This is a genomic window from Paenibacillus sp. FSL R7-0210 (assembly GCF_038009085.1).
Taxonomy (GTDB): Bacteria; Bacillota; Bacilli; order Paenibacillales; family Paenibacillaceae; genus Paenibacillus_AQ; species Paenibacillus_AQ silagei.
On sequence record NZ_JBBPAR010000001.1, the window covers coordinates 5,592,197 to 5,649,867 of the forward strand.

The following is a 57,671-nucleotide window of genomic DNA, read 5'->3' on the forward strand; positions in this document are numbered from 1 at the left end:
ATACAAAAAATAGTTATATCTATTTATTAAAAAAACCTACTACATAATTACAATAACAGTGACAATTTGGCAATTCGTTCATTTGATATAATCAAACTTTACCCACTTCAAAACTTCTTCTAAAACAACAGGTGTTATATTACTTAAATCTGAATTATACTCTGTATTTGAAACACCTTCTGGTTGAGGCTCAGAAAATCTCGGAACACTCTTCGCAGAATAGAATTTAATATTGCGTTTTAAATACTCTTCATCAAATTTAATATGCTTCAAGCTATCTACTTCAACATTTTTTATTACTTTTTCAATTGTCAGAAGTGACGTGTAATCCAATTCTAATTCATCTCTTGCAAATTTTATCAATTGATAAATAGACAAGCCCCTATCATCTCTTTTAAGTAAACATGACATAATAGTTATATCGTACAGCTCTGACAACAATTGTTCATGTTTAAATTGATGGACTCTATTCTCTTTTTGAGTAGATTTAACCTCCATTTTTTTTCTTTCGGAGAATGAAAAATCAAATCTCATTTTTTCTTTACTTTGCCATGCCATATTTATTTTTAATCCGGATTCAGCAAAAAATTTTATGGCATATAATTCACAAAATAAACCCTGTAACTCTAAAAAAGAAGCTTCCTTTTCTGAAGCAAATAAATTAGTGAGCGCTGCAAAAAGTTGATATATTTCTTTAGTATTACCCTTCAGAGATAAAAAAGGAATGAATGATTCTGTTAGTCTGATAAACGCTGCTCTTTCAACATCATCTTTACTTAAACATGTTAAAACATGTACCATCTTTTCACTTATTTTATCATCGACATTCATAATTGATCTAATATTATATCTAAACATTAATTTCTTTGTTTTCTGAAAGGTTGGAACAATCCCCCAATTGTCAGAACATACAACAAATACATAATTCCCCAAGTCATCTATACCATAATAAATTTCATTATAATAGATAAACAATTTATACTTTGTATCCACCTTCAAACTAGAAAGATCCTTCAATTTTTTCAGAACTGCCCCACTACTCATTACGCCCCCCCCCTTCTACAATAGGCTATGCCTTTATCACAAATTTAGTAAGAGCAGCAGAATATACATTTGGTATATACAAGGCAAGCATTGGACTAGTATATTTTAAATGATAATTCTTTGGTTGAACATAGTGTATCTGTAATTGCATTACATCCCTTCCGTTTGGCATTGCACTATCACCTGCATAGTACGTTGGGCTATTCTTATTTGGATTACGCCCCTGAAATAGCTGTGTAACTGTCTGATCGTCATTTATTGTACGTGTTTCACCAACACCGTCTCTAATCCACATAACATCAATTAAAGGAACAAAGTCACATTTATGGAATAACTCCTCAACAGTATTAAAAAACTTTCGATCAATTTTACTTTTATTTGGAAATACAAATCTATCTAATATATTTCGTTTTAAATCAAAAAAATTGATATTTCTAAGTACTTTGTGCTTATTAACTCCGCCCAGAATAATCAATTCTAAAGTATCCATGGAATGACTCTTTAATTCTTCTAAAAGGAGAAGATTAGAATTAGCTTGCATTTCATCAAATAAGAACTTTTCCTGTTTAGTCCATTCTGAAAACTGATAACCCTTAACTGTTTTTGCTACATTTACTCTTGTCATCCTTAACATTTCATTAGCAAGTTTGAAAATTCTAGGAATTTCTTTGAATGGGGTTCCTTTTTCTTGAGCTCTTTCAATTGTTGCCCATAGATCATCATCGTGCTCAAGAATAGAATCAAAGTCTTTTTTTATTCCCTTAGTTGTGTAGACTCTACATACGTCTAAGTAATCTTCCTTGTATCCAAACCATCTGGCTCTTTGTTCTGTATTATCTACATTACTTATACCTTTTGCTCTTCGTGTTATATAGGTAACAGCTAAACCCTTGATTGTTATACCTCTCTCAACCATGTTACCGCCTACATAAATATTAAATTTATAATATTTATCATTATCATTAGCTGGCTCATCGCTATTATATAAATGCACAGGTGAGCATTCTAATATATTCTTTATAATCAACATCTCAATATCAACGAACCTCGGGAGATTTACTCCTTCACTTTTCAACAAAGAATAAGCGTTGGTAAGATGCCTTTTCAAAACTTGATAATTAATGTCCTCAATTCCATCTGACTTTGTAGACGAAATAGTTCTCCAATCGTCCAAAACATTTGTAACCTTTTCAATTACAATTTTGTGATCATATTTTTTTTGACTTGGATGAATTAACATTGAATGAGCCGCCAAGTCCCCTCTAAATTGCCTTAAAGATCCGCCAATAAAGTACACTGCTAATGCTTCAAAAAAAGTACTCGGAAATCCTTCATCAAGCAAAGAAGGTTCTTCCTCTGGAATCACTTTTATATACTTATCTTGATCTTCACCATGAAAAGTTGATAACCCACAATACTTATCGCCTGGGTATACAAGAACACCAAAGCTTGGCGATAATAGGTCTGTGATATCAATTAATATATTCGCCTGAGGAGTCGCAGTTACCGAAATAAAACAATGTAGAGAGATCTTTTCTTTCAATTTTATTATTGATCCATAAACAGCACTAATTTTATTTTTTGAAACCTGTGTATTTAAAGAAGCTTGGTCTCCTTCATCATCAATAATTAAAGTAGGTACTTGCTTTAAAAATTCATCATTAAATAAATCAGCAATAAAATTAATATGTTTCTGATGCTTCAAACCCATGATAATTACTTTACTGCCACGATCAAGGAATCTTTTAATTGTCGATGGATTAAAAAGCGTTTTATTACGATTTGTATCCAAGACAACCAAGCGATCAGATTCCCCAAAACTTTGCTCTACTCTAGCTGTATTTTGTGCTAAAAGATTATTTTTATTTCCGCCAAGGACAATCATAATATCATAGTCATTATCAAGAGCTAATGCCATTAATGAGATAAAATTAGAGGTTTTCCCGCTTTGAACTTTACCAATTACAATACCTGAATCTCCTCGCGGCTTTCCCGCATTTGGATCAGGACACTGTGAAAGTATATCTACTGCATTTAAAAAAATTGAATCAACGGCTTCTTTAGGTATATCATTACTAATTAGAAGCGATGAAATTCTGTTCTTGAAATACCCATCACTTGTTATTGGCCACACTTCATTATCAGATGCTAAGTTCATTGAAATAAGGGGTTCCATAATTATTAAAATCCTCCGTTTTGGGCTACTAGCTCTAAAATTTTATTCATCTTTAACCTTATTGCGCTTGACTCTATTTTACCATCTACATTGACCAAGCTTGCTTCGATTTCAGCTAAAGCTAAAGCTACAACAAATTTCGTCATTAATATAACAAAATCACCTTTGTCAATATAAGGTTTAAAGAAAGCATGTTTCATATTTATTTTTATTCTAAACTGATTATTCTCTTCCAGAGAAAGTATAACCCATTGAGTTAAAGGATTCTGAGTTTCCAGTTCTATCAAAAAATCATACCTTCTAGCGTTATGTTGAAAACTTGCATTCCATACTGTAGGTCCTTTAACAATTAGACCTGTTTCAAGATTATTTTGCTGCCGAAATGTTTGATTATCTACTTCATCAATATTTTGTGAATGTTGCTGATCTGTATAATCTGTACTTTCACTATTAAATGTATCTTTTAATGAGGTATCTTTTTCTGTATGAACTAATGAAACACTAGCATCAACTTTAGGATTTTCAATTATACCTGTGCTTTGCAAACCATTTAGTGCTTGTGATATTAAGTTATTTGTATTGATAATAGGTCTAACTCGTATGAGTTCAGCCTTGTCTCTAAATGATTTAGTGAATTCCTTTAATTTTTCAATAAAAGCCTCTTCTAACCCGCTATTGTGCCAGTCAAAGTCATCCTTTGCCTGTGTGACAGGCCAATCATCCATATGCAATTCTCCAAACAATCTTTGATAGGAGTACGAATTTGATTCACCAAATAACTCAAAGGGACGATAATTTTTTTCAGGTCCTCCAATTATTACTCTTCCTCTTCTAATTAAAGTGAATCCCGCCTCTTTTACGCTTGCAGGGATTCGTATTGCAATAAAACCTTTTACACCTAGCAATAGCCCCTCATGTTCTAAATTAAATTCAATTTGTTTAATCCATCTTTCTTTAGTTCCGTCAGCATAAATATCTTCATATATTTCTGGATTATTAAACTTCAGAAGTTCCCCGTTGTAGATAATTTCTATTTGTCCATTTCTCAAATCTTCTCTATATATACTACCAAGTAATTCTTTAACTTTCACTTTAGTTCTAGAGCCTTTAATTTTCTGGTTAAGCCTCTCAATTTTAATTATTGTATAGTGTTGATTTTTTTCTGTTTCATAAAAATCAACATCAATTTCTTCATCTTTATCATTTTGAAGCTTATCCACATCAACAGACGCTTTGTAAAGATTCCCTGAGCCATATTGTGTTGATTCAACAGTCCAGTATGAACCAAACCAACATGCAGCAGTTTTCAAACCCATTCCAAATTCATTTCTTCCCTTTTTATTTGAGGGGGGATTATCTAATATTAATGCTCTTTCAAACTCTTCCATTTCCATTCCAAATGCATTATCTTTAATTGTGAGTATGTCTCGACCACCCGCATGTTCCTCATATTGAATTTCAATTCTCATCTTATTAAAATCTGGGATTCTTTTCAAAAGATCAATATGGTCAAAAAAACTCTGGGTCGAATTATCAACAAATTCTGCAATAGCTGACCATGGCTGATAACTTAACCTCTTATAAGTAGCATAAACTCCGCTTGTAGGACGTATATTTATTTTTTGTCGTTGTCTCACCATTGTAAGCCACCATTCCATTCGATCAAATAATACCTCATCAAATAGCAAATAACGTTGGTTGAATTTCAAACAGTCCCTTATCCTGCTCACATTCTAGAAGAGCCTTTGCAATTAAAGAAACTACTTCTACATTAACTGCATTACCTAAAGCTTTGTATGCTGCGGTGTGCGCTATTGGAAGATGTTTCAATTCATCCATGCTTTGAAGACGCGCACATTCTCGAGGCGTCATATATCTATTTTCCCAGGTAATTATAGGCACTTGAGATGATGTCATTGCTATTAATGAGGGGGCAGTTGTGGGTCTTTTAGCTCTTAGACCTGAGGCGCGACATTGTAATACTAATTTTGTTAGATTCCTCTCTGCACCTTTACAATTCCATTCAAATTTTTGAAAACTAGAAGGAAAAGGCAAAATTTTGGGCAACCAAGAATTTATCCAACCCAAGTTTTCATTATATAAAGTACGATTTTGTTTAATAAACCTAATTTTCCAATCCGGGAATTTATCTTGTTCCACCCGAGCATACGAAGGTAATGAGAGGAACACCTGCTCGTCTGTTAGTCCATCTAGTAATTTCCCATGTGAACCTAAAAATTTCCTTAGCTCGCTTGCTCCCATTTTCCATGGTGTTATTTCTTCATAAGGGTATGTAGCCCCAAACTCCATAGACCAAATTGGAAAGGATGGAAGTTTATCTCCCACTGGATAGCGATCAAGAAAATCTTGCCAAACTTCAATACATTTAGTTATTTGTTCTGGTATTTGTCTTGCATCAATTGGATTTAAATCTAACACTTTGTTGATATTAATCTCATTTTCATTAAATAGGAGTTCTGGCCACTTCTCATCTGGCCAAAGAAAACCATCAAGGCCAGCCTTCTTACCAACTATAAAAACTCGTTCTCGAATTTGGGGAACTCCGAATTTATGAGGCGAAAGTTTTTTTAATTGCACATCATAGTCCAGTTCTCTTAAGAGTTTTTCTGCTATCCTCCAAGTCCTTCCTTCGTCGTGTTTTGCAAAATTAGGTACATTCTCTAAAATTAAATACTTTGGGGCATGGAATCTCAAGACTTTAAGTATATGGTAGAATAAGTCTCCAGATTTTTCATCGTGGAATCCATTTTGTTCTCCTGCTTTAGAAAATGGTTGGCAAGGAAATCCTCCACAGAGAATATCATGTTCAGGAATGCTTTCAGCCTCAATATTCCTAATATCTCCATTTGGTATTATTCCAAAATTTTCAAAATAAAGTTCTTGAAGCTTTGAATCGAGTTCCGACGCGAATACACAAGTATGTCCAAGGTTTTTTAAAGCTAAATGGAATCCACCAAGCCCCGCAAATAAATCTATAAATCGCATTATATTTAATCCCCCACATTTTAGTAACTTAAATTTCTGTCTTTTAATTTTGGGATTAATGAAGACATACGTTCTCTAAATAACATTAGTTTACTACATTACACTCCTATTGTGGATAATAATTTAATCTATAAAGCTCATTAATGTGCTTCATTCGATCCTCAATCTCTCCAAATTTATGATGTAACTCTCTATCGACCTCAATTAGCCTTATCCCGAAATTACTACCGAACTTTGCAAAACCAAACGCCTCTGCAAGTAGGCCTTCAGATGAGGATCAACACAGTAGATATAACATCCCTTCGTTCCCCGGGTCATTAGGGTCCGGTAGGTGTTACGGATAATTTGATCGGCTATGCGGAGGGCTTCGTCCTTGTCTTTTTTGTACAAGGTCTTGAATCCTGACAGGGACTTGTCCGTCTTCGCACGCTTAAAGGGGTCGGTGATGATCCGGTTGTTCTCATAGCGCATGTCTTCGCCGATGATCACTCCGACATAGTCGAACTCCAGGCCCTGTGAGGTGTGGATGCAGCCTACTTGCTCGATGGATTCCGGGTCGATAGCCCAAGTAGTGGTATTGCTCAGGTTCCAGCTCATGAAGAATTGATACTGCTCTAAGTGAATATCATGTACGCCAGGATTGTTCTTGCCATCGCTCTTCCAGTCCCAGCAGTAGCCGGCAAGCATTCGGGCCTTATTATTGATCTGATTCTTGCTGAAGATCTCGTCCCGCAGCTTATTCGGGTCATCATAGAGCCGAATGTCATACTCGAACTCGAAGCCGTCTGCATTCGCCGTTTCACGAATTTCGAGCACATCATCCAGCCATGCCAAATATCCGTCCGAGCCATTACACCGGAATTGGGAGGCTAATGTCATCTCTGTAATTTCCGCATCCATCAGCTCCGCATAGTGTCTAATCTGCTCCTTGCTGCCTACATCGTGCATAGCAATCTTCTGATATTCATCGATGAAGAATACCGAGAACCGGGAAGCACGGATGATCTCCATCGTCTGATTGATCCCTTTATTTTTGAACAGGCCGGACTTCTCATTTAAGCGGTGAGCCTCGTCCACAATCAGGCAATCGAATTCATTGGGCAATGCCTCATAATACACGCCTGAGCCTTTGAACAGATTATCAATGACCGCTTTCTTCACGTTCTTCTGGAGCTTCTTCATATACACAGAACGCGGCGCGCTATTCTTGGTTACATATTGGCAGACGAGTTCCCGGGCGGTAAGCTCTACCAGCAGATTAATGCCAAGCACTGACTTCCCTGTCCCCGGGCCGCCTTCGACAATCAGGACTTGCTTTTTCCCCGACCGGGCTTGCTTCGCTAATCTCAAAGCTTCTTGATAAACAACATCCTGATCATCAATCATAATAAATTCCTGATTTCCCTGGAGCATACTGAGGAGTGCATCCTGCAGCGATTTGGAGGGTTTAATTTTGCCATGCTCTATAAGGTATAGTGATTTGCTTCTGTCGGTCTTTTTAATGTAGGTTGTGATAAACCCTCTTAGCTTCAGAGCATCTCCCTTGGAGAAGATCGGCGCTTCCTCAATGTATGGGTCGTAGACAGGGTGCAATAAGGGATCATTATCTTTCTGAATATAGTTATGTAGATACGCACAAGGATAGAGCTGGACCGCTTCGTTCTGCACGCTCTCATTGTAATCATGAATGAGTCTGGCATAGGACCATGCCTGCTTCGAAGGATGCTGTGTGCTTGTCTTGGTTCTATTAAAAAAGGTTCTGACCAGACCATCCGCATCCTCAACCGTCTCCACTTCTGTCCATTGCTTAAGCTCAATGATCACAACGGAGTATTGATCCTGTTCATTCAAGCCTGTAATCATGAAGTCGACTCTTCTTGGTTGCGCTGGAATCCTATATTCAATCGCGATTCCTGCGTCATCTGGAATGTCCGAGGTGTTCAGTACTTTATATAGATAGTTCATGGAATTGTTCCATGCGTTGATTTCGCCCATGGCAGCTCTGCCGATTTTTTGGACGTACTGGTTATGGATCTTTACCGCAATCGTATCCTCAGTGACATCATCCATAAATTGCTGCTTGGTCGATTCGTAGATAATCATAGAGCTCTCCCCTATTCATTCACTGCTGTGTGCTTTTATGTGCTCTTCCCTTGGAGCTGGATATGGGGTATTTCTTCGCGTTTTTGTCTATCTTCTGGAGGATAGCATCCTTAACATCGATCTGCAGATCATGGGCAAGCGTCAGCGTGTAGATGAGAATATCGGCGATTTCGTCCTGCATGTCGGAGTAATGTTGCTCTATGGCCTGCTGACTGTTCTTCCATTGAAAAAGCTCCAGCAGTTCGCTAGACTCCAGCGTGATCGAGAGCGCCAGATCCTTGGGATCATGGAATTGCTTCCAGTCTCTGTCGTCACGGAATTGAATAATTCTCTGCATTAATTCGTCCATGTGTACCTCCGCCCAGTGGGTCAAATTCAATTTTCCACAATTTCTCTGTATGTAATGATGATAGCCCAATCCCTAATGTAAATCTATGATATTCCTAAAATTACACAGAAAAGGACTCCTATTGGAGCCCGGGTTCGTGACAAGGTGTAGAACTATTTAGAGTTGAAATTCTGAATTGGAGCTGGTAACTGCCAATGGAATTATTGCCTTCACAAAGGTTTCTTTACTAGTTTGGATCGCTAATTCTTTTAATTTGTCTTTCCCTTTAATAATGAAAAATGGTGTGCCTGTAGCATAATAATTCGAAAAATTGTTCGGTGTTATTTTTTCGCCTGTGACAGAGTAACTGGTAACTTTTCCGATTTCCAACTCAACTTCACTGGCAGATACTTTTTTGTCAGTTACTAAATAAATCTGGTCATTCCATTTTAAAATAGGAGCTGCATTACTCTGAGAGGATTTAATTTCTGTAAAGGTAGTATCCTTCTTAGTCGTGTTAGATTCTTGAGGATTTGAGCAAGCGGTCAATAGTATCAATAGAGAAATCCCTATTAATTTTTTCATGATATTCCTCCATAGAATCTTTATTTTCTTCATCTTAAATCGTATATAACAGGAAGATATTTCAGACCTTCTTATCCATGTTTATTTAAAATAATTCTCCAGCATACTGATTATTTCAGCATTGTTGGTTAAATACTGATTTAGTCTATTCTTTGTAGCCTTACCGTCAAATAAGGAAATATTCATTTTGTTATATATATCAATACCGAATCTAGCCTCCTTATTTACATATATCTGAATGTTATACGTATAGGGATCGAACTTAATTTTTCCGTCATTCGCATTCTTCAAGTCTAACTTATCGAACTCAGCTATGATCTTATTTATTTCTTCCCGATCTTCAATTTTAATTTCATCTTGCGTAACTTCAACACCTGAAGATCTTTGGGTGATATAAATGGTGGATACTTCATTAACATTAATTTTATCAGTTATCACTTTCTTAAAAGAAGTTGTCTTCTGAGCATTATATACAAAGACAGCTGCAACCAAAATAATGATTAAAGCCCCGATTCCTATAAGGTACTTGGTTTGTTTTTTCATTATAAATTCTCCTTCTTTATCGCTTGATTACATTCATGTTTCCATCAGCCACCCTCTTCCCTCAAAACCCTCAGCACCCGCCCCCTAGCTCTGGAAATATACTGCCGAACATGCTGCGTGGGAATATTCAAAAGCTCCCCGATTTGTTGATCCCCCAGCTCCAGCTTGTATTTGAAGTAGAGCAGATTCCGGTCGCGTTCAGATAATTGCATCATTGCTTCCGTAAGCGCTCCTACTGCTTCAGCCTGGATGTAATTCTCTTCTGTCGCGGCAGTGAGATCAGGGATTTGCTCCGCTACATCGTTGTTCAAGCCGGTATAGACCTTCTTGGAACGGCGGATGCGCCTTCGGATATGGTCATAGCAATAATGCTTAATGGTATTGACGACATAAGTGGTAACTTTGCAGCCGCTTAAGGAGCGCAATAGAGATGTTTTGGGGATCAGCTTAATAAAAGCTTCCTGAATTAGATCATCAATGACTTCTTGATCCTTAATAATATTAAATGCTTTCTTTCTCATTAAAGGATAGTGGTTCTCATATAAATTCTTCATGAATGTTCTATCATCATCGGGTTCACAAGCCTTTAGAACGCGAAGTGAAATTTGTAACCCCTCCCCATATAATCCATATTAATTCCATTTTTAATTAATTATACCCTTTTTCCTGGTGATTCGGGCTCGTGAATAATAGGCTGGCGCAGAAAAAAAGAACGCCACGGCGTTCTCTTAATTATTCAGTATCACGTAGCTTCTAATGTCTCTCTATCTTCGTTTTCGGGCAAACCATGAACTTGGACTTAACAGGACAATGGTGATCACCACCACCGCCCCAAGCAGCATGATGTTCCAGCGGTCAAAGGTCCGGTAGAACAAATCCGGCGAAAGATACACTCCATTCTGATACAATACGTCATCAATATATCGTGCAAAGGTATGCGTTCCCCGATCCAGGGTCCAATGCTGCTGACGTACAGCCGCTCGAAAAGGCTTATTTGCTCTAATCGCTGAATCCAATACAGCCTCTAAGCTGTCCATTTGCACATAGTAATAGTTCTCGCTCAATGCAGGATTTGCATCCTCTGCCGTCTTGAATGGCCGAACATACCGCCACCGCTTCTCATAGGTAGGATAGCTGGTATACCCATACCCTAACTCATAGAATGAAGATTCCTGGGATTTTGGCGGAATGGCCTCAATGATTGTTCCCTTGGGAATTTCTAAGGCAACCGCCGTTGCCCCGCCTGGAATCTCAGTATAATACTGCAAGGTTACAGGCGCTTCTATACGATGAGTTAATGAATATTCAGGCTCGCCAGATATGCCGGGAAAATAGGAGCTATACGCACTCAGATCCATTTGCTCCAGCGGAATGCCTTGTACATAGGGGCTGGCCGTTGCTGCAGCTGAGAAGTCTTTGCGTAACTGGTGATTGTGAACCCACGCAGACCCTGTCCGGTAGACAACAATACACATGAGGATAATGACCGTCAACACGGCGCACCACCACAGGAATGGTCTAGAGACTGAGGGAACAGACATGTCATTATCCTCCTTATGGGTACAGTTTAACTAATTCACCTTGACGGTGAAGCCGGCATGCTCCGCATAATAAATCGGGGTGGAATACATAATCTTAGCAGGCCCGCTCGTCGGATTGCTTCTGGCCGTTACAATGCCATGCAGCTTGTTCGCACTTCCATCCTTCATATATACCGGTCCGCCGCTGTCTCCCCCGGCAACGGCATCGGTACCGGATGAGTTCTGCATCAGAGACTGATACAGGCCATTCACGTAATAGGTATTAAACAGGCCATCGGAGTAGATAACGTTTATACTCGCTTGTGTCACAGTCCCCCAAGAATATCCGGTCGTTGCTCCGTATTTATAGATCGTGGTTCCCACAGGGACCGACGAATAGGTGCCGGTAATGGATACACTTCCATACACTTTGTTCGTCGCCGTATCGCTTCCGGTTAACTTCACCATCGCAAAATCGCCCAGTGAATCTACGCCAGTCGCACCGTTTGTTCTATTCGCACGCTGATAACTCACCTGTCCTGTCCGTGTTCCCGAATACTGAATATAAGGATATCTTGTAGATAAAAAGCCTACCTTCTCATTGCTGTGTCCAGCCGTCAGAATGGCATTACTGCCGCCATAGGTACCGCCAATGCCGACACTTAACCCGGCACCGTTATCTTCATTGGTAATTCGATCCCCGCCCCATAATTGGGCTGTACTCGTATTAGGTGTTCCCGGCTCGATCCGGACAGGCAAGCTCTCCGTTGTCTTCTGGAGGGTCTGGGGCTGCTCGTTCATAAGCTTATTGTAATCCTCTTCGATCACTGAAACGTAGAACTGGTTAGCCTTTCGGTCCACACCGTAGCTACCGATGCTATAATTCTGCTCCTCCAGCTGTGTAACGACTTGATCTAGACTATTCAAATAATTCAGTGAATATGAAGCGCTTTCAAATATAACATGCTCACTATCTTGTGCACGTTTCATATAATCCTCTTTCAATTCTTCAGAAGGATCTACTAACATAATAACCAGTTTGTCGCCGCTGACATATTCTCCAGCATAATTATCAGGATAAATGGGGGTGCCTAGCTCATCTTTATTGAAACTGTTCCAGAGATTCTGATAGGCTTGAAGGGCCGGTTCTTGCAATTCCATCGCTTGTATAATGGCCTTCGGTACAGTATGTGTTAAATCTGCATTTCGGTCAGGATTAGAAGCAGCTACACTCAGCGGAATCATTAGAAATACGAGCATGAGGCATAAAAAATAACGAATGTTCTTTTTCAACAAACTCATCCTCTCTTAATAAGTATCCAGCAGGTCTCACCTAAAGCTCCTATACGTCATCTTTGTCTACAAGTAAAGTCCTATAATTCCTCCCTTCGATATAGAAATAGCGATAATAGTCGAAATGACTCATGCTGTCTATCAATAGAAGACGCATAACTCGACTAAATGTAACACTTTTTTTGAATAATTTAACTGTTTATAATTAACAATTCTCTAAAAAGCCCCATCTTATAAGATCGAGGCGGATTTACGTTTTCTAAAATCTAATATGGATATATTAATGTATAGTTGTATTGTATCCGTATAAACATGTTCTCTAATAAACTTCATGCTTTTATCGTATTCATCATCCGTGAAGCAAGCAATTAAGTAGAATGCATTTTTGTATTTGGTGGATAGCATATAATCCGTTAATTGCTTCTCATATCCTTTTTTCAAATATGAACTGCTCGCTCTCTTTATTTCTATTAGAACCTTTTCTTCTTCGTTACTATTTTTGTATAATTTGAAATCAACTTTCCCATTTCCAAGCATTGCTTCTCTAGTGATTTCTACTGCTTGATTATAAAAGTAAGCGTCCATTATGTTTTCAAGAATTAGTTGTATACGTTCTTCTTTTACTGGAACATCTTTCTCCCAAAATAATTTATATAAATTTCCGTGCTCTACTCTTTCAGTGAAATATTTTAGCATTGAAGAAACTTCACTTGTAAGTGTAATATGCTTCGTTTTGTATTGCTCTTGAATATCGATAGGGAGTAATTCAAAATAGTAGTCTATGTTAATTCTTAATCTATTCTCTATAATTAAATTTCCAAGCTTACGTTGATTATATAAAGTGTCAATCATTAAAAAGTCTGTATCTGTAAACAATACATCCGGATAATAAAAGACATCATAAAAGGATTCTTCATGTTCTTCTAGAGTAAAATCAGAATCTTCTTCAAAATCCTTCTGACTAGCTTCCTTAATCAAGATATGGCATCTTTCATTAAAATATAGTCCATTAAATTCAGATAACTCCGTTTGCAAATCCCCCATGTAATCAATAAATTTATACAGAATAAATTCATGAATAGCATTCATTTCATGATAAAATTTGTCTCCTGTCCAATTGTACAGTTCCTCAATTGTTTTCACACATTTTTGATATTGTTCTCTGTATAGATACTTAGGGAGAATTTCTTCAATGATATCTCCAATATCTGTTTTTCCATTAAATATTGCCGTTTTTAAAAAATTGTGAAGTATACAATTATATGCCTCTTGATGATGCGTTTCAAAAAGAATCACTAAAATACCTCCTCTTTACATTACCTATCTATTTCACTCAAACCCATCCTCAGGCTCCCACACCTCGAACCCCACTTCCTTTGTCGCTTCAAATTTAAACCTTGCTATCCAAGAATCCCAATCACTCTGATTCATTCGGGCAAAAAATGATAATCCGCTTGGCTCAACGGATGCCTGAATGTATACGTTATCCTCTTCCTGCCCATACCAGTGTGGAATCCCGTTAATGTACCCGATCCAACCAGGCATACGCTCATATAACTTAGCAACTCTATTCCATACTTCATCGGATAGATAATACCATATGTTCAGATTGCAATTATGAGAGTGTATTGCCTCCATTTGCCTTCCCCCTTAGCCTCTAACCTTCAATTAAGCTTCCCTCACATCGTACCATATGTTGGAATTCGTGTACTACCACGCCTAGCCATACCAACACAAATACCCTCTCCGTATAGAGAGGGCGGTCTTCCTTATTGCTCTTATCCCATCAACGCATGGTAATACTTCGCTTCCTGGGTCTTATACAGACCATACCAAGCCTCTAATTTTTGTGGAGCCATTACATCCAGGGCTTTCAATACATGCATGGTGAATTCCAGCGGGGCGATGCCGGTTGCTGTGATCAGCTTGCTGTCCGTTACAGCAGGCTGGTTCTGGTAGAACTCTTCGCCGGTGTACGTGGGACAGATCATTCGGAGGTACTCCAGGTCATTGCTTGTATGCGGGCGTGCATTCAGCAGTCCGGCCTGGGCCAGTCCTATGGTGGCTCCGCAAATGGCTGCCACTAATATATCCTCCTGTATACATCTCTCAGCGAGCCCAAGGATCGGCTTGTGGATGGCTTCGGTCCATGTCTCACCGCCGGGTAGGATCAAGGCATCTCCGCTTACCAAGCTGCACTCATCTACCGTGATGTCAGGCATGATTTTCAGTCCGCCCATGGTAGTAATCAGTGTCTTATCATTGGCTACAGTAACTATTGTAGATGGAGCTTGTCCCTCCTTGTAACACCTTCCCGAGTTCAGTTCAGCCGTTAGATACCCTATCTCCCAGTCTGCCATGGTGTCTAACACATATAGATATACTGTATGTTTCATGTGTAGCTCCTCTCTCTATGACTATCTCTATAATAAAACAACTTTACTGACAACCGCTGTCAGTGAAGCTATGTAAGCTGAACATATTTCCTTTCCCTCCTATCAATAAAAAACAGCTATAATCAACAGTTCCATTCCCGCCTATGAACAGCTATGCTATCTTACCTTTATGCATTTATATTGTATTGCCAAGGAGGAGCTAGCATTGACTGCGCATAACAATCTGGAAGAGTACCGTGATCCGATCAACTATGATCTGGAGTTCGGCGGGGAGACACGAAAATATCAGTTCTATTTGGAATGGGCTCAAGCGGCTGACGGCGAGGTCTTGGAGCTGGCTTGCGGAACCGGATTGACGACTCTGCCGCTGGTTCAGGCGGGAATCGCAATGACTGGGGTCGATATTGCTTCCTCTATGCTGGCTTATGCGCGGGTGAAGGCCGGGAACTTGCCTGTAGCGTTTATCGAAGCTGATGCGCGAACCTTCCGCTCTGATAAGAAGTTTGCCATGATCTATTTAACGGGGAATGCGTTTCAGGCTTTTTTGAGCGATGAGGATCAGGCCGCCTTACTCAGTACAGTCTACAATCATCTGGAGCCCGGAGGACGTCTGATCTTCGAGATGCGTAATCCAGCAGGAACTGACCTGTCCGATGAAGGGGAGACGGGTTGGGGCCAATTCACCGATTCAGATGGCAACGTAGTCAAGGTATCGGGCACACAGACCTACGATGCGGAACGTTCCATCATGCACTGGGTAACCTTTCGCGATTGGGGCGATAAGCGGACAGAGTCCCGGATCGACTGCCGGTTTACAGCATACGCTGCGCTGACGGAGTTATTGACCCGTTACGGATTTCGTATCGAGCATCAGTATGCAGACTGGGATCGCACACCGTTCACCCCCTCCTCCCCTCTCCTTATCAGCGTATGTAAGAAATCGTAAGCTTCAATCTGTTCTTTTTGCCATAATTAAGCTGACGATCTGCTTCATCTCCTCTTGGTTCAGGACGGAATACCAGCGGGTGGTTGTGTTATCCTTGCTAATCTTCGCCAGAAGCAGCTCAGTCCTATCTTCGGAGACATCCAGAATCACTCTTAGGCTGCCCTGGACGTCTAAAAATATAGAGTCGAAGGGGTCGGCTCCTTTCTGGTCACTTTTTGTCTTTTCCTTCACTTGCAGGTTGGAAAGCCGGGTTATGAGATCGCTAAGATGGTCTTCACCCTTAATCTTGAATTCGCTCTCTGCGTCATTTCCAGGAATGAAGGTCAATGTAGTGATCTTCTTATTAGGTAAGGCGGGTGCGACCTGCCCTATTGTTGTTGTTACAGGAATGAGCCAGATCCGAATGGTGGTACCATAATTTTGGATCAACAGGACTATAGGAAGAACGGCAACTAGAATTCTCAGTATTAAAAAACCCTTCCCTTTACGCATAAAAGGTTAACCCTCCTTGTTCCTCATTCCTCTTGATATCATCCTAACATTCATCCCCAAGTATATCATATGCTGGTTATCCCCTCCCCTTCGCGCACCAAAGACGCCGCAGGCGAATCTGGGCGTCTCGTGTTCCTTCTATTTAGTTCTGCCCTCTTTTCTAGGGAACTTCCATGTTCCTATAGCACCCGCATCATCCTATAGGACTTAAAAGTGCGTACTTCTACATTTCTTATTTACTGTTTACACTAACATCAGCCATTGATTAACGAGGGGGAATGATTAATTTGGGACAAAACTGGAAAATCTTCATACTTGCTGTGGTCTGCTTTATTGTCGGGACATCCGAATACATGATCACGGGCATTTTAGATAAAGTTGCCGCAGATACCGGAGTGACATTATCTCAGGCTGGACAGTTAATGACCGTCTACGCACTAGCCTACGCCATAGGTACCCCGGTCCTAATGGGGGTCACAGCCCGGTTTGACCGTCGAAGGTTGTTGTTGTACTCGCTTGGCTTAATCATCGTGAGTAATGCGCTTATCATGATTTTTCCGGGTTATGGATTTATGCTGCTTGCACGGATAATCATGGCACTCGGAACTGGCGTATTTGTCGTGACATCGCTTGCCTTAGCCGCTAAGTTAGCGCCTTCGTACAAGAAGGGGAGTGCGATTGCAACGGTGTTAATGGGTGTCACCGCTTCACTTATTTTGGGCGTGCCCATTGGCCGGGTGATTGCCGCCGCGTACGATTGGAGGCTGATTTTCGGCGGTATTAGCCTTCTTGCTATGGTCAGTCTACCCGTCCTGGCAAGCGCAATACCGCGGATGGAAGGTGATGAGCCGATCTCCTTTGCCAAACAACTGGCTATGGTGAAGAGACCGCGAATCGCACTCTCTCTCGCCATTAACTTTTTTATGACGATGGGTTATGGCATTGCCTTCACGTATTTGTCGCCTTATCTGCTGGAAGTTGCCGGAATGAGCGATCGATGGATGAGCGGAGCCCTGTTCGCATACGGCATCGCCAGTCTGATCGGGTCAAAGGCAGGGGGAAGCGGCACCGATCGATGGGGAGTAGCCAGAACTTTAACTGGAGCAACGTTGTTAAATATGGTGATGCTGATATTGTTATCGGTAGTCTCTGGCACTTCCATATTCCTTGTTTTCTCGGTGCTGGTGCTTTGGTCGCTCTTCTCCTGGGCAGCTTCTCCAAGCCAGCAATATGATCTTCTTACCTTGTCTCCCAAGACATCTGGTGTCATGCTTGCCCTCAACACATCTGTGCTGCAGTTGGCGATAGCGGCGGGGGCTGGACTTGGAGGCATTGTCATTAACTTTTTATCGCTGCAAGCCATTACGTGGGTCGCTGCTGCCTCCGTTGCTGTAGCGGCTATGATTTCTGCTGCGTTGTTCGGCAGGATAAGCTATCGGTCGCGCCAAGAGAGTCAAAGTGCAGAAATACTAACATCTACAGCTCCGGAATAAGCTCCGACTACCCTTATCAATAAAAAACAAATATAGTCAACGGTTCCATTCCCGTCTATGAACAGCTATGCTATCGTACCTATTATACTTTGATAAACGAGGGAGCGAGCTGCGATTGGATAGACACTTGAATACCGCGTTGGAAGCACTGGAGCACTACTCTATGAGCTGCAAATCGGTTGATTTCATTGCACAGAGCGGCAATACGATCTACAAAGTCACTGATCTGGACAACAATAGTTACAGCCTCCGGCTGCATATCTCCAAAGGTGATGCTCTTGAGCAAATCTGGAGTAAGCGGGAAGTCCTTCAATCCGAGATGGTCTGGCTGGAAGCCTTAACCTTGGATACCGATGTGACCCTGCCTTCACCTTGTAAGAATATTCGCGGAGAATACATTACGGACGTGAACCATACCCACTGCACTTTATTACGATGGGTGGAGGGTGAACAGAAGCCTTTCATTCCTTCTATAGATGATGCCAGGGCCATAGGTGAATTGATCGGCAAGTTACATAAGCAAGCCTCGAACTGGAGCATCCCCGCTGCCTTTGAACGCCCGGCCTTTGATGGCTCCCGGATCAAGCAGGCCCTTAATATGCTTAAGGAACGCGCTAATGCCGGACTGCTTGATGCAGGAGATACGGAGCTTCTGCTGCATGCAGGCGAGCGGGTCATTCACATGATGGACTCTATGGAGCGGACAGCCAGCAATTGGGGCATGATTCATGCCGATCTGATTCCAAGTAATTTGGTGTTTGATGGAGAAGAAGTACGGCCCATTGATTTTGGTGCTTGCGGGTTCGGTTATTACTTAGTGGATTTGGGCTGGACGTTCTCCTACATCCATCCTTCATTCAGAGAACAGCTGCTTCAGTCTTATTCCAAGCACCATCCGTTGCCGGATAACTATATTAAAAGGTTAGAGGGCTTCTTCATTGCAGCACAGCTGGAGACGATGAATTTCTGGCTGGGCCTGCCGGACTGGCAGGAATGGCTGCCCGGGCATATCGGTAAATTAGCCAGTAGAGAGATTACGGCCTACTTAAACAATGAATCGTTTCTCTTCAGCGGCGTGCCGTATTGGGAATGACCTTCACCTGGGCTTGGCACACGCGCAAAAACAAAGACGCTGCGGGGTAACTCCCCGAGCGTCTTTGTTCTTTTTTTATAGAAGGAAGGGACTCCCTTAATTCTGCCCCCCATACCCCTTATACGTACCATAGACGGCATTCGCATACTGATCCGCCAGGATCGGGCGGCCGTAGGAATCGGTGGCTCCTGGATACCAGTTGTCGCCCCCGTTGTAATGTAAGAGTCCGTTGTAGATGTTGCCGAATCTTGCGATCTTCTCATCAAGAATCAGTCCGCCTAAGGCTACCTGATCCTGTTCGCTGCTGTGATTATACGTACGGCCGAATTTGGCGCTGAATTGGGAGGCATACGCGGCGCGTGTATTCGGCTCGACCTGCATCAAGCCGTCACCGGCGGATGGACTGCCCGGCAGACCTGCTCCGAAGCTGCTCTCCTTCTTGATCACCGCGCTCAGCAGTAGTGCGAAATCTCCGCCTTTGCCGAATTTATTGTCCACATTCATGGCATAGGTCCAGATCTGGCTGGGCACCTCGGAGGGGCGGGTGACGCCGGACGCTGGCGGTGAACCGGTGTAGATTTTGACCGAAGACATCTTGTCATTCACACTCTCGCCGACCCAGGAGGAGCTTGATGTATAGGTCCACTTCGTGCCGCCGAAATTATCGTCCGCATACACTTCAACCGTCCAGCCATTCGGTACCTTAAGCGAGGACATCCAGTCATTCGGAATGCCCGCATTGTTCAACTGGGACAGCACATAATTGCCCGCTCCCAGGGTGACGGCCTTGCCGCCATAGTCCCTATCTGCATAGAAGATGGCTCCGTTCGTGGCCGGTGGCGTTGTGGGCGTTGGTGTGGGTGTTGTGGTGCTGCCGCTTTTCCATAATGCAGGAACATTCGGCGGCTCCCAGCCGGTCAGGGACGTATGCGCCTGCAGACAGGTATATGTACCTCCTCCATACGTTACGGTGTCATTCACCGCATAGGCCGTGTTCGGCGACCACGCTCCTCTCGCGGCTGCATCTGCATTCGGTAAGGCGGTGAAAAATACGGAGAGCAGTAATGCGAATGCGGCCAACAGGGATACAGCTCTAGCTGACACTTTGGTATACAATAGCCAAGCCTCCTTAGATCATTTCCCCTCATAAAATAACCCCACAAAGCCCCAAAACATAACACCAAGCGGAAACGGCATTGCCGTCCTTTTAAAGGACGGTACCGTTTCAGCGAGAAAGATAAGGATAATTATAGCGCGAAGCATATAAATTCTTATCTTTTAAAAAGAGCCCTCCAGGGGGCTATTCATCAGGGTAATATATTTTATTACCGATTTTCTAATTCATTCCAACATTGTTGTAGTTTTTGAATCACCTCGAGAAACTTACAATTTTCGACATTCCTATCTCCTTATCTAGCATTCTACACAGGAATTTAGCCTCTTAATGTAAGAAAAGAAAACTTTACATATTGCAATTTCACACAATTTTCGGCAATGATGCTATCATTAAGGCAATGAGCTTAAGAATGACGAATCTTGTAGATTGGGGTCGGCTTCATCATGAGGGGTATACTAAGGTCCGGTTCTCGTAATATCTGGTTACATATCGCTGTGGTCGTGGTTATCGGGCTGATCGCAAGCTATGCCATCCTGTCTGCAACGCCGGGTGCCCCCAAGCCTCGAAGCAAGGAAGGCCTTCTGGATCTAACGCATACCTCTATCCGTATGAATCCGCTGAAGTTACAGGGAGAATGGGCCTTCTATTGGCACGAGCTGCTCTCACCCGGAGACATACGAAGCCGGATGGCAGGCGGGGAACCGGATGGCCGGGAACGGTATATCAACATCCCCGGCTCCTGGCTCGGCTACCCGCTGGACGGTCAAGTGTTGAAGGGCGAAGGCTATGCCACCTTCCGGCTGGTGATCCGGCTTAGTGAGCAGGATAGTCAGGAGCGGCTGGCTCTGCGGCTGCCTACTATTTTTCATGCCTATAAATTGTGGGTGAATGGAGAACTGCTATCTGAGGTCGGTGTGGTGGATCAGGACAAGGAGGGCATGACGCCGAGCTTGGCTACGAGACTGGTGTTCTTCCAGCCTGAAGGCGACACGGTGGAGCTGGTGATGCAGGTCGCGAACTTCCATCATAAGCGGGGCGGCATCACCAAGGACATCGAGCTGGGCGGCAGTAATGCGTTAACGGTGCGGACCCATCTGAGGATTGCTGCGGATATGTTCATCACCGCCAGTCTGCTGGTGATCGGCGTGTATCATCTGCTGCTGTTCATGCTGCGGCGTAAAGACCGGGCACCGCTATACTTCGGTCTGTTCACTGTGATGTTCTCTATCCGCTCCCTGTTGAACGGCGAGCTTATGTTTACCCAGTGGCTGCCTCATTTTCCGTGGGAGTTGCAGTTCAAGCTGGAGTATCTGATCCTCTGCCTTGGCGGGTGGATGATCACGATGTATTTTGAGTGCATTTTCCCGGATTACGTGTCGCGTTGGTTCCGCTATGGCTCCCGGATCGTCACCGGCGCACTCTGTCTAGTGGTTGTGGTGACCCCTGCTCTCGTCTATTCCCGGATGCTGGTGCTGATCGGCGTGGTAGTGGTTATCCATATGGTGTATCTGATGGCGGGGCTGGCTCATGCGGCGGTGCGGCGGATGGAGGGAGCGCTGATCTTCCTGCTGGTGTCGGTGGTGGCTCTGGCTACGGTGATCAACGATTTCCTGTATTACAACGAATGGTCGCCCATCGAAAATACCTCGCCGTTCGGGCTGCTCATCTTCACGGTCGCCCAGATGCTGCTGCTCTCTTCAAGATTCACAAGGGCAGCAACGAATGAAGAACGGATTGCGCGGGAGCTGCAGGAAGCCAATCTCAAGCTCACCGGGATGAATGCCAATCTGGAGCAGATCGTACTGGAGCGCACCCATGCCTTATCCGCAGCCCACGAGGATCTCCGCCTATCGTATGAACGGTTGCTGCACTCCGAGGAAGGCAGGAAGAAGCTGCTGGCCTACATTACGCATGATCTGCGCATGCCGCTGTCCAGTATGCTGGGTTATGTCGAGGCAGTGATGGACATGGTCAAGCCGGAGAGCAATGAACAGTATCTGCAGTATATCCGCGATAACACGATAAGGATCAACCGTATGATCGGGGAGCTGAGCTTCTTGTCCCATCTGGAGACAGGGCAAGTGGAGTACCGGATGGCGCCTGTTCAGGTGACTCCGTTCCTGCGCGGCTTCTATGAACAATATGAGCTGGTGGTGCGGGATGCGGGACTGGATTTCGATCTGGACATCGGGGATACAGCAGACCTGGGCGCCGGCCTGCCTGTTGCCCGGATTGATTCGCAACGCTTAGAGCAAGCACTATTCAATCTGGTGTCAAATGCGATGAAGTTCACTCCTGGCGGCGGGTTGGTGCGTCTTGCCTTAGCTGTAGAGGAGGTGAATGCTACCCGCTGTGCGGTCATCAGCGTACAAGACTCCGGCATGGGTATTCCTCCAGAGCAGCTGGAGCAGATCTTCGACCGCAATTACCGGGTGGACCGGCCGGGGATGGACATGGGCGTAGAAGGTAGCGGGCTGGGGCTGGCGATATGCAGGGAAATTATACAAGCGCATGGCGGGAGTGTCCGGGCGGAGAGCGACGGGAAGACGGGGTCGATTTTCCAGGTCATATTGCCGTTGATTCAGGAAGCAGGAGAGTGACAATAGAATGGACACATACCGAATTATGATCGTCGACGACGATCCCCATATCTGTGAGATTGTTCAGCTATACTGCCAGCGGGAAGGCTTCGAGTCCTCGTATTGCCACAGCGGGGCCGATGCTATGATGCAGCTTGGGTCATTTAACCCGGACCTGATTGTGCTGGATGTGCTGCTGGCGAATGAGAACGGCATTGACTGGTGCAAGAACGCACGCAATTACACGAATGCCCCGATTGTGTTCCTAAGCAGTCAGGAGGAGGATGAGGTGAAGATCAGCGCCTTATCGTATGGCGGGGATGATTATGTGACCAAGCCGTTCAGTCCGGGCGTACTCATGGCCAAGATCAAGGCTCACCTCCGCAGGGTATCCGCGGGCAGAAGGGAACAGCTGCTGGAGCTGCCGGGACTGACGCTGGATTTCTATGCACAGTCGGTCCATATGGGCAGCAGAACGATTTTTCTGTCGAAAAAAGAATTCAGCCTGCTCTCCTACATGGCACAGAACGTGAATCAAGTAGTCACTGTCGATACGCTGTTTCACCTCATCTGGGGGATGAAGAGTCTGGAGGATACGCGAACGGTGGCGGTCCACATCAGTAATCTGCGCAAAAAAATCGAGCAAGACCCTATCCATCCCGAGCGGATTATTACGGTCCGGGGGGCCGGATATATGCTGGTTGCCGGGAAACGCTGAGTACAAGCGGAAACGGCCATTACAATCATCGTGCTCCGCGCCGCAGATCATAGAAATACTCCACCGCCGGATGCTTCCGCTGCATCTTCACTGACATCCCCTCGATCCGCTTCCGCCCGACTCTCCGGTCCATCAGAGCCAGAATATTCAAGATGATATCGCTGCTCTCCAGGCTCTCCTCGATAGGAGTAACCAGGAACTTATTCGCTACTACAATGAAATTCGATTTCGTCAGGGCAGCCTGGGCCAACATTAATGCCTTGGCGTGTTCGGTGGTTAAGCGGCTTCGGGCCATGATGATTAGGCGTTCCTCAGGGATGGGCCCCTTGGCCGTCAGTCTGACTGCTTCAATGTCTTCATGGGTGACGGAGATATGGAGCTCCGGATCATTCTTGACCTCCAGCTCAGACGAATACCAGCGGATGGGGCTGGACTTGTCGGTCATGCTGAGAATATTCTTCTTGTCCACCGTAATATAACAGGTGCCTGATTTATCCGGCGCATAGCGGTAAGCGGGCGCCCGGTACTCTACCCGTCCTTCTAAGGATGGACTGAGGAAGCCCTCCAGTTGTTGCTTCAGTTTGCTCCAGGACATGTAATCCCTCCCTATTGAAAATGGGAAAAGGCCTGTCGGCCTCTTCTTGAAGTTCTATGTTACCATACTTCGCGTCCTTGCTGCCCGCCTGTGGAGACTTCGTGATGGATATTATCTGGGGTGATACAAGATAGGATTTCATCTTTGGGTTGATGATAAGCTGTCCATCTTCCTTATCATGACGCACTTGAATCCCCCCTCAATCCTTATACGGATCGAACTCATCCGCACCCGCCATACATACGCCCACTGGCTTTAGCACATGCATAACCTCAATGGTCCCGGCGTGCGCGTCCAGCACTTCTTGCAGCTTCCGGTAGACAAAAGGACTCTCGTCCGTCCCCGCGCCACGCAGCACTACGCCGAACTGCCGGACCGCCTCCAGCATTTGCGCTGTCGTAATTTGACCGCCGCTGCGGGTACGGGTTTTATAGTTCATACGGCCCGCAGCCTGGGTCCGGCTCATGATTCGGCCCGCTCCATGAACGGTGCTGTAATAAGCATCCCGGTTCTCCTCGCTGTCCTTACCCCGGACGATTACGGAGATGTCTCCCATGCTGCCGCCGATGAAGCCCATCTGGCCGGGAGCCGATGGGGTTGCCCCTTTGCGGACGACGATGACTTCCTTGCCGTCATGCGTCTCTTTCCAGGCATAGTTATGATGGTTGTGCACCTCCAGATCCGCTTCCGTTCCCAGAATCGCCAAGACCTGCTGGATGACATAGTCTCTTCCCGCATAAGCATAGCGCCCGGCCAGCTTCATGGCTCTGTAATACATATCGCCCAGCTCACTGTTCAGGTCGAGCAGAACGGGCGGCTGATCCATCTTTTCCCCGGGGGCATTCGCCAGAAAGTCTCTGCCTGCTGCCAGGTTAAGGAACCCGCTCGCTGTCTTATGCCCGAACCCTCTGCTGCCAAAATGATTGGCAATCCAAACCCGGCCGGTTGCGTCTTCTTCTAATATGTCAACGAAGTGGTTGCCGCTGCCGACCGTACCGAGCTGATTCTGCGCCAGGGCCTTCAGCTTATCATGTACTCCGCTGCCCACCGCCTTGAACACCGCCCAATCCGGGTCGTCGAACAGCTCGTGTTCCACACGCTCGTTATTAACCCGGCCTATGCCGAAGGAGATTCTGCGGGCAATCTCATCCATAATCCCTGAGAGCCGCGGCCGCAGCTCCTCTATCTTCAAGCCGGTCCGCACCGCCTTATTCCCGCATCCGATATCGTAGCCTACGCCAGACGGGGAAATCTGTCCATCGTATACGACCACGCCGCCGATCGGCTGGCTGTAGCCTTTATGATGATCCGCCATCAGCAGGGTCTGCACCACATTTCCATTCTCCTCACACATCCGGGCCTGCATCAGGGCTCCTTCATCCGGCTTCCCCCACACGCGCACACCGTCAATATTCTGATAAGCCATATCTTTTCAACCTCCTATGTTCGGGATCACCCGACGCTTCTGTGTCTATATTCGCTTATATCGGGTCCCAGGTACATGGCGGAAGTATTACGAACTGGGGGTATATAACAATGTAGCATAAGTTGTCGGAACTCAGGAGCATAAATAGACCGCCCCGGTGAAGGAAACGGCCTATTTACTATCACACAAGATTATATTCTTTCTGTACGATTATACGAAGTTTATTTAGTATTTATGGTTGCAATCTTCTTCACATTATCCCAGCTTATAGTCGCCCCTATGGCTTGGCTAATAAAACGGAGGTTCACATAAACCGTGTCTTCAGGTGTATTAAATGGCGTTTGAGTTAAAGTAAATTCTTTGCCATTGACATTGGCCTTAAGGCTATCCACTGTCATTTTAATCGTTATCCCTGTGGTTTGGGCCGTAACATTTCCGGTTTTGGAATCCCATTGGACATTCATATTTAATGCTTCAAATATTTTACGAAAAGGCACCATCGTGTTCCCATTTATGATGATGGGCTTAGCATCGAAGCCAAGGGGCTTCCCGTCTAAAATAACAGAGCCATACGTGGTTGGTGTCGCTGCACTCACACTGGAGACTGAAATACAGCCCACTGAGGCCATGATGAAAACAAGAAACGGTATTATAAATTTCAGTTTCATAAGGCTCACCTCCATTACTCCTTCATCCCTACGCATTCGAGTCCAGCATCGCCGGAATATTGATTTCCTTCACACAGGAAGCCTTGGACATTGTGTACGTATCCTCTTATGCATATATCCGTACGTTCTTATAAAATAAGTAATTCTCCATCACGAAAATAATAAATATTCTCCCGTTTAAAACCGTACAATCCATTTCTGTGCTTAATATGCGGCTCAAATGTAAATAGTGATCCTTCACTAAGCTTCATCTTATTCCCGGACTCAAAGTATTTTCTGTGATCTTTATCAAATTCGATGGTATGCCCCAAATTTCCGGAAAAATCAAGATTAATGTAACCAAGTTGTTGGACAACCTCATTCATGTATAAGTAGACTTCTTCAAAAGTCATGCCCGGTCTTACAAAATCCATAAATTTGTTATGGAGCTCCTTTTCGGCGTTAATTCCATGTGAAAATTCTAGTGCAGATTCATTATTGGTATGTGCAATTGCGTCTTCGGCAATGACTTTTCCATCAATCACTATTAGTGTTCGTGCATAGTCTCCCCAATAGGCGTTAATCTCTGGACTAAGATCTATAGTCACGATATCATTTCTGCGGACCAATGTATCCGAAGGCTTATACTCCTTGCCCGACTCGGACCTAATTGTTCTCTTCCCAACGTGAACAAATGCCCCTACACCGTGATACCAAAAACTATGAATCCCCTTATCTCTCATAATCTCTTCGGCTCTATAGACGATTTCCTTTTCTGTGATGCCTTCTTTAATTATCCCCTGTAATTGACTTATAGTAGCTTTTGCGATCGATTGAACGTAAGTATACTGTGACAGATGCTCCACTCTAAAACCTCTCTCCCCTTGACCGCGCGGATCGCGGCTGCTGGCATTCTATTAAGTCTGATTCTCCGCAACCCTAAGGCAAGCCGTACGCCTGATGAAAGAGTGACGGCCGCAAAAAGCACCCAAAAAGAGTGCTTTCTTCGGGTTGGACTTATTAGGATGAATCTGAGGTTCCAGGCAACACGATCACTGTCGGATAACCGATATCCTTGCCATCATGGGCTTGATAATTGAGACCCTTGATCCCGTCTTCTCTTAACTCTGCGGTCTGCCCGCTTCCATAAGTGAATTTATCTTGCTCTACTTTGGTAATAAGCCATTCTCCGCTGCGTTTCTCCAAGGTATATTTCTTAGCAGTTGCGGTGAACGGCTGATCCTTCAATTCTTTATGTTCGAACGTGTATATGTTGGCTTGATTGGAGCTACTCCCTGCATACACATCCGATATGCGAACCGTTGCACTAAGCTTATCCATTTCCGCTCCACGAAGGATTTGAAGCATACGCTCTTTGAGTATGTCGTACTCCTCTTGCGGCATATTCGCCAGATCATCCCGGGTGTATGTTGCAGCATCATATCCGAATACAATATCACCGCTGATCGATGCCCAATATTCTTCACTTACCAGTTCATTTACAGCTTTATGATATTGTCTATATGATTTATGAAGGTTAAGGAGATTATACTCACTCTGTTCAACGATCCTCACCTGCTCCACCATCTGCCGCTTCTCGGAATCGCTTATTGAAGAACCAGAACTGCATGCTGCTAATAGGGATATACACAAGACCAGCAACCCGCACATTAAGCTTTTATAGCTCATGCTCCTCCCCCTTACCTGCCGTTTGTCTGAGCCACTGCGTAATGCCCCCGAAGCTCTTCTAACCGCGCAACATCCTTCATCCCTACGCATTCGAGTCCAGCATCGCCGGAATATTGATTTCCTTCACACAGGAAGCCTTGGACAGGTTCATGACGCATTGCACCAGGGATACGATATCCTGAAGCGGAATCTGCGCACCGTTATAGGCGGACAAGACGGGCTCCACCCCGGCCTCCAGCGGAATCTGGGTAGCAATCTCCCCGGGATTAATGATAGTCACACCGATGCCGTATTTCTTCACATGCTCCCTCACCGCATTGGCAATCCCGCGCAGACCGAACTTGGAGGCGGCGAACGTTACCTGGGTGTAATCATTATGGTCAAGACCTGCCGTAGAACCAATCAAGAAGATTTTGGCGTTCTCTGACTTTATAAGATTGGACAAAAGCTTCTGGATGCACGTAATCGCCGAAGTCACATTGATGTTAATAATGCTCGTAATCTCAGCCGGATCATCCTGCTCAAAATCATAGTCATCGCTGAACCCCTTGCTCTCCCATACGCCAACATTATAGATGAATACGTCCAGGGTAACGCCGTTCAATGATTCTGCAATCCGGCCCGCAGCATCCGGCTTCGCCAAGTCAGCCTCAATCCAGGTCCGCTGAACCCCATCCTCCAGCTTCATGCTGTCCGGATACGTTCTGGAGACCACCCAGACCTGATCGCCCGCCACCGGCAGCGCCTTGACGAAGGCCTCTCCCAAGCCTTTACTTGCTCCGAAAATAATAAAGTTTCTCATACGCCCTCCCTCGAGTCCCCAAGCTCTTCCGCCCCGTCTTGCTCCTTGCCTGCGAATTCATCCAGCAGTGCACGCACCTCACGGGTGGACTTGGTGTTCATTAGATTATTTCTAAGTTCACTGGCGCCGCGGAAGCCGCGGACGTAGATTTTGAAGAAGCGGGGCAGCGGCTTGAAGGAACGGGGTTCCAGCGCCGAATAGTGATCGTGCAGATCCAGGTGCAGCCTAAGCAGATCCAGAAGCTCCTTGCTGCTATGCTCCCTTGGCTCCTGTTCGAACGCATACGGATTATGAAAAATCCCGCGCCCGATCATAATCCCGTCTACCCCATACTCTGCGGCCAGCTTCAGGCCCGTCTCCCGGTCCGCTATGTCCCCGTTAATCGTCAGCAGGGTGTCCGGCGCGATCTCATCCCGCAGCTTTTTAATCTCAGGAATCAGCTCCCAGTGGGCCGGGACCTTGCTCATCTCCTCCCGCGTACGCAGATGGATGGACAGATTCACAATGTCCTGCTGCAAAATATGAGTCAACCAGCCCCGCCATTCGTCCACGCTGCTGAATCCGAGCCGGGTCTTGACGCTGACGGGCAGTCCTCCGGCCTTCGCCGCCTGTATGATCTCCGCTGCGGTCTCCGGACGGCAGATCAGGCCGCTGCCCTTCCCGTTCTCGGCTACATTCGCTACAGGACAACCCATGTTCAGATCGATGCCCTTGAAGCCCTCTTCAGCCATGCTGATGCTCATCTTCCGGAAATACTCCGGCTTGTCCCCCCAGATGTGCGCGACCATCGGCTGTTCATCCTCGGTGAAGGTTAATCGCCCCCGCACCGCCTGCTTCCCCTCCGGGTGAGCATAGCTCTCCGTATTCACGAACTCCGTAAAAAACACATCCGGTCTGCCCGCTTCAGCAACGACATGACGAAACACCACATCCGTCACATCCTCCATGGGTGCCAGTATAAAAAAAGGGCGTGGCAATTCACGCCAGAAATTATTTATCATATGAAGTACCTCTCTATGCGTGCCAGGATAATCCTTATCCGGCCGTAATAAAGCTAAATTATATCATAACTCCTTGGGATTTGTAGCCGCCAGCCAAGGCCCCCTCTACAGACAATAAACCCCAGAGAATTCTCTGAGGCCTTGTATGTCTCTATCGTTATTGAACCCTGCCTAACCCTGCGCTTCCACCCGCGTATTCTCTTCTTGTTCGGGAGTAGATTCGCCATATTCCTACACGCCCTCCGTTAACTCTTGGGTTTCAACTGCTTAATCACGGACATCATCAGAATAATCATCCCCGTGCCGAAGCCTGACATCGATAAGGGAGCCAGGACGAACCGCATGATCTCCCCCTGCACCCAGAAGCTGGCCAGCATGATCACCATACAGATCACGGTGAACATCCCGACCGTCAGCGTCCCCACGAAATCCGTCAGACTATGATTGTCCTCACGCGCCAGAGTGATCCGGTTCTCCTTCAATAGTGGCAGCTCCAGCAGCTTCGGGATATAGTCCTCCAGCCGCCCCTTCACCTTGCTTAGCTGCTCCTTGACGATCTGCCCCTGATCCATCTGCTCTGCGAAGGACTGGCTCGCTGCGGATAAGGAATACGAATCATCCACAGAGGACAAGGTCCCGTCCAGGGTAATAATCGCCCGGAAGGCCCCGGCCACCGTCGGCTTCAAGGACATTCCCAGCTCGGTAATCATCGACATCAGCCGTCTCATCATGACAATGGTAGGATCAGGCGAGAAAGAGGCTTCGGACAAAAGTCTGCCGAGGCGCCGCTCGATCATTCGCACATCCAGCAGCTCCCCTTCTTCACAGACTCCGGCCAGGCCCTGGGCCATCTGCTTCGTATCCTTCCGGCTGTAGCCCATCAGGAAGTTCAACATCCCGGCCCGCTCCTCCTCCGTCAGATAACCCACGGAACCGAAGTCAATCAGCGCGACCTTCCCGTCTTGGGTCAGCATCAGATTGCCGGGATGCGGGTCGGCGTGGAAGATGCCGATCATCAGAATCTGCTGCAGGAATGCGTGCATGATCATTTCGGACACATCGCTGCTCACCTTTCGGGTGAACCGGTGCCCTTCAATATATTCCATGGTCAGAATCTGCTTGGTCGAGTACTCGGCGTAGATCCTCGGCACTTGTATCGGAATATCGTGTTCCTGGAATGCTTGGCGCAGCAGGTTGGTATTCAGCGCTTCGATGTCGAAGTCCGTCTCTTCAATCAGATTCGTTTTGAAGCCTTGGGCGAGCTGGATTAAGCCGAGTCTTTGGATTTTGGAGGAGCGTTCGGAGAGCCGGGTCACGAATTGGATTAATAGATCCAGATCTACGCTCATCTTCTGCTTCACATCCGGCCGCAGGATTTTGACAACTACCTTCTCTCCCGTGGACTTCAGCCGTGCCAGATGCACCTGACCGATCGAAGCGGCTGCAATGGGCTCCATTCCGAAGTCTTCATACGTCTCCTCCAGATCGCCGATTTTGCTGTCGATGATCTCCTTCAGCTCCTTCCGGCTGAGCGGCTTAACCTGGTCATGCAGGCTGGAGAACGCTTCGATGTATTGCGCAGGCAGCAGATCCTTCTTGGTCGATAAGACCTGCCCGAACTTCACGAAGACTCCGCCCATGTTATCCAGAATGGCAGCAATCACCTGCGGCAGCTTCGCATGATCCTGCTGGAGCAGATGGTTCAGCCCTTTGCGTGAAGCGATCCAGAGCAGACGGATCATACGCCTGAAGCCCCGCACCTTACCCATCACATACCCGAGCGGGTTCCCGGACTGAAGCAGCTTGAAATTGAATACGCTAAGCAGCATGTAGGTATAGCAGGAGATAAATAGTATCAGCAGCGGGTAATAGATGAACATCACCCTGACCATCTCCGCTTCGGAGGGAACCACAGGCTGCTTGAAGTAGGTTGAGGTTATGATGAGAGTAACAACGGACGTGCTGAAAAGAATCGCCACCATCAACTGGAACTGTTCATGCTTGAAGGTCCTGATGCTGCTTATAATGAAATACAGAATGAACGCCACGACAATAATGCTGCTCATATAGAATTGCTCCAGCACTTGCACCAGCATACTGACTGCCACCGCGCTGATAAGCGGCATCACGATCTTATGCTTCGCATTGAATATATAGGCAAGCGCTACAAACACACCGAAACATATAAGCATTACTATGAAAAAGAACATCCTCCAGCCCCCTGTATCCGCTTCATTATTCCCAATATAGCATACTAGGCTGAAGATGCGGAATGCTCCGATATTATTGACATCTGGAGAACTTCAATGTTAAGCTCCAGCTATAAAATTTGAGGAGGATGGCAGCCGATGATTCCACGTATATGGTAAGCAAGCCCAATTAAAGCTGATTTTCCACCAAGTGTGGGCTTTTTTGAGCTGCTGCTATTTACGTTAAGGACATCGGCTGCGATCCGCTACGGCTTATTTCACTATGCCCGGTTTCGCACTGTCCCAGCATGTAATTGTTGCAGACCCAAGTCCACTTCCGGATTTGGGTCTGTCTTTATTAGGGAGGTAAGAAACTTATGAATATTCAATGGAAAAAGACGTTCGCCTTCATCTTCAGCGGGCAAATCTTCTCGATATTAACATCGGCGATGGTTCAGTTCTCCATCGTCTGGCATCTGACCGAGACGACAGGATCGGCTACCGTGCTGATGCTGGCCGGTCTGGCCGGGTTTCTACCGCAAGCGGTCTTAGGCCCGTTCATTGGCGTCTGGCTCGACCGCTGGAACCGTAAGCTCACTATGATCGCCGCGGACAGCGCCATTGCACTAACCAGTCTGATTCTGGGCGCTTATTATCTATGGGGCGAGCCCAGCTTATGGATTGTGTATGCCATCCTGCTGATCCGTTCGGCAGCTTCGTCCTTCCATGCCCCATCGTTCCAGGCTGCAATCCCTCTGATTGCGCCGGAAGACCAGCTCACCCGGGTGGCAGGCTGGAATCAACTCATCTTCTCCGCTTCCAGCGTCCTTGGACCGGCGCTTGGAATAGCGGTATACTCGGCTACTTCACTAGGAACAGTATTACTTTTAGATGTAGCAGGTGCCTTAATCGCTAACCTTATGCTTCTGTTCATTCATATTCAGCAGCCCAAGCCGGAGATCGTAGAGACACCCTCGTTCCGTAAGGAGTTTATGCTCGGCTGGCGGGCATTCCTGTCACAAAAACCCATTGTAACGATAACGGTTGCCATGGCAGTCTTCAGCGTGGTGTTCATGCCGCTGGCGATGCTGTTTCCCTTGATGACGCTATCCCATTTCGGACGCGGCGGTTACAGTGCCAGCCTGATTGAGGCCGTATTCGGGATCGGGATGATTCTTGGCGGTGCGCTGCTGTCGGTGCTTGCTTCCAGGTGGAAGGACACCAACTACATGAGTGTGAGTCTGATTGTGATCGGGCTCACCTGTGTCCTGAGCGGGATGGTAGGGCGCGAGGCATTCCTTGCTTTTACCGTCCTCTCGTTCCTGATGGGTGCCGCTGCCCCCTTGTTCAACGGCCCTTACATGGCGATGATCCAGAAGTCTTATGAGCCTGAGCTCCTGGGGCGCGTACTCTCCTTCGTGACAAGTATCGGACTTTTGTCCTCCCCGATCGGGCTTGCACTGGCGGGTCCAGTGGCCGGCCGGTTCGGCGTTCCGTTCTGGTTCTTCTGGTCGGGGATCGTTGTGGTCCTGATTGGATTATTCATATTTATCAGGTTTGCGGGGACTGGTGCAGACAAGCAACCTGTTAATGAGTAAATGAAAGCAAATAGACCGTCCTCCCATGGGAAGACGGTCTATTTGCCTTACATCAGCGCTATGCACCCGAACTGCCGCAGGACTTCACCAAGTTTATCTATCTGCAAAGCGCTTCAATCGTCTAGATCTGAGCCATAAGCCGAATCCGATGAACAGAATCGTCGTCATCACGCCGGTGGTCGGGCTAAACCACAGTTCGCCTGCCGGCGTGAATGTAATGATCCCTGCAACCGATACCAGCAAAGTAGGCACTCCATCCTCCACTGCGTGCATGAGTACACACGGCCACACCGATTGTGTAAGACGATAGATTTCAACGTACATGATGGACCAAGCAACCATGAGCACACAGCCTATGACGACATAGCCCCATCTTGACGTAGTCCCGAAATAAGTATCCGGCAGGAAAACCAGATAATAAGCCGTATGCCACAGCGCCCAGACCAGACCGGATACGAGATAGATCATCCAGTCCTTCAGCTTCAGCTCAATCAGCTTCGGAGTCAGATAGCCGCGCCAGGCGAACTCCTCGAAGATGTTCTTAACAAAGCTGCCTGCGAGCGATACCCCGACCAGTGAGAGAATCGTATGTAGTTCAGCCTCTGAAGTGCTGGCGCTATTAAATAGCAGAGCAAGCCCCACCACAATCACCATGATTACCGGATAGACGGCAATGGCTGCACCGTACCACTTCCTATTTTCTCTAAAATTAAACCTTACGCCAATATCCTTCCAATCGCGGTTCACCAGCCGCAGTACGAGCATGGCGATCATCGGCAAAATCAGCCACAAGCCCATTCCCGGCGAATTCCCTTCCGGCTGATCCGGCAGCTTCTTATCCACCCATACCCCAATCCAGCCGCTGGCTAGCACAATAACGATGAACAATAGAAGACTAAGCTTTGTTCTGCCTGCTGTCATATGATCATCCCCTCCGGGTTCAAGATTTCTCCGAGCTACGCTTCGCTGTGCTGATGACATCCTCTGCCGCGCTGTTCAATAGCTGAATCATCTGCTCCTCCGTATAATGGTCCGGCAGCAACTCATTCGCAACCATCACACTCATCCCGACCTGGAACATCTTCATCTTGAGCAAAATCATCCCCAGTTCATCATCGGTTAATCCATTCAGATCCGGGTCCGTTCGCATCATCTGAATGAACCCTTGCGTCTCTGCCTCATTGTACTTCGCCTGATCATTCTTCTTCATCACCAGATCCCGGAACAGCACCGGATACTCTCTGGCAAAACGGATGCTGGCCGCCCCGATATCATGGAACGGATGCCCGGAGTTCTGCTCCAGCAGAATCTGTCTGCTCACCGTAAGCGTTCTCTGGTATACCTCCTCCACCAGCTCGCCAGCCTCTTTGAAATTGACATAGATGGGGGCGATAGAGCCTCCCAGCTTCTCGGCCACCTTACGGATGGTCACGGCATCCACTCCTTCGGTCCTCGCAATCTCGAACGCCGCATCGATGATTTGTTCTTTGGTGAACTTTTTTTTGGGTGCCACGGGCTTCCTCCTGAAATAGAGCATTAATTACATAACAAATGATATATATCAGATGATATATATAAACCGTCCCAGATGTCAACCTAATCTTAACGGCTTGATTCTCCTTTTTAACAATTGTTGTGTTCTGAGCACTTGTTCATATAGAATCAAATTATCAGCTTCTCTCCAGAGAATAATGGAACAAATCAGCGTAACTCACGTAAATTCCGATAAGTTAATTCAAGTGATCCCGGCGCAATTTCATCATCACATCATGAAGGAGGCGGCAGCCCGTGGCATTTATCCCGTTAAATTGTCCCAATTGCAGCGGAAGAATTGAATATAAGGAAGGCACCATCCTCAAGTGCCCTTATTGCCAGACTGAGCTTCTGCTCAAGCAAAATAATGTCTACTATGTGGATCAGACCATTAATCATTATCACGGGGCACCCCCTCCCAAGGCCGCGCCGAAGCCACCCGTCTCCGTCTCTATCCCCATTAGGCTGGTGTTGGTTCTGCTGCTGGTGCTGGGCGGGGCCATCGGTACTTATTTCTATTACGGCCTCAGCTCTCCGCAGCAGGCAACCAAGGCTAATCTGTCTGTACGGAATATGCCCGAAAGCGAGGTCCTGCTCACCTTCCTGCGGGAGACCCTGGGTAAGGGCTCTGCCATGCCGACAGAGGAGGAATTGGCCTCACTGCGTTATTTAACTGTGGAGCGTTCGAAGAATGACCAGTGGCAGTTCACTTACAGCTTCTCCGATCCGTTCAGCGATGCGCAGGCCGAGAAGCTTACTTATGTGACCCAGGACAAGCGGCTGAATACCCAGCGGATTGATCAACGTGATTTCGAAGCCTTCAAGGGACTGACAGCACTGAACCTGACGAATACCTACGAGATCAACCAGGCGGACCAGACAACGCTTGCCCATATGCCCGGATTAAAAAGCTATGGCGGCGCCTTCAACGAATCCTTCAGCGCCTTCTCCGGCTACTTCGGCGATAAATCTAAAATTACGGAGCTGTCCACTCAGCTGCGCAGTAATCAGGAAGTGGCCCTGCTGCTGGAATTTCCCAATCTAAGCTCACTATCCATTACCTATGTGGATGAGTCTATAACGGATTTGCATCTGCTTAATAAGCTGCCGCTGAAGTCCCTGTCCCTTACCTTCGTCAATGAGCTGGGGTGGTTGTCGTCTATGACCGGGCTGTCCTCCCTGGCGATTCATTACAGTGAGGCAACAGACCTGCAACCGCTCTATGCGTTAACCGGCCTTAAGGAGCTTCAGCTGTCTTATCTAACCAATGTGAAGTCGATAGACTTCGTGCAGAACATGCCTGCGCTGCAAACGCTGGATATCGAAAACCTGAATTTCTCCAGCTTGGAGTCTCTGGCCGGCAAGACCTCCATTACGTCACTCCGCCTGGCTTCCTTAAGCAAGCTCAGCTCGGTCAAGGCCGTGAACAGCCTGTCCTCGCTGCGGAAATTCACCTTGTCCGGTTATTACGAGCAACCAGACAGCCTTACTTTGCCGGGCGTCAAACGGGTGGAAATCCCAGCTTCCTTCCTCTCCGGGCTGAAGGCCCCTGCGGTAACGGACCTGACACTCCGGGGCGGAAGCGGGGAGCTTAATATGGCTGAGCTGAAGAAATTCCCTGAGCTTGCGGAGCTGTCCCTCTGGGGGGTTGATGAAATGGCCAGTCTCGCCGCCCTCGACAAATTGCCACGTCTACAGAAGCTAAGTATCTTCGACTCGTCGCTGTATATGGAGAGCGATGCCTTATTCCGTCTGAAGCAGGTGAACACGCTGGTGTGCTCGGAATGCCGCCTGAATTTCAAGCAGACAGCAGCAACGAATAGTGTGCTTGAGCATCTGACCTTGGACCGGCCATACTTCTCCATGAACAACAACTCCGTTAGTGAGGTTGACCAGGTGATGCCTTACTTCGCGGGCCTGACTGCCCTGCGTTCCTTCACCCTGCAGGACAACAACCTGGCTTCTCTTGCGTTCATGAGCAAGTGGCAGGCCATCGAGGAGCTTCATCTGGAGAACAATGCGATTTCCAATATAGAGCTTCTGAGCAAGCTGCCCAAGCTGCAACAAGTATTCCTGACTGGCAATTCCGTGGCGAACAAGTCCGTGCTTGATGCAGGCGTGCTGGTGTATTAATTCCCCTATTATGATATGAGAGAATAGACTGCCCTCCTTACAGAGGCTAGCGGTCTATTTTGTCGGCAGCACACTTATAGGTAATGCTTATTAACTGTATAGCAACTATATATTTCATTTATAAGCTATGCAGTACTATACTGAATTTCATAAGGAGGGGAAGTACATGAATGAGCCGGCTTCCAATAACCAATGGCAGGCAGACACGTATGATCACAAACTGGATTTCGTCTCCAAGCTGGGCGGCGATGTCCTCTCGCTGCTCCAGCCTCAGCCCGGTGAATGCGTGCTGGATATCGGCTGCGGGACGGCCGACCTGACGGCTAAGATTGCATCCGCCGGAGCGGAGACTGTTGGCATTGATCTGTCGCCCGAGATGATTGCACGCGGCCGTGCCAAGTACCCGCATCTGAATCTGAGCACCCAGAATGCTTACACATACCGAACCTCCGGGACCTTCGATGCGGTGTTCTCCAACGCTGCACTGCACTGGATGAAGGACGCACACGCAGTTGCCGTGACGGTAGCAAGCGCACTGCGGACCGGCGGACGGTTCGTCGCCGAATTCGGCGGCTACCGCAACGTTGCCGCGCTGGTGAATGCGACCGAGGCCGCACTGTCCGCGCATGGCTATGATCCGCAGGGACGCAATCCATGGTATTTCCCCACCATCGGAGAATATACGGCAGTGCTGGAGGCGCATGGCTTCCTCGTCACGCTGGCCCAGCATTTCGAACGACCGACTCCCTTGCAGGGCGAGAGCGGAATCCGGGATTGGCTCGACATGATGGCCGATGACTTCTTCTACGATGTTAATGCAGAAGACAAGACTGCGATCTATCGCGAAGTGGAAGAGCAGCTACGTCCGGAGCATTACCGGCAGGGCCAATGGATCGCCGACTACCGGCGGCTGCGGGTCTGTGCGGTGAAGATGGCGGACTAAGAATAGATTGGCGGGAAGCCCAGGTGAATCAAGACCTTGGGTTTCTTTGTATTTTCAAGGCAGGGAAAACGGGAGGATTGGGAATATCTGTTTCTTATAATGCAGCTTCTGGGTAATACATAGGGTTGCATCTGTCTACATATCAATTGATTACAGAATAGGAGAACAAACATGGAGAACCAAAACCAGGATACGTACCGTTTTCAGGTGAACTTAAGCGGTATGATCAACATTTTGTCTAACCATTTGTATAGCAGCCCGAAGGTATTCTTAAGAGAGCTGCTCCAGAATGGCATAGACGCGATTACTGCACGGCAGGCCTATTCCCCCGCTGGATATGAAGGCAAGATTCATGTCGAAGTAAGCGGGACCTCTACCGGGGCGACCTTACTGGTAGAAGATAACGGAATCGGGTTAGACGAGGCCGAGATTCATGAGTTCCTGGCGATGATCGGACAATCCTCCAAACGGGGCGAAGACTTTCTCTCCACCAATACCTCTTTTATCGGGCGGTTCGGCATCGGGCTCTTGTCCTGCTTCATGGTGAGTGACGATATCGTTATGGTTACCCAATCAGCCAAGGGCGGCCCTGCACTGGAATGGCGCGGGAAGCCGGACGGCACCTATACGATCCGCAAGCTCGAAGGGGAGCACGCTCCGGGCACCAAGGTTTTTTTGCGTTGTAAAGAAGGGTCCGAAGCTTACTTCGAGGAGAGCAATCTGCAGGAAGGGCTGTTCCATTACGGCGCTCTGCTGCCTTATCCGATCCAGTTAGTGTCGGACCGTAACACCCGCCTGATTAATCCGCTGACCCCGCCGTGGGTCAAAGATCCGCAGCTGGCCCGTAAGCATCGTGACGAGGTGCTGTCCTTCGGTAAGCAGGTGCTGGGAGAGTCGTTCCGCGATTTCATCCCCCTGCACACCGCCTCGGGCCGGACGGGAGGCATCGCCTTCATTCTGCCGCACGCGGTTAATCTGAACGCCAAACGCAATCACCGGGTGTACCTGAAGCACATGCTGGTCTCCGAAGCTGCCAGCAATATCCTGCCGGACTGGGCATTCTTCGTGAAATGCCTGATCTGGACCGATGAGCTGCAGCCCACCGCTTCCCGGGAGCATTTCTACGAGAATGCCCAGCTGGAGCAGGTGCGGGAAGAGCTCGGGAGCTCCATTCGTCAGGAATTGATGCGGATGGCCGAGTACGACCCGGACCGCCTGCAATCGATCATTTCACTACATGCCTTATCCATGAAGGCTCTCGCAGTGGAAGATTCATCGTTCTATTCTATCATTCACGAGTGGTTGCCGTTTGAGAGCACGTATGGCAGAAAGACGCTTGGCGAGCTGAAGCAGCAGCCTCCCCTGTACTTCACGACCACGCTGGACGAATACCGCCAGATTACCCACGTGGCTTCGGCCCAATCCATGCTGGTGGTGAACGGCGGGTATATCTATGATGCCGAGCTGCTGGCCCGGCTGCCGCTCATTGACCCGGATGTGCAGACGGAACGGCTGCTGCCGGAGGAGGTGTCGTTATCCTTCACCGATATCACTCCTCAAGAGCGGCTGGACTACTATGAGTCCGTAAGACTCGCAGACAGTGTACTTCAGAAGTTCCGCTGCCAGGTGCAGCTGCGCCGCTTCAAGCCAGAGGAGATTCCTGTCCTCTACACGCTGTCTGAGGAGTCCGCACAGTGGCGTGTAATGGAAGCAACCAAAGAATTGAGCACCGATGCCCTGGCCTCCGTGCTGGGCAGCTTGGGCGCTTCGCTTAAGGAGACGGCATACGCCACACTCTACTTCAACCTGAATAATCCTGTCATCGGGCGGGCATTTCTTCAGGCGAACCAGAAGATGCTGCCCTCCATTGTCGAGATGCTGTACTGCAATGCGCTATTAATGGGACATTATCCGATGAACCGCCAGGAGATCGCGCTGCTGAACCAGGGCATTATTCAATTTATTGATTGGGGATTGACGGCTAATCAAGCCACAGGAGGAGAAGAATAGATGAATCTTACCGAGATGGATTTTGACGATCTGATGGAAGAAGCCTATGGCCTGCCCGGAGGCAAGGCTAAGCTTGCGCTGCTGGAGCAGGCGGTACGGGTAGCAGATGCCGCAGGAGATATCGATCAAGGCTATGAGGCCCGCAGCGAAATCGTAGAGCTGGGCAGCTTCCACGGGTATCCGATGAAGGCGCTGGTCGCCTTCTCGTGGCAGCTGGGACAGTATGACAAGAACCCGGGCCGGTTCGATGATTACAGTCTGATGTGGTCGTACAAGTGGGTGCTGGACCGCATCACCGCTTTTGCAGATATTAGCCGCACTCAGATTGAGAACCTGCTGGAGGATATGAAGACCCGCTATGCAGCGGAAGGCTACAGCAGCCGGACCTATCACTATTACCGGGCGAATATCCTCGAAGATTTCGGGGAGCTGGAAGCTTCAGAGGCCGAATGGGCGATTGTCCAGACCATGGACCGGGACGAGATGAGCGATTGTGAGGCTTGTGAGCAGCATGGCCTGGTCGAGTTCCTGGCGAAGCAGGGAGACGACGAAGCAACCGTGAAGGCGGCTGAACCGATTCTCAAGGGCCGAATGACCTGCGGTGAGGTCCCGCATGTGACCATTACGAAGGTACTGTTCCCACTCCTTCGGCTGGGCCGCCAGAAGGAAGCTGATAAGCTTCAGAAGAAAGGCTATAAGCTGGTAAAAGGAAACCGCGACTTCCTGTATCACCAGGCAGAGCATATTGGTTACCTGACCCTGACCGATCCGGTCAAGGCGCTGGAGGTCTTTGAAGAGTATATCGCCTCCTCGCTCGATCATGAGAACCCGGCCGATCAGATGATCTTCAACGCCTATTCCGCCAAAATGTTCCGCCGTCTGGCGGAAGAATCCATCCGCTTCCAGGTTAAGCTTCCGGCCGGCCACCCGTGTGAGCGTCAGTCCGAAGACGTCGCTGCGCTTGCGAAGTACTTCCAGCAGTTGGCTCTCGCCACAGCGGAGAAGCTGGATAAGCGGAACGGTAACGGTTATTATACTGAGCTGCTGGAGAAGTTGTAGGTTGTGTTCCGACGGCGGTTTGTAAGAACAAACGCAAATAAGAGCAGCTCCCGTATTGGGGGCTGCTCTTTACACATACTAAATACGCATTTACGTCAAAATTTTTCCAAACATAGGTAATACTACGGCATTTGATATGCTATACTGATTGAGCAATAGAATAGGCTTAAAGGGTCGGTCGGCTACCTCTCTCAGAAGGGAGGGATGCCTTGTGACAGTGTTTGAAGCAATCATGCTGATGCTAACCTTTGGTTTGCTTATCGTAGCGCTGCTGTCCAATACACACAAATAGACCGCCCTCGACAAAGGCTTGCGGTCTATTTGTCGTATCCTGTTGTTGATGCCTACCGCCCTTAAAAGCGGCTATTGCTCTAGAGAGTCGTGTTAGCGCACGGCTCTCTTAGCATTGTACGCCCGTTCTGCTTATACTATACCACAGGTGTTAACGCATGTTAACAGTGGTTAACAGATTTGTGAGCACCAGTTCGAAGACGTAGTTGCGCTTGCGAAGTACTTCCAGCAGTTGGCTCACGCCACAGTGCATTTCCCGAGGCTCTTGGCATGACCTTCTAATCCCTCATGCTTTCAATTCGTCTTAGGCTCTCCGTGTCACGGGCTGGAGATGCACCGAAGAAGCGTGAATACTCCCGGTTGAACTGTGAGGGACTTTGATAGCCAACATGATATGCAGCACTTGCTACCGGATAGCCCTCGAAGGCAATGAGGTTTCTGGCCTCCAGGAGCCTTAATTGCTTTTGAAATTGAATAGGACTTAACCCCGTGGCCCTTTTAAACTGACGGTGAAAAGTATTTATAGCCATACCCGATTTCGATGCCAGCTCACCAATGTCTATGGGCCTCATAAAATTACTCCGAAACCATTTTACAATTTGGGATATCCGGGATAAATCACTTTCCCGCTGACCTAATTGCCTCAGATACCCTCCCTGTGGTCCCATCAGTACGCGATACAGGATTTCGCGCTCATAAGCTGGTGCAAGAGCCGGAATATCTCTTGGCGCTTTCGATAATCGCAATAAACGCAGCCAGGCCTCCATCAATTCAATATCCATGTCGCAAGCTGCGAATTGCCCGGAAGCAGCCGGTAATAGATTCTCCTGGAGATCTCTTAGCAGACTCTGAAGAATATTCTGATTCAACTTGAGACCAAGGGACATGTAAGGCTGGCCACAGCGGTCCGGATGTACAACCGCCGTTGCAGGAACATGCACTGGTAGTACGTAATAAGATGGTCCTGCCAGTTCCGTGCTGCCAGTTCCGTGCTGCGCCCCCCGATCGATAGAATCTTTCTTCCTTGAACCGTGAAACCAATCATCGGCTCGTAAAGCGCTGCAAGTTGATGATGAGGGATCGCTCCCTTAATCATACTTAGCCCCGGTACTCCGGTTTCAATCTGCCTGGTGCCCGCATCCTTCATCAGATCCATTATTTCTTCAAGGACATTTTTCATGCACATAGTTTATCACACGAATGGTGCTTTTAGGCAATCAATAGGCATTTTCAGGTCTATTTTGGTGACGCAGCTGCGGCTACAATTAGAACCAAGCCGAACACAAACCAAGGAGGATCTTATGACAATTGCGATAATAACGGGTGGAAGTAATGGCATTGGAAAAGCGGCAGCGCTGGAGCTTGGCAAGCGCGGAATTAGCGTCATTCTCACATACAATTCCTATAAGGACCGGGCAGAAGATGTCGTAAAGGAAATCGAGAAAAATGCAGGTGTCCGGGCAGTCGCATTAAAGCTGGATCTGACTCAGATATCAACCTTTGCGGGCTTTATTCAAGAAGTGAAACAGAGTCTCCAAGACATTTGGAACCGGACAACTTTTGATTACTTGGTGAATAATGGCGGCATCGGCGGACCCATGCTGTTCACTGAGATGAGTGAAGAATATTTCGACAAGATTCTGAATACGAACTTCAAAGGACCGGTTTTTCTAACACAACAGCTTGCCGGATTCATGGAGGACGCCGGAGCTATTGTCAATACCACGAGTTCATCCAAAAATCAATCCTTTCCGGGCTACTCCGTCTATGGCTCGTTAAAAGCAGCATTCTCAACCTGGACCCGCTACATTGCCAAAGAGCTTGCACCTCGCCAAATCCGGGTCAACGCCGTGTCGCCTGGTCCTACGCACAGCAATTTCGGCGATGGAGTATTTGATAAACATCCCGAATTCATTAAGCCGCTGGCTGAGCAATCTGTATTTGGCAGAATTGGCCACCCCGAAGATATTGCAAAGGTTATTGTGAGCTTGCTGTCGGATGAGTTCGGGTGGGTTACAGCCCAGGACATTGAAGTGTCTGGCGGACATTTGCTTTAATTAAGAAAAGCTTACTGTCCCCTAAACGCCAATAGACCGTCCTCCTGGCAAAAGGAGTGCGGTCTATTGGGCATATCCTGTTTTTATGCAAATCTCTTACTTATTATACAGTCTGTAAAGGAATACCGCAGCTTCAGCTTTGGTGGTGTTGCCAGCCGGATTGACCTTGTTGCCGCTGCCTTCGATGAGCCCTTCCTTCACCATGGCGGCTACGCTGTTCACCGCATAGGAGGCCACTTTGGACTTGTCGGAGAATCTCTCCAGATCCGCAGCCGTCCCCTGGCTATTCAGCTTCTTCTCGAGCTTCAGGGCTCTCTCGGTCAACACCATCATGTCTTGTCTGGTGATCTTAAGCGCGCTGCCGAAGCTGCCGTTGTCCAGGCCATTCGTAATCCCAAGCGCTTTGGCCATTCCAATCTCATTATAGTAGTAAGCATTCTCCTGTACATCGCTGAAGTTTCCATTTACCTTCGCAGTCAAGCCAAGTGCCCTGACGAGGGAGTACAGGAAATCTGCTCTGGTGATCTCGGTTGACGGATGGAATTCACCGCCCTCAGTCTTGAGAATATCCTTGGATGCAAGGACTTCGACCGCGTTCTTCGCCCATGCTGCCTTTCGGAGATCTGTGAATGTCTTGGATACATAAGCTACTGCGAAATCGCCGAGATGAGTAGTTGTAAAGGTTACCATACCGGTCTTGGAATCATAACGTCCGCTCGGTACGGTTAGAACATTTCCATTTCCGTCAATATACCGGATAACAATCCGTTCAGGATTCTTCAATTCATCCGCAGACGGCTGGTAAGGTACGGATACGGTAACAGGTGCACCAGGATTGCTCCAGGCCGTTTCTTTTCCGTCCGTCTTAAGGCTAAGCTGAATGATCGGTCTATCGCCTAGAGCCGCCTTTACTTCCGCCGGAAGCCCCGACTTGTCACCTTTTCCAATCTCCAGCGATACTTCCTTGCCGCTGCTTTCAGGTGTGCCTGTCAACATATTACCGGAAATAACGACCTGACCGAATTCGGTCGAAATGGTCAGTTTGTTATCCTTGGTTCCGCCGGTCAGTGCTGCAGCAGGCAAGCCTACCGAGTATGATTTCACTCCTTGCACGGCAGGGATGTCCAGCGTCACATTTTTCTCGATGAGTTCCTTTGCTTTTGCCAGATCTGCTACCTTAACCATTGCGGTTCCATTGTTCACTGTTGCCTGCATGGTTACTTTCTGTCCTTCTACAACAGGTGCTGCTGGTGCAGGTGTCGCAGATGCAACAGGTGCAGACGTTGAATAGGTTCCACCAGGTGCAGGCGTTGCTGGTGCTGGTGTTGCTGGTTCAGGTGTTGCAGATGGTGTTCCTGGTTCCGGAGTGGACGGAGTCTCCGTCTTGCTGTTGGTTACTTTCAGGGTATACGTCTTGACCCTGCCGTCTGCCCCTGTGACCTCAATCTTTATATCTGTTTGGGTGCCAGGTGTCAGCGCTATAGCTTCGGAAGCTGTACCGCTGGCAACCACCTTATCGTTCACTTTAAGGGTTGACCTGCTGTCTGCCGCTGCTGCTGTCACAGTAATGCTGCCGGCATCCTTCAGGGACACCTCGTATTCTGTGGTTGCTGCGTTGAATACAGGCTCGAGTGTTCCCGCACTTAGTGTCAGGCTGCTGAGGTCGGCGTTCACGCTATTAGGCGTATAGACTCCAAGGTCGCCAAGGTCGATTTTATTATTCTGAATAGTCTGATATTCGCCTGCAAAGTAATCATCCAGATACGAATGTCCCAGAATGAATCTGTCCGGTTTCATGGCGCCATAGTACCCGGCATTCGCATTACTTTGGCCGTCAAACAGGACATAGCTTCCCTGCCATCCGGAACCGGTTACGCCCCAGCTGATGATGTGATCGATATAAGGGGCAAACTTGTTGAACATTTTGTACAGCAGCGCGTACTGATAACCAAGGGCGTCCGACTGTCTGACATTAAGCGCTGCTGGAGCGGTTGCGCCTCCTCCAGGAGCATCGGTAGGAACCTTAAGGTCAAGCTCTGAATAGGTAATACCCGACAACAGACCACGGTCAACGAGTGAGGCATAAAGGGCCATCGCATATTGGTTGTCGCTGGCAAGGGTCTTACCCACCGCGTCATGTCCCTGGATTCCGATGTCTTCGATCAGGGGTCTTCCGTCATACAGCGGATCGGAGCGCCATGCGGTATTTAATTCAAGAACCATGTTATATACGGTTCTAGCTTTACTGCGGGTGGCAACCCCGTAATCGTTGTAGGTCAGCTTCGGAGGATTGTCTACGATGTAACTGTCAATGCTGCCTTTAGTATCGTGTCCATCCAGCTTCATGTACTCTGGAAGGTTAGCGTAGTTGGCTTTGTAAGCTTCCGCCATCTTGGCGTTGGGGGCCGCGATGTGCGCGTTTTTGAACAGCAGGTATACGTAATGATCGGTGATGTCGCCGCCAATCTCATCATCTGACATGGCAACAAGCCAGTTGGTATGCTTCAGGCTCGTTCTCCAGCTGTTCGGATCCTCAAGGATAAGCTCGCTGTGGCGGCTCTCGTGTACCTCTTCGTTGAGTACATCCCAGGAATTGAAGGGAATGATACCACGGGCTTCGCTGGAGCCGTACTTCGTATCTGTGGTCAGGAAGTGCCGCATCACATACATCGTATGGTTGAACTGCACTCTTCTCGCCATTTCTTTGTCTACCTTAACCGTGGTTGTGACACCATTGCCAAGTCCGTAGAAATTGGCAGAGCCGTTATAACCGGAAGGAAGGTTCGCAGGAATCATCTGTGCCATCCAACCAGGAGCCTGGTTATACCATGCCAGAACATGGCCGTGCGACTTGTACTGCCCGGGAGTTCCAGAATCTCTGATCGCCTGATAAGAGTTGGTAGGGAAGCTATACTCCGCTAAGCCAGGGGCAGTGGTTGCGCCGTTCATGGCCTCGCCGTTCACATTCTTCAGCCATTCCGGACCACGGGGATGCGTGCCATCGGCCTTCAGATTGTTGCCGTCAACGAAGATCTCATAGTGATTGGCTCTCGTTCCGTTTACAGGTCCGGTGCCGATCGCGCCGACCATGAACAGGCCATTCTCCTTATTGTACAGACTCTTTAGAGGCGCTACGGCACTCTGGTGTTCCTTATTGACTACGCTCGGAAGCGCAACACCCTTCGGATCAGGTGCGGTAATCTCAATGTTAGAGACTAGCAGCATACCGGTTTCTTCAGGACGGGCATTCTCCCCATGAAGCTCAAGAATGAAGTTCGAGGAATTGCCCGTTGAGGCGGTAATACTGTGATGCGCCTTCAGCCAGGATTCGCCGTTGTAGCTGCCCACCCAGTCAGGATTCAAGTTGTTGTACTGGTATTCCCTGAGGTAGCTGTCGAGGTTATCGCTGGCATTTCTGACTCTCCATCTCATGAATTTGCCTTGCGCGCTCTTCGGATAGTAGACATCGAATTCAATCGTTGAACCCGCTGTGACATTGACGGCCGGGGACAACGGGGATTCCAGACTGATGCCGCCGAAGGTGCTTTTGCCGTTATGGGCGTAATTAATCTGGAGCACTTCCGCTTTCCCTTGGGCATCTGCAAAAGGATATGCGATCGTCTTGAATGTCCCGCCGGCAAAGTCGGCCGGGACACGGTTATCCAGCGGAGTTCTTGCCTTCCAGGCATTCGTAGGCGCGGTAACTTTTACAGGAACCTTACCCGGACCCGGATCAAGCCGGAAATAGGGATCGGAGCCGTCTGATTTGATATTTGCAGTGAAATTCATTATGGCTTCTTTCAGCGTTGCAATGGCTTCGTCGGCCGGCGTGTTCGCATTACGCGCAAGCTCAAGCGCATCATTAAGAGCTTGGAGTTCGTCTACATGCACCCAGGGCAAAGCCCGGTTCACATCAGAACCGTAGACGGAACCATAGACAGACTGGCTGACCTGGAGCGGGAACTCCGTATTTCCAGTTTTAAGAGCTTCGGCTTGCGCAATGAGGTCGCTCAGTTCAACGGACGGTTCCTCTCCAGCCGCAGCAGCCGGGACGGGAGTATACGTGAAGATGGAGAACAACATGATGATAACGAGAAGGCGGGAGATGCTGACTACATATTTTCTACTGTTCATCTAAGTTTGACTCCTTTTCTTATGGAGATTCTTACCCTTGGTTACGCCAAGTCTGGCTTGACAGTCAATCCTGCACCTCCCTCTGAACCTAATAGCAGACAATGTTTGTAAACGCATTCACGAAAGCGGATGATTAGGCTGTAACAGCTTTCATATTAGCAACTGGAAGGGAAAGTCTAAATACGGGAAATGCACGAATGATTTTAATATATTACGAAAATAGACACACTTCTCGGCTCGCCCTTCCAGAAAAAAGGAGAATATGGGGTGGGAATGGAATATAGGGCAAAAACAAAAAGACCGCCCCCTCTCGCAAAGGTATGCGGTCTATCTGATCTCTACCCGGTTAACTGACTCACATTGTTGGTTCAGCTTTTCAAGCTTGCAGCCTCTAACATTAAATAAAATTGATGATGAAAATGCACTTCATTATTATATATTTTTGTAAATAAACCCATGCACTTATCTATGGTTTCCCCAGTGAACGTTTGGGACATGATGGCTTTATTCGAATAGAACCTTACCGTCTTCCAGTCATTAATAATTTGGTCCAGTAACGGGTTAAGCGTATCCTTGGCATTGATATGATCAAGGTTATACTTATAGAGCGTATTTAACCTGTATTTCTCAGAACATTTTCTATAAATAGTACTGCTTAGTGTTTCTATAATCGTTTCATTGGTTAGAATGAGCTTGTAATTTTCTGCCAACAACAATATATTATTCAAACCTTCCGTGATTTCATTTTGATACCTGAACATATTTTCTACAAATGCATTGATGCTGGTGTGTGCTGACTTCTTATGGTTCAAGAGCTCATGATCCCCGGGGGACACTAGTGCATATTCCCAAAAGTAATTTGGCATCTTAACGTGTTCCGATGTCAGGCATGATATTTTAAATTCTGAAAATGGCAGAGAATATTGTCTGTATTCTGTAATATCATCAACCGTATATATTTCCCCGTTCGTAAGATTGAAGCCATAGACAAAAACAGGGTGCAGTCCATGTTTTTTGTTATAGTAAAAGTCTCTCCCGCGTTGATAAAATAAATCAATAAAAATGGAAATCGGATGACCCCTAGAAATAGAGTTTATGATCTCATCTTGTAAAGTATTTAATTCAGGAGATGTTCTGCGAACAGAGATCCCCATTTCCTCAAGGATCTTCTCTTCATCCTCGAGATTCAACACTTCTAACTTGAAATATCCTCTTGTTTTTATTTTTTGTTTGTCAAATCTATAAATACTAATGACATTATTCAAAATCAGCAGCTCATCTTTTTTAAAATAATTGGCAAGCGTTAATAACAAATTGTAGTCGCAATTAAAATAAGGAAAATTATGATGAGGAAACATTTTGATCATTCCGTCGAAGGGTTGAAAGGTATCCAGGGAAATAATTTCTTCCATACAATAGTTCTCCTATACTAAAATTATTGTCGATCTTAAGGCTATGTTACCTCTTAACCAGGTTCATCATACGGTATTGCCGCGTTCCAGCCTTCATCTCTTCATATTTCTTCGAGCCGGGCAATGCGATGAAATCACTGATATCTCCAATATTGGTGCTCGCGTTGGCGTTATTCGCAATCCCTTGAGTGCCCGTACGTTGCTTTGCATTCTCCTCACACGACAGAAGGACATTCGAAGTCACATCCTGATTGCGGATTACAGACAGGCCTGCTTCCTCTAACAGCCTCACGTTCTGCGTTACCTGATCTTCCAGCATCAGCTCCGTATACAGAAATACGCCGCCAGTTCTCATTATCCGGTACACCTCTTCATAGAAGCGTGATCGATTCGGATAGGCATGCGCGGATTCCATATTCAATACAACATCGAAGCTCCCGTCTGCAAACGGTATATTCTCCGCATCGCCGACGAGATAGAAAGCTTCAGCCCATCGGGATTTGGCACTGCAATACGCAATATTCGCCGGGCAGATGTCGAGACCGACAATAGACAGAGGCTTGAAATATTTATACAAAGCTGCTATGTTCCCTCCCCTGCCGCATCCGATGTCGATAACCTGCCGATCCCGGATCACCGTCCTGCCTACTGTCTCGAGTAACAGCTTGACTGAATTTCTATTCCATCCATCGTCGGGCTCGATCACCGCATGTTGCTCATTCCCGTGCGGGACGTAACCATAGTTTAAAAAGGTGGCGAATCGGCCTATACCGGACAGCGCAAGGGAGTGCGAAATCTCGCTATAATCCTGAATTTCAGCCTCTTTCCGGCTCCAATCGGAAGGGTGGGCAACCTGCTCACGCCGGTCGAGCATCGATACATAACGGTCATCGATCGTATATACCGCATCGCAGCTGCAGCATTGCAGCAATGCCTCCGACCGGACCAGCATACCCTTGCAGCTGGAGCATACCAACCTTGCATGCAGATGCTGTAGCATGACTATCACCCAGCCGATGTATGCATTTGATTCAACGCGTACACATTATAGTAATTTGGGATATTTAAATCTTCGTAGTAATCAATCGAGACATTGAAGCCGTTGGTTCGGAAGATGTTCTCGAGCCTGCTGATCTGCTCTTCATCCAGTCCGTGTACCTCCATGACAATTTGCCTGATTTTGCCCCAATCTTCCGGATGGATGCCTTCCAGCACCTCGAACTCACTTTTTTCCACGTCGATTTTGAGCAGATCAATGGGGTTCAGATCGTAATAGCGGATCATTTCAGAGATCGTAGTTAGCTTGCATCGATGGATTTGTTCATTCAGAAGCTTCGGCGACATCAGATGATCGACAAACCGGTTTAGCATGCGCGGGTCGGCGAAGTCATCCCGGTAATGGTTGATTAACCCGTACCGGAGATCCTGATCGTGGTTCTCCCGGTATTTGATCTGGACAGAATCCGTGGACATCGTGGGGAAATAGGCAAACTCCGCTTCCTTGATCTCATTGGACAGCCCGACGTTAACCGTAGTTACGCGAGGCAGCGAGCTCGTATTCATCTTTAAGAGCTCAAACGTCGGAGGCAGTGGCTCAAAGGCATATACCCTGCAGTTACTCTTGCTGCTGACATATAGGGTGAACATGCCGATATTAGCCCCGACATCCATGACCGTGCCATGATCCGGGAGCGTAATCCCGTGCTTGAAATACATCTCCTTCTGGAAAATCTCGTTGTAGAGGAACTCGGTTTCTCCTTCGTTGTTTTGATAGATTTCGATCCCGTTGTGCAGCCGCTTCTTGGCAGTGGCTTCTGTCTGCGGTGAAAAGCTCTTGTGCTCCATCCTGCTCATCCGATTCACCTTCTCAACAATTTTTTTGGGGCATATCTCTAACTGCTGGCGCTCTCATAGTGTTTGACGGCCAGCTTCCAGAACAGCCTGACCACTAGAAGCGATATCACAGGAGCTGCAAAAATCCATATCCCAAGGAACAAGTCCAACCGGTCGATCAAATAAACCGACGGCATGTTGGTGATAAACAAGATAGGCACGACATACAGTCCTATTCTCCGCAGCCATTTAGGGTATATGTACATCGGCATATTGTTCAAATCCCAACATTTGTCCAGTATGTCGAAGATCGAACCGGACTTCACCGTCCAGAAGGCAAGAATCTGCGGAAGCAGAAGCACCGAGTAGGTCACGATCGTGCTGCTCAAGATCACGCCGATATATCCGGCCAAGTGGATAAAGCTTGGCTCGATGCCAAGACGCCGCCAGGCCAATACGATCATCGTGATCCCGGCGACCAGGTTCGGGATTGGAAACGCGAAGTTCACGTGCCGTAATGAAATCATGAACTGCAGCGATAGCGGCTTCGTCATATACAAGTCCAGCGTCCCGTTGCGGATATGGCCGGCGAATCTATAAAAGTTATCCATAAACAATCCTGTATAGATTGCGATCATAATCGTATAAGTCCCGGTGAAGATCATCATCTGGTCAGGAGAAATTCCATTGATTTCGATTCCGAGCTGGTAAACGAAGATGATATAGATCAGCTTGGTGAACAGAAATACGGTCTCCATAATCAAACCGGAGTAGAAATTCGCTTTGTATTCCATGTAACCGACCAAGCTGTTCTTTGCGAAAATAAAATACATACGTACATGCTTCCGAATCTCAGACAAGCTGATACTCACAGATCTAACCTCCAACGGCTACATATTTCTTCATCCCGGAATCCCAAGACAACTTGGAAATGATCATAAGCACAATGACCCAAACCGCCTGTAAGAGGAGCCCGGGCACGATTTCATGAATCGTCAAGCTCCCATTGATGATCTTAACCGGGAAGTATACGACATATTGAAACGGTAAATAGCTGGAAATTCTAGCAAACGTATCTCCGAAAATATTAAGCGGAAAGATGGCGCCGCTGAGCAGATAGACGCCTTGGTTGAACGCGATATAAACACCCCAAACCTCAGTAATGATGAACGCGAGCGCACTAATCGAATAAAAAAGCAGGAAGTTGATGAGCAGTCCGAACAGAATGCTGACCAGGAACAAAACGATCTGCCCCACTCTAAGCTGAAACTCCCAAATCTGAGTAAACACGATCATCAGGATGACGAATAAGACAAGGACGACCCCGGTCTGAACCGTTTTCCCGCCGAAAAAATTGCATATCCGATAGCTGAAATAATGAATAGGCTGAGCGATAAATTTGCTCAGTCCACCCGTCTTGATATCATTCGCGATCTCCCCTTCGAAGCCGGCAGAAACCAGCTTGGAGACGACGCCGGACAACACGGAATAAATGATGATCTGCGAATACGAATAACCGTTAATAATCTCCTGCGGCGAACTGCGAAACACGGCCGTCCAGAGGAAGCATTGGACGAGTATGATGAAGCCGCCGCTGATAATACTCATCAGGAAATCGGTCCGATATTCCATCTCATTCTGAAGCGCAAGGATGTACGTCCTTTTATACTTCTGCAAGGCTTTCATGTCTGACCCCATCTTTCTGATATAAGCTTTCGATGCCTCGCTCGACAGGTATATCTTCAACTGTGAAATCAAGGATCGGGAACCGGTCCAGCATCATCTTGGAGAGTCGCTGAAGGTCATGCTTATCGATCTCCATGACGGCATTCAGGCCGTCATGTTGAGTAATAACGCCATAGTCGCTTAGCGCTTGCCTCGGTACTTCGTCCGTAAATTGCAGCTTGATAATCTTTTTGGCATGGAACAGCTCGTTCACCCGCCGGAGATCGCCGTCGTATACGATCTTCCCTTGATTGATGATGATCGTTCGTTTGCACAGATCCTCAATATCCGCCATGTAGTGGCTTGTCAGAATGACCGTTGCCTTCGTCTGCTGGTTATAATACTTCAGGAACTCCCGAATGCGCTTCTGCGAAATCAGATCAAGTCCGATTGTAGGCTCATCCAGGAATATCACCTTGGGCCGGTGGATGAGCGACGCAATAAGCTCCATCTTCATCCGTTCCCCCAGCGAAAGCCTCCGCACCTGAATGTTGAGCAGGTCTTTTACGTCAAGAATCTCAGTAAGCTCATCCAGGACAAGGTTGTAGGGCTTATCCTCGACCTCATAGATGCATTTGTTCAGGTACAACGATTCATTCGCCGGCAGATCCCACCACAACTGCGATTTCTGCCCCATCACGATCGAGAACTGCATTTTGAATTCTTTTTTTCGCTCCCAAGGGACATAGCCTAATACCGTCGCCTGCCCGCTTGTCGGATACAAGATGCCGGACAGCATCTTCAGCGTAGTCGTTTTGCCGGAACCGTTCGGGCCTAAGAATCCGACCATCTCGCCTTGCTCGATGACAAGTGATATTTCGCTAACCGCTTCTTTGATCAATGATTTCCGTTTCACTAAATTTTTGAGCGATTTTTTGAGCCCCAATTCTTTTTCGTAATACTTGAAGCTTTTGGACAATCCTTCCATCTGGATAATGCTCACTCGCGCACCTCATTTATGTGATTTAGAAGAGTTATACACCGTGCAAATGCAAAACACTGCACTTGGAACATGCCGGTGTCAGTCGTTCGTCCATCATTTCCCTTATTCTTCTGTAGTTCATGCTATGCCATAATTCCTGTACAGACGCTTCATGTAATTTGCCGATCTCGAACTCCTTGAAGAATTTGCACGCGATAATTGTTCCATCGGGCGTAATGTCCATCCGGTTCGAGAGCGCCAGGCACTTCTTGTTCATCGTGCCTTTGCCCTCCACCTCTTTGCCGAGAACGAAATCTTCGATCTGGTCATGATCCAGATTCGGCTGGTAGCGCAAACGCATTTTCCAGACCCGATGATTGACCCGGTCCAACTCGCTCATGAGAGCAGGAATACGCTCCGGATCGAGCTTATAGTTAAAGGCATGCCAGCTTCGTTCACCCTTGTGTTCGCTCGCCGGAAGGAAGTGGAACTTCTGGTCGAAGTAATCGTCCATTCCCTGCGAGCATTCATCCGAGATGTACCACGGGAAGCAGACGATGACCAGATCAACGCCGACGCCCTCCAGAAAGTCCAGCAGATCGTAAAGCTTGTCGGTCATACCATCGTTAACGACGGTATGGATCGAAATTTTGCCCCTGAACCGGTTCTCCTTGCGCAGCTCGACCAGCTTCCGGATGGCATTTATCGCCTTATTAAATACCCCATTGCCGCGAAGCGCATCATTCTCTTCTTCGAATCCATCAAGCGCAATGAGCAGTTCCAGGTTGTCGGAGATTCTCTGCAAGGCGTCCAGCTTTCGCTCGATCAGCACCGCATTCGTGCAGATCGTCGTCTCCCGGGGATGGGCTTCAAGCAAATCGGCCAACCGGTCGAAATGGCTGTATACAAGCGGCTCACCGCCCCAGATATAGAGTCTCGACTTGGCTGGTTCCGTCTCAAGGATCAGCTTCTCCAGCAGCCCGTAGTCGAGCTGTTCCCGCTGCTGCTCCGGTGTCATGAAGTGATGGTAGCCGGTGTCGTTCCATTGATAGCAATGCTTACAGCGCAAGTTGCATTGGTTCGTCAGTTTAATCCCGACCGACTCCGGCAACGGTGTCGCGTAACCCGTTATTTTCTCCATGTTCCGCTTGGTTTCCAACGTATTCCTGATGGTACGTTTCAATATTTGCAAATCCTTTGCGGAATGCTTAATCTCTGATTTCGGATTCATATCAACACACCCTTCTTAAATGTGATAGGTCATTCACATGAATCAGTAGATATAATACCTTGAACAAGCCGTACAAATCGGAAGCATATTTTTTTTCATATACGCGCGGTACTCTTTGTACTTGCCGCTGCGCCAGATATCCAGCAAGCTCTCTTCATTCACGTTGCCGAAGGTCAAATCATAGAAGGCATGGCAGGGCGAAACGTCGCCCCTTGCCGTAATCTCCGCATAAGTCCATGGAAGAGAGCAACGGTTTCGTTTATCTGCCATCTGATGGAAATGTCCCGAGAAATAGTTGTGCAAGTTCTGTTCATCTATCGTCTTCGGATAGGTAATCACATCGATGCGGTTTTTCAAGCAATACTCTTTAACCTTATTGAGCTGTCTCGTCAATTCCGGAATATCGATCTCGCTGAACGAACTGATGTCCCGCCACACCATCCCCTTGGCATAAGGAGCTTCATACACGCCGAATTCCCCACTAAGAACCTCCACATATTGGGCATACTGCTCTTCCGTGGCATAGAGCTGCACTTCCATGCTGATATGGTCCAACATCGACAAGTCGATATGCTTGAAGAAAAATTCCTCGACATACATATAGTTCAAGGGCGTAATGATAAAGGATACACCCATCTTCGGAAATTGCTTGCCTTTGCTTTGCCGGAGCTCATAGAGCTTCTCGATTCCTTTGATTACTTTCTTGAATACGCCTTTGCCTCTCTGCCTATCGTTGATCTCCTCAGGGCCGTCGAGTGACACCCAAATCTTATTAGGCGGAGTCTCGACTAACATCTCGGCATGTTTCTCAAGCAGTGTGCCGTTCGTGGGGAAGTCCGCTATGCTTCCATAATGATTGATCATAGCGAGAATGTCGCTCAGCCAAGGGTACATCAGCGGCTCGCCGCCGAAGAAATCGTAATACGGCTTGCCGGGGCTGCACTGGGTGATGATCTTTTTGATCAGATCCGGGTCCAGCTGCGCTAATGTTTTTTTGCTTTTGTAGGGCCCTTCTAGTCCCCACTCATAGCACATCTTGCATCGCAAATTGCACTCCTCGAGCAGCTGCAAGACGATCCATCTCGGGTAGCTTGTCGTATCTTGGGCGACACTCAATTTGTTAACACTCATCGCATAACCCCTTCTGCCATTGAAATCTTACCTCTTCATTAACGCGACTCTCGAACAATAATGATCCACATAATCCATCCGTTCTCCGGGTCTGTTCTTGATCGCTTGATGTATCTCCTTAAGGACATCTACGGAAAAATCCATCTCCCGCCACTTCTCATAACGTATTCCGAACCCGAGCGACTCCCACAATTCCAGATTGCTAAGCTCATGACTGCCGAACGGCTCCAGCAGAATAAGAGGGGTTTCGGAGGCAAGCGAGTCGATCAATGTGCCCGCTCCCGGCTTAGCCACGATAGCCATCGCCTCCGAAGCGACGTCAAATAACCAATGATGATCAGCCTCAGCGGGGTATGATTTCGTGTCTTCTCCCGCTATTTCAATGTATGGCGGAAACTCGTGCAGGCCGTTCGCACTCTTCACCCATGCACACCATTCCGGATCGTTCATCCAATACCGGTGATCGGGATCGGGCTTCGCTTCCTTCCAGTCGTAAGCTACGATATCAAGCCCGTAGTTATGGCTGGCAAGCTCTGGAACTTTACTCTGATAAGTGCCCATCCCCCAGCCGCCGCCATGAACAACAAGCCGCCGCTTCCTTGATTCGAAGGGTATTGGCGTACCAAGAGGAACCGGGATTTCGTATCGAATCGCCATCTTATCGGTGTCATAGAGACAAGCATTGTAATAATGCTCGTCATACCGGGGATGATACTTCTTCAGGCTCTTCCAAGACGGGGCCAGATCTGAATCGACGTAGAGCAGGTCTACATGAATTGGATTCGGCAGCATCTTCTCCCTGTACAAATCCAAAATATAGCCCCAGTGTCCAGATAGTGATATGAATTCGTACCGTTCTTCCGCTTTCCACGCCTCCAGCAATAGCTCTACCTGGGCATAATCAATGCTGCCCCGGATATCCATCGGCATTCGGGCCGAAAAATTGGCAAGCGCGAAATCATTGTGGTAAGCCTTCCTGCTGTCTGCAATATGATCCCTTTTGTCTTGCTCCAGATAGCTTTCGAACACGAGCACTTCCGTCGCGATATCCCTCTTCTTGAAACCGCTTGCAGCTAATAGGCCGGGAATATAGAACCCCAGACCGAAACCCGAGCATAGAATCGTTACTTTCCGCTTACCCATAAACTCCCGGACGCCCTTACGTCTATCGTTCATACAGATGCCGTCTTCTGCAGCTCCGAGATATAATTGCAGAAGGCCGTAACCGACTCCAAAAAATCGAAGTCGAATTGTTCAAAATCGATTTCAATATCGAAACGCTCTTCCACTTTTAATAAGAAAGTAATTAGCTGTAACGAGTCGAGTCCCCCGTCTTCCATGATGCTGGAATGCTCGTTCAAGCGGTTTGCCAGCTGGGCGTCGTCCTTGATTTCACTTATCATCGCTATGATCTGTTCTTGCATAGGTACCTCCCGTTTAATGGATATATTGACCTTGGTAATAATGGATCGTTCTAGCGAGTGCATCCTGCAAACCGATCGCCGGTTCCCAGTCCATAATCGTCCTTGATACGGTAATATCCGGCTTCCTTCTCCTAGGATCGTCTTCCGGCAGCGGGAGAAACTCGATCTGCGCGTTGGACTTCATGAGCTCCTTCAATACTTGGGCGACTTCAAGGATGGCGACTTCCTGCGGATTCCCCAAATTGACTGGCTGTTCATACGTGGTGCCCAGCAGTCTTATAATCCCTTCCAGCAAATCGTCGATATACTGAAAGCTTCTCGTCTGTCTGCCGTCGCCATAAATCGTAAGGTTGCGCTTGGACATGATTTGATTAATGAAATTGGTAATGACACGTCCGTCATATAAATCCATCTTCGGGCCGAATGTATTGAAGATTCGAATGACCCTTACCGG

General features: G+C 47.3%; 52 protein-coding genes (1 of these 52 cut by a window edge). 12 read left to right on the plus strand and 40 right to left on the minus strand.

Annotated elements, in window-relative coordinates:
* Positions 1–78 precede the first annotated feature (78 nt).
* The 14 genes from MKY64_RS23605 to MKY64_RS23670 form a co-directional block, all read right to left on the minus strand.
* Positions 79–1,044: a PD-(D/E)XK motif protein gene (locus MKY64_RS23605; protein ID WP_340956125.1), complete on the minus strand. Its 966-nt coding sequence runs from the start codon at positions 1,042–1,044 to the stop codon at positions 79–81.
* 25 nt (positions 1,045–1,069) lie between these two features.
* Complete coding sequence (locus tag MKY64_RS23610) at positions 1,070–3,220, minus strand: Z1 domain-containing protein (RefSeq protein WP_340956127.1); 2,151 nt, start codon at positions 3,218–3,220, stop codon at positions 1,070–1,072.
* Between the two features lie 5 nt (positions 3,221–3,225).
* Complete coding sequence (locus MKY64_RS23615) at positions 3,226–4,929, minus strand: ATP-binding protein (RefSeq protein WP_340956129.1); 1,704 nt, start codon at positions 4,927–4,929, stop codon at positions 3,226–3,228.
* Entirely contained in the window at positions 4,898–6,226 is a 1,329-nt protein-coding gene (gene dcm / locus MKY64_RS23620) for a DNA (cytosine-5-)-methyltransferase (protein WP_340956131.1), read from the minus strand. The genes MKY64_RS23615 and dcm overlap by 32 nt, the downstream gene beginning before the upstream one ends.
* Positions 6,227–6,436: 210 nt before the next feature.
* Positions 6,437–8,329 carry a DUF2075 domain-containing protein gene (locus tag MKY64_RS23625; RefSeq protein WP_340956133.1) on the minus strand — a complete coding sequence of 631 codons (1,893 nt, stop codon included), beginning with the start codon at positions 8,327–8,329 and terminating at the stop codon, positions 6,437–6,439.
* Between the two features lie 19 nt (positions 8,330–8,348).
* A complete protein-coding gene (locus MKY64_RS23630; protein WP_209875391.1) occupies positions 8,349–8,678 on the minus strand; it encodes a nucleotide pyrophosphohydrolase in 330 nt (109 codons plus the stop codon).
* Between the two features lie 156 nt (positions 8,679–8,834).
* Entirely contained in the window at positions 8,835–9,242 is a 408-nt protein-coding gene (locus tag MKY64_RS23635) for a hypothetical protein (protein ID WP_340956138.1), read from the minus strand.
* Between the two features lie 81 nt (positions 9,243–9,323).
* Entirely contained in the window at positions 9,324–9,785 is a 462-nt protein-coding gene (locus tag MKY64_RS23640; RefSeq protein WP_340956140.1) for a hypothetical protein, read from the minus strand.
* Positions 9,786–9,829: 44 nt separating this feature from the next.
* Positions 9,830–10,339: an RNA polymerase sigma factor gene (locus MKY64_RS23645; RefSeq protein ID WP_340956142.1), complete on the minus strand. Its 510-nt coding sequence runs from the start codon at positions 10,337–10,339 to the stop codon at positions 9,830–9,832.
* A 210-nt stretch (positions 10,340–10,549) separates the two neighbouring features.
* Positions 10,550–11,326 carry a hypothetical protein gene (locus tag MKY64_RS23650; protein ID WP_340956143.1) on the minus strand — a complete coding sequence of 259 codons (777 nt, stop codon included), beginning with the start codon at positions 11,324–11,326 and terminating at the stop codon, positions 10,550–10,552.
* A gap of 30 nt (positions 11,327–11,356) precedes the next feature.
* A complete protein-coding gene (locus tag MKY64_RS23655; RefSeq protein ID WP_340956145.1) occupies positions 11,357–12,295 on the minus strand; it encodes a trypsin-like serine protease in 939 nt (312 codons plus the stop codon).
* Positions 12,296–12,829: 534 nt separating this feature from the next.
* Positions 12,830–13,894 carry a hypothetical protein gene (locus tag MKY64_RS23660; protein WP_340956147.1) on the minus strand — a complete coding sequence of 355 codons (1,065 nt, stop codon included), beginning with the start codon at positions 13,892–13,894 and terminating at the stop codon, positions 12,830–12,832.
* A gap of 33 nt (positions 13,895–13,927) precedes the next feature.
* Positions 13,928–14,236: a hypothetical protein gene (locus MKY64_RS23665; RefSeq protein WP_340956149.1), complete on the minus strand. Its 309-nt coding sequence runs from the start codon at positions 14,234–14,236 to the stop codon at positions 13,928–13,930.
* A gap of 140 nt (positions 14,237–14,376) precedes the next feature.
* Positions 14,377–14,994, minus strand: coding sequence for a type 1 glutamine amidotransferase family protein (locus tag MKY64_RS23670; protein ID WP_340956152.1), 618 nt, complete (start codon positions 14,992–14,994; stop codon positions 14,377–14,379).
* A gap of 205 nt (positions 14,995–15,199) precedes the next feature.
* Between MKY64_RS23670 and MKY64_RS23675 the strand changes: the two genes are divergently transcribed.
* Positions 15,200–15,940: a class I SAM-dependent methyltransferase gene (locus tag MKY64_RS23675; protein ID WP_340956154.1), complete on the plus strand. Its 741-nt coding sequence runs from the start codon at positions 15,200–15,202 to the stop codon at positions 15,938–15,940.
* Positions 15,941–15,943: 3 nt separating this feature from the next.
* On the opposite strand, the gene MKY64_RS23680 is transcribed toward MKY64_RS23675, so the two are convergent.
* Positions 15,944–16,432, minus strand: a complete 489-nt coding sequence (locus tag MKY64_RS23680; protein ID WP_340956156.1) for a hypothetical protein — start codon at positions 16,430–16,432, stop codon at positions 15,944–15,946.
* Between the two features lie 287 nt (positions 16,433–16,719).
* On the opposite strand from MKY64_RS23680, the gene MKY64_RS23685 reads away from it, so the two are divergent.
* On the plus strand, positions 16,720–17,925 hold the full coding sequence (locus MKY64_RS23685; RefSeq protein ID WP_340956158.1) for an MFS transporter: 1,206 nt from the start codon (positions 16,720–16,722) through the stop codon (positions 17,923–17,925).
* Between the two features lie 115 nt (positions 17,926–18,040).
* On the plus strand, positions 18,041–19,018 hold the full coding sequence (locus tag MKY64_RS23690) for a phosphotransferase enzyme family protein (RefSeq protein WP_340956160.1): 978 nt from the start codon (positions 18,041–18,043) through the stop codon (positions 19,016–19,018).
* A gap of 96 nt (positions 19,019–19,114) precedes the next feature.
* Here MKY64_RS23690 and MKY64_RS33465 read toward each other — a convergent pair whose 3' ends face one another.
* On the minus strand, positions 19,115–20,134 hold the full coding sequence (locus MKY64_RS33465) for a carbohydrate-binding protein (protein WP_445323311.1): 1,020 nt from the start codon (positions 20,132–20,134) through the stop codon (positions 19,115–19,117).
* 444 nt (positions 20,135–20,578) lie between these two features.
* On the opposite strand from MKY64_RS33465, the gene MKY64_RS23705 reads away from it, so the two are divergent.
* Positions 20,579–22,735 carry a sensor histidine kinase gene (locus MKY64_RS23705; RefSeq protein ID WP_340956162.1) on the plus strand — a complete coding sequence of 719 codons (2,157 nt, stop codon included), beginning with the start codon at positions 20,579–20,581 and terminating at the stop codon, positions 22,733–22,735.
* 7 nt (positions 22,736–22,742) lie between these two features.
* On the plus strand, positions 22,743–23,432 hold the full coding sequence (locus MKY64_RS23710) for a response regulator transcription factor (protein ID WP_209875418.1): 690 nt from the start codon (positions 22,743–22,745) through the stop codon (positions 23,430–23,432).
* A 25-nt stretch (positions 23,433–23,457) separates the two neighbouring features.
* On the opposite strand, the gene MKY64_RS23715 is transcribed toward MKY64_RS23710, so the two are convergent.
* The 8 genes from MKY64_RS23715 to MKY64_RS23750 all read right to left on the minus strand — a co-directional run bounded on the left by MKY64_RS23715 (position 23,458) and on the right by MKY64_RS23750 (position 31,802).
* Positions 23,458–24,027: an SF0329 family protein gene (locus tag MKY64_RS23715; RefSeq protein WP_340956165.1), complete on the minus strand. Its 570-nt coding sequence runs from the start codon at positions 24,025–24,027 to the stop codon at positions 23,458–23,460.
* A 199-nt stretch (positions 24,028–24,226) separates the two neighbouring features.
* On the minus strand, positions 24,227–25,453 hold the full coding sequence (locus MKY64_RS23720; RefSeq protein WP_340956167.1) for an RtcB family protein: 1,227 nt from the start codon (positions 25,451–25,453) through the stop codon (positions 24,227–24,229).
* 221 nt (positions 25,454–25,674) lie between these two features.
* Positions 25,675–26,121 (minus strand): copper amine oxidase N-terminal domain-containing protein, encoded by a 447-nt coding sequence (locus MKY64_RS23725; protein WP_339253510.1) that lies wholly within the window; start codon positions 26,119–26,121, stop codon positions 25,675–25,677.
* 128 nt (positions 26,122–26,249) lie between these two features.
* On the minus strand, positions 26,250–26,966 hold the full coding sequence (locus MKY64_RS23730) for a M24 family metallopeptidase (RefSeq protein WP_340956170.1): 717 nt from the start codon (positions 26,964–26,966) through the stop codon (positions 26,250–26,252).
* A 154-nt stretch (positions 26,967–27,120) separates the two neighbouring features.
* Positions 27,121–27,789, minus strand: a complete 669-nt coding sequence (locus MKY64_RS23735; protein ID WP_340956173.1) for a hypothetical protein — start codon at positions 27,787–27,789, stop codon at positions 27,121–27,123.
* An 82-nt stretch (positions 27,790–27,871) separates the two neighbouring features.
* Positions 27,872–28,591 (minus strand): SDR family NAD(P)-dependent oxidoreductase, encoded by a 720-nt coding sequence (locus tag MKY64_RS23740; RefSeq protein ID WP_340956175.1) that lies wholly within the window; start codon positions 28,589–28,591, stop codon positions 27,872–27,874.
* Positions 28,588–29,592 carry a tRNA dihydrouridine synthase gene (locus MKY64_RS23745; RefSeq protein WP_340956176.1) on the minus strand — a complete coding sequence of 335 codons (1,005 nt, stop codon included), beginning with the start codon at positions 29,590–29,592 and terminating at the stop codon, positions 28,588–28,590. Before MKY64_RS23745 ends, MKY64_RS23740 begins: the two co-directional genes overlap by 4 nt.
* A 245-nt stretch (positions 29,593–29,837) precedes the next feature.
* A complete protein-coding gene (locus MKY64_RS23750) occupies positions 29,838–31,802 on the minus strand; it encodes an ABC1 kinase family protein (RefSeq protein WP_340956177.1) in 1,965 nt (654 codons plus the stop codon).
* Between the two features lie 356 nt (positions 31,803–32,158).
* Here MKY64_RS23750 and MKY64_RS23755 point away from each other — a divergent pair, with 356 nt between their 5' ends.
* Positions 32,159–33,379 carry an MFS transporter gene (locus MKY64_RS23755; RefSeq protein ID WP_340956179.1) on the plus strand — a complete coding sequence of 407 codons (1,221 nt, stop codon included), beginning with the start codon at positions 32,159–32,161 and terminating at the stop codon, positions 33,377–33,379.
* 93 nt (positions 33,380–33,472) lie between these two features.
* Here the strand turns inward: MKY64_RS23755 and MKY64_RS23760 are convergent, their stop codons facing one another.
* Together MKY64_RS23760 and MKY64_RS23765 are read right to left on the minus strand one after the other, a co-directional pair.
* Positions 33,473–34,300 carry a CPBP family intramembrane glutamic endopeptidase gene (locus MKY64_RS23760; protein ID WP_340956180.1) on the minus strand — a complete coding sequence of 276 codons (828 nt, stop codon included), beginning with the start codon at positions 34,298–34,300 and terminating at the stop codon, positions 33,473–33,475.
* 19 nt (positions 34,301–34,319) lie between these two features.
* Positions 34,320–34,892 (minus strand): TetR/AcrR family transcriptional regulator, encoded by a 573-nt coding sequence (locus MKY64_RS23765; RefSeq protein WP_036730856.1) that lies wholly within the window; start codon positions 34,890–34,892, stop codon positions 34,320–34,322.
* Positions 34,893–35,167: 275 nt separating this feature from the next.
* On the opposite strand from MKY64_RS23765, the gene MKY64_RS23770 reads away from it, so the two are divergent.
* The 5 genes from MKY64_RS23770 (at position 35,168) to MKY64_RS33470 (ending at position 41,349) form a co-directional block, all read left to right on the plus strand.
* Complete coding sequence (locus tag MKY64_RS23770; protein ID WP_036730858.1) at positions 35,168–37,045, plus strand: leucine-rich repeat domain-containing protein; 1,878 nt, start codon at positions 35,168–35,170, stop codon at positions 37,043–37,045.
* 166 nt (positions 37,046–37,211) lie between these two features.
* Positions 37,212–37,988, plus strand: coding sequence for a class I SAM-dependent methyltransferase (locus MKY64_RS23775; protein WP_036730860.1), 777 nt, complete (start codon positions 37,212–37,214; stop codon positions 37,986–37,988).
* A gap of 171 nt (positions 37,989–38,159) precedes the next feature.
* Positions 38,160–39,998 carry an HSP90 family protein gene (locus MKY64_RS23780; protein ID WP_340956184.1) on the plus strand — a complete coding sequence of 613 codons (1,839 nt, stop codon included), beginning with the start codon at positions 38,160–38,162 and terminating at the stop codon, positions 39,996–39,998.
* Complete coding sequence (locus tag MKY64_RS23785) at positions 39,999–41,057, plus strand: hypothetical protein (protein WP_340956186.1); 1,059 nt, start codon at positions 39,999–40,001, stop codon at positions 41,055–41,057.
* A 217-nt stretch (positions 41,058–41,274) separates the two neighbouring features.
* The gene (locus tag MKY64_RS33470) at positions 41,275–41,349 is read left to right on the plus strand and encodes a putative holin-like toxin (protein ID WP_442792678.1); all 75 of its coding nucleotides are present in this window, start codon (positions 41,275–41,277) and stop codon (positions 41,347–41,349) included.
* Between the two features lie 277 nt (positions 41,350–41,626).
* On the opposite strand, the gene MKY64_RS23790 is transcribed toward MKY64_RS33470, so the two are convergent.
* A complete protein-coding gene (locus MKY64_RS23790; RefSeq protein WP_340956188.1) occupies positions 41,627–42,289 on the minus strand; it encodes an AraC family transcriptional regulator in 663 nt (220 codons plus the stop codon).
* Positions 42,214–42,534: an AraC family transcriptional regulator N-terminal domain-containing protein gene (locus MKY64_RS23795; protein ID WP_340956190.1), complete on the minus strand. Its 321-nt coding sequence runs from the start codon at positions 42,532–42,534 to the stop codon at positions 42,214–42,216. Before MKY64_RS23795 ends, MKY64_RS23790 begins: the two co-directional genes overlap by 76 nt.
* A 115-nt stretch (positions 42,535–42,649) precedes the next feature.
* Here MKY64_RS23795 and MKY64_RS23800 point away from each other — a divergent pair, with 115 nt between their 5' ends.
* Positions 42,650–43,405, plus strand: coding sequence for an SDR family NAD(P)-dependent oxidoreductase (locus MKY64_RS23800; RefSeq protein WP_209875447.1), 756 nt, complete (start codon positions 42,650–42,652; stop codon positions 43,403–43,405).
* Positions 43,406–43,501: 96 nt separating this feature from the next.
* On the opposite strand, the gene MKY64_RS23805 is transcribed toward MKY64_RS23800, so the two are convergent.
* The 12 genes from MKY64_RS23805 to MKY64_RS23860 all read right to left on the minus strand — a co-directional run.
* Positions 43,502–47,539, minus strand: coding sequence for an S-layer homology domain-containing protein (locus MKY64_RS23805; protein WP_051478461.1), 4,038 nt, complete (start codon positions 47,537–47,539; stop codon positions 43,502–43,504).
* A 368-nt stretch (positions 47,540–47,907) separates the two neighbouring features.
* Positions 47,908–48,951 (minus strand): hypothetical protein, encoded by a 1,044-nt coding sequence (locus MKY64_RS23810; protein ID WP_340956194.1) that lies wholly within the window; start codon positions 48,949–48,951, stop codon positions 47,908–47,910.
* A gap of 46 nt (positions 48,952–48,997) precedes the next feature.
* Positions 48,998–49,951 (minus strand): class I SAM-dependent methyltransferase, encoded by a 954-nt coding sequence (locus tag MKY64_RS23815; RefSeq protein ID WP_340956196.1) that lies wholly within the window; start codon positions 49,949–49,951, stop codon positions 48,998–49,000.
* Between the two features lie 5 nt (positions 49,952–49,956).
* Positions 49,957–50,805 (minus strand): FkbM family methyltransferase, encoded by an 849-nt coding sequence (locus tag MKY64_RS23820; RefSeq protein ID WP_340956198.1) that lies wholly within the window; start codon positions 50,803–50,805, stop codon positions 49,957–49,959.
* A gap of 38 nt (positions 50,806–50,843) precedes the next feature.
* Positions 50,844–51,656 carry an ABC transporter permease gene (locus MKY64_RS23825; RefSeq protein WP_340956200.1) on the minus strand — a complete coding sequence of 271 codons (813 nt, stop codon included), beginning with the start codon at positions 51,654–51,656 and terminating at the stop codon, positions 50,844–50,846.
* Between the two features lie 4 nt (positions 51,657–51,660).
* Positions 51,661–52,470 (minus strand): ABC transporter permease, encoded by an 810-nt coding sequence (locus MKY64_RS23830; protein WP_340956204.1) that lies wholly within the window; start codon positions 52,468–52,470, stop codon positions 51,661–51,663.
* Positions 52,448–53,452, minus strand: a complete 1,005-nt coding sequence (locus tag MKY64_RS23835; protein WP_340956206.1) for an ABC transporter ATP-binding protein — start codon at positions 53,450–53,452, stop codon at positions 52,448–52,450. Before MKY64_RS23835 ends, MKY64_RS23830 begins: the two co-directional genes overlap by 23 nt.
* 31 nt (positions 53,453–53,483) lie before the next feature.
* Positions 53,484–54,662 carry a radical SAM/SPASM domain-containing protein gene (locus MKY64_RS23840; protein ID WP_340956208.1) on the minus strand — a complete coding sequence of 393 codons (1,179 nt, stop codon included), beginning with the start codon at positions 54,660–54,662 and terminating at the stop codon, positions 53,484–53,486.
* Positions 54,663–54,704: 42 nt separating this feature from the next.
* The gene (locus MKY64_RS23845) at positions 54,705–55,793 is read right to left on the minus strand and encodes a radical SAM protein (RefSeq protein ID WP_340956210.1); all 1,089 of its coding nucleotides are present in this window, start codon (positions 55,791–55,793) and stop codon (positions 54,705–54,707) included.
* 27 nt (positions 55,794–55,820) lie between these two features.
* Complete coding sequence (locus MKY64_RS23850; protein ID WP_340956211.1) at positions 55,821–56,969, minus strand: UDP-glucuronosyltransferase; 1,149 nt, start codon at positions 56,967–56,969, stop codon at positions 55,821–55,823.
* Positions 56,966–57,217, minus strand: coding sequence for an acyl carrier protein (locus MKY64_RS23855; RefSeq protein ID WP_209875463.1), 252 nt, complete (start codon positions 57,215–57,217; stop codon positions 56,966–56,968). The genes MKY64_RS23850 and MKY64_RS23855 overlap by 4 nt, the downstream gene beginning before the upstream one ends.
* 13 nt (positions 57,218–57,230) lie before the next feature.
* Positions 57,231–57,671, minus strand: the end of a protein-coding gene (locus MKY64_RS23860) for an NAD-dependent epimerase/dehydratase family protein (protein WP_340956212.1). 570 nt of this gene lie beyond the right edge of the window; the window shows 441 of its 1,011 coding nt (coding positions 571–1,011); its start codon lies off the right edge, out of view — the gene reads right to left on this strand; the stop codon is at positions 57,231–57,233.

Excerpts from the sequence above, each read along its gene's own strand:
- MKY64_RS23605 (WP_340956125.1), bottom strand. The coding sequence starts at position 1,044 with ATGAGTAGTGGGGCAGTTCTGAAAAAATTGAAGGATCTTTCTAGTTTG.
- MKY64_RS23610 (WP_340956127.1), bottom strand. The coding sequence starts at position 3,220 with ATGGAACCCCTTATTTCAATGAACTTAGCATCTGATAATGAAGTGTGG.
- dcm (WP_340956131.1), bottom strand. The coding sequence starts at position 6,226 with ATGCGATTTATAGATTTATTTGCGGGGCTTGGTGGATTCCATTTAGCT.
- MKY64_RS23625 (WP_340956133.1), bottom strand. The coding sequence starts at position 8,329 with ATGATTATCTACGAATCGACCAAGCAGCAATTTATGGATGATGTCACT.
- MKY64_RS23630 (WP_209875391.1), bottom strand. The coding sequence starts at position 8,678 with ATGGACGAATTAATGCAGAGAATTATTCAATTCCGTGACGACAGAGAC.
- MKY64_RS23635 (WP_340956138.1), bottom strand. The coding sequence starts at position 9,242 with ATGAAAAAATTAATAGGGATTTCTCTATTGATACTATTGACCGCTTGC.
- MKY64_RS23640 (WP_340956140.1), bottom strand. The coding sequence starts at position 9,785 with ATGAAAAAACAAACCAAGTACCTTATAGGAATCGGGGCTTTAATCATT.
- MKY64_RS23645 (WP_340956142.1), bottom strand. The coding sequence starts at position 10,339 with ATGAAGAATTTATATGAGAACCACTATCCTTTAATGAGAAAGAAAGCA.
- MKY64_RS23650 (WP_340956143.1), bottom strand. The coding sequence starts at position 11,326 with ATGTCTGTTCCCTCAGTCTCTAGACCATTCCTGTGGTGGTGCGCCGTG.
- MKY64_RS23655 (WP_340956145.1), bottom strand. The coding sequence starts at position 12,295 with ATGAAACGTGCACAAGATAGTGAGCATGTTATATTTGAAAGCGCTTCA.
- MKY64_RS23665 (WP_340956149.1), bottom strand. The coding sequence starts at position 14,236 with ATGGAGGCAATACACTCTCATAATTGCAATCTGAACATATGGTATTAT.
- MKY64_RS23670 (WP_340956152.1), bottom strand. The coding sequence starts at position 14,994 with ATGAAACATACAGTATATCTATATGTGTTAGACACCATGGCAGACTGG.
- MKY64_RS23680 (WP_340956156.1), bottom strand. The coding sequence starts at position 16,432 with ATGCGTAAAGGGAAGGGTTTTTTAATACTGAGAATTCTAGTTGCCGTT.
- MKY64_RS23705 (WP_340956162.1), top strand. The coding sequence starts at position 20,579 with ATGAGGGGTATACTAAGGTCCGGTTCTCGTAATATCTGGTTACATATC.
- MKY64_RS23710 (WP_209875418.1), top strand. The coding sequence starts at position 22,743 with ATGGACACATACCGAATTATGATCGTCGACGACGATCCCCATATCTGT.
- MKY64_RS23715 (WP_340956165.1), bottom strand. The coding sequence starts at position 24,027 with ATGTCCTGGAGCAAACTGAAGCAACAACTGGAGGGCTTCCTCAGTCCA.
- MKY64_RS23720 (WP_340956167.1), bottom strand. The coding sequence starts at position 25,453 with ATGGCTTATCAGAATATTGACGGTGTGCGCGTGTGGGGGAAGCCGGAT.
- MKY64_RS23725 (WP_339253510.1), bottom strand. The coding sequence starts at position 26,121 with ATGAAACTGAAATTTATAATACCGTTTCTTGTTTTCATCATGGCCTCA.
- MKY64_RS23735 (WP_340956173.1), bottom strand. The coding sequence starts at position 27,789 with ATGAGCTATAAAAGCTTAATGTGCGGGTTGCTGGTCTTGTGTATATCC.
- MKY64_RS23740 (WP_340956175.1), bottom strand. The coding sequence starts at position 28,591 with ATGAGAAACTTTATTATTTTCGGAGCAAGTAAAGGCTTGGGAGAGGCC.
- MKY64_RS23745 (WP_340956176.1), bottom strand. The coding sequence starts at position 29,592 with ATGATAAATAATTTCTGGCGTGAATTGCCACGCCCTTTTTTTATACTG.
- MKY64_RS23750 (WP_340956177.1), bottom strand. The coding sequence starts at position 31,802 with ATGTTCTTTTTCATAGTAATGCTTATATGTTTCGGTGTGTTTGTAGCG.
- MKY64_RS23755 (WP_340956179.1), top strand. The coding sequence starts at position 32,159 with ATGAATATTCAATGGAAAAAGACGTTCGCCTTCATCTTCAGCGGGCAA.
- MKY64_RS23760 (WP_340956180.1), bottom strand. The coding sequence starts at position 34,300 with ATGACAGCAGGCAGAACAAAGCTTAGTCTTCTATTGTTCATCGTTATT.
- MKY64_RS23775 (WP_036730860.1), top strand. The coding sequence starts at position 37,212 with ATGAATGAGCCGGCTTCCAATAACCAATGGCAGGCAGACACGTATGAT.
- MKY64_RS23780 (WP_340956184.1), top strand. The coding sequence starts at position 38,160 with ATGGAGAACCAAAACCAGGATACGTACCGTTTTCAGGTGAACTTAAGC.
- MKY64_RS23785 (WP_340956186.1), top strand. The coding sequence starts at position 39,999 with ATGAATCTTACCGAGATGGATTTTGACGATCTGATGGAAGAAGCCTAT.
- MKY64_RS23795 (WP_340956190.1), bottom strand. The coding sequence starts at position 42,534 with ATGTGCATGAAAAATGTCCTTGAAGAAATAATGGATCTGATGAAGGAT.
- MKY64_RS23800 (WP_209875447.1), top strand. The coding sequence starts at position 42,650 with ATGACAATTGCGATAATAACGGGTGGAAGTAATGGCATTGGAAAAGCG.
- MKY64_RS23805 (WP_051478461.1), bottom strand. The coding sequence starts at position 47,539 with ATGAACAGTAGAAAATATGTAGTCAGCATCTCCCGCCTTCTCGTTATC.
- MKY64_RS23810 (WP_340956194.1), bottom strand. The coding sequence starts at position 48,951 with ATGGAAGAAATTATTTCCCTGGATACCTTTCAACCCTTCGACGGAATG.
- MKY64_RS23815 (WP_340956196.1), bottom strand. The coding sequence starts at position 49,951 with ATGCTACAGCATCTGCATGCAAGGTTGGTATGCTCCAGCTGCAAGGGT.
- MKY64_RS23820 (WP_340956198.1), bottom strand. The coding sequence starts at position 50,805 with ATGAGCAGGATGGAGCACAAGAGCTTTTCACCGCAGACAGAAGCCACT.
- MKY64_RS23830 (WP_340956204.1), bottom strand. The coding sequence starts at position 52,470 with ATGAAAGCCTTGCAGAAGTATAAAAGGACGTACATCCTTGCGCTTCAG.
- MKY64_RS23840 (WP_340956208.1), bottom strand. The coding sequence starts at position 54,662 with ATGAATCCGAAATCAGAGATTAAGCATTCCGCAAAGGATTTGCAAATA.
- MKY64_RS23845 (WP_340956210.1), bottom strand. The coding sequence starts at position 55,793 with ATGAGTGTTAACAAATTGAGTGTCGCCCAAGATACGACAAGCTACCCG.
- MKY64_RS23850 (WP_340956211.1), bottom strand. The coding sequence starts at position 56,969 with ATGAACGATAGACGTAAGGGCGTCCGGGAGTTTATGGGTAAGCGGAAA.
- MKY64_RS23855 (WP_209875463.1), bottom strand. The coding sequence starts at position 57,217 with ATGCAAGAACAGATCATAGCGATGATAAGTGAAATCAAGGACGACGCC.